The following is a 55,079-nucleotide window of genomic DNA, read 5'->3' on the forward strand; positions in this document are numbered from 1 at the left end:
CCTATCACGGCACCGGCGCGATCATCCCGCACCGCCGCCGCGCAGGCCGCGCCCTGCTGCCCGCCCAAGAGTCCGACAACACCGCCCACCGCAAGGTCAGAGCACGCATCGAGCACGTCATCGGCCGCCTCAAAGACTGGAAAATCCTCCGCGACTGCCGCCTCAAACACGACGGCCTATGGCACGCGATACGCGCCATCGCACACATGCACAACCTCGCAGCCACCACCTGAAACACATCCGGGACGCCTTGCAGCGCAAGACATCCCGGAGTTATGAAACATCTTTTAGGAAGCGTTCTGCCAGAGGCCGATCGTGTTGCCTTCGGTGTCGGTGAAGTAGCCGGTGAAGCCCATGTCGGCGACTGCCTGCTTGGTCTGGACCACCGTGCCGCCCGCCTGCTTGACCTTCGCCAGGGCCTCGTCGATGTCGTCGACGCCGACCGTGATGGTCACGCTGGTCACCGGGGCGCTCCGCGAGGTCATGCCGCCGTTGATCGCGCCCGGCTCGGTGGGCATCATCGAGTCGTCGACGGGGGTCGTGGTCACACCCGTGTAGTCCAGGCCCGGATAGTCGGTCAGCGTCCAGCCGAAGGCCTCGGTGTAGAAGGACTTCGCCCGGTCCAGGTCATCGGCCGGGATCTCGAAATGCACGATTTTTCCGCTCATGGGAGCCAGCCTAGGTGCTGCTGAGCCAGGCCAGGGCTTCTTCCACGGTACCGGCGGACGGTGCGGCCGGAGCCTGCGGCCGGTCGACCATCACCACGGGCAGGCCCAGTTCGCGGGCCGCCGTGAGCTTCGCGGTCGTCATGCCGCCGCCGCTGTCCTTCGTCACCAGCACGTCGATCGCGTGGCGGCGCATCAGGGCCAGCTCGCCTGCCACCAAGTACGGCCCCCGGTCGAGCAGCAGCTCCATGCGGCCCGGTACGGGACCCTCCGGCGGGTCGACCGTCCGGACCAGGAACCACAGGTCCAGCGGCGCGAACGTGGCCAGCCCCTGCCGCCCGGTCGTGAGGAACACCCGCTCGCCGATCGAGGGCAGCGCGGCGGCGGCGTCGGCGACGGACGGCACGCGGTGCCAGTTGTCGTCCGGCCCGGCCGTCCACCCCGGCCGGCGCAGCACGAGCAGCGGGACACCGGCTGTGGCACACGCGGTGACAGCGTTGGCGCTGATCCGCTCGGCGAACGGGTGCGTGGCGTCGACCACCGCCCCGATCCCGGCCTCACGCAGCCACCCGGCCAGCCCTTCCGGTCCGCCGAAGCCGCCGACCCTGACCTCGCCGGCTGACGGCAGCGCGGGGTCGCGTACCCGGCCGGCCAGCGAGGTGACCACCGGGTACGGGCAGGCGGCGGCGAGGGCCCGTGCCTCACCGGTACCGCCGAGAATCAGGACCTTCACGCCCGGCACCTGGCAGCCGAGTACAGGTGGCTGTCGGTGAACTCTGAGGCTGTCAGGACCGCGCCGACCACGATCACGGCCGTGCGGAGGATGCCTGCCGCCTTGACCTGATCGGCGATGTCGGCGAGCGTGCCGCGCACGATCAGCTCGTCGGGGCGGGACGCGCGGGCCACGACCGCGACCGGGCAGCCGGCCCCGTAGTTCGGCACGAGTTCCGCGACGACCTCTTCGATGCGCTGCACGGCCAGGTGCAGCACCATCGTGGCCCGGCTCCGGCCGAGCGTGCCCAGGTCCTCGCCCTCGGGCATCGGGGTGGCGCGGGCCGACGTGCGGGTCAGGATCACGCTCTGCCCGACCCCGGGCACCGTGAACTCCCGGCCCAGCGAGGCCGCCGCCGCGGCGAAGGCCGGCACGCCAGGCGTGATGTCGTACGGGACGCCGGCCGCGTCGAGCCGCCGCAGCTGCTCGGCGAGGGCGCTGAACACCGACGTATCGCCGGAGTGGAGCCGGGCGACGTCGAGCCCCGCCTCGTGCGCGGCGACCAGCTCGGCGGTGATCTCGTCGAGGTTGAGGTTGGCCGTGTCGACCAGCCGCGCGCCGGGCGGGCAGAGTTCGAGCAGCTCGACCGGCACGAGGCTGCCCGCGTACAGGCAGACCGGCGAGGCGGAGATCAGCCGCTGGCCGCGCACCGTGATCAGGTCGGCGGCACCCGGCCCGGCCCCGATGAAATGCACTGTCACTTCTTCACGCTCCACTGGGTCACAGGCATCATCGTTTTCCAGCCGGTGAACGTGCCGACCGGGGTGGCCCGGCTGATCGCGATCCTGGTCAGCTCGCCGCCCAGCCGCTGGTACCCGGCGAACACCGCGGCCTCCGACTCCATCGTCACCGCGTTGGCCACGAGCCGTCCGCCGGGCCTGAGCGCCGACCAGCACGCGTCGAGCACGCCCTCGCGCGTCACCCCGCCGCCGATGAAGATCGCGTCCGGCGCGGGCAGGCCGTCGAGCGCGGCGGGCGCGCGGCCGGCCACGACCCGCAGCCCCGGTACGCCGAGGGCTGCTGCGTTGGCCGCGATCCTGGTCAGGCGCTCGGGATGCGACTCGATCGCGATGGCCTGGCACGACCGGTGCGCCCGGGACCACTCGATGCCGATGCTGCCCGAGCCCGCTCCGACATCCCACAGCAGCTCGCCGGGCACCGGGCCGAGCGCGGCCAGGGTCATCGCCCGGACCTCGCGCTTGGTGAGCTGGCCGTCGTGCGCGTAGGACTCGTCGGGCAGGCCGGGGACGCGCGCCATCGCCGGGCCTTCGCCACACTCCACCGCGACGATGTTCAGCGCGGGCATGTCAGTGTCGAGCTCGCTCGCGGTACAAGAAAAGATCTGTTCTTCCTGGCCACCGAGGTCGGCGAGGACGCGCACCCGCGCCGAGCCGAAACCCCAGCTGGTGAGCAGTGCGGCGATCCGGGCCGGCGAGCCGCCGTCGGCGCTGAGCACCAGGAACCGCGCGCCCGGGTTGACCTCCAGCCGGATCACCTCAGCCGGGCGGCCGACCACGCTGAGCACGGTGGTGTCCTGCAACGCCCAGCCCAGCCGGGCACACGCCAGCGACACCGACGAGGGATGCGGCAGGACGTGCACGCGCTCCGGGCCGAGCATCCGGATCAGCGTGCCGCCGATGCCGAAGAACATCGGGTCACCGCTGGCCAGGACACACACCCTTTTTCCCTGGTACCGCTCCAGCAGGCCCGGCAGGGCCGCCATCAGCGGCGAGGGCCATTCCACCCGCTCCGCCGCGCCGCCCGGCACCATCGCGAGCTGGCGCGCGCTGCCCATCAGCACCTCGGCGGCATGGACGACCTGGCGGGACGACTCCGGTAAGCCGGGCCAGCCGTCCGCGCCGATCCCGGCTACGGAGATCACGTGTTGCCCAGCACCCGGGTCACGGCGATCTCGATGACCACCCGCTCCGGATTCGGCCGCGGCTGCTTGTACCGGGCCGCGTACCGCGCGACGGCGTCGGCCACGGCCTCAGCCTCGTCCCTGACCACGGCCGTGCCCTCCAGCGTGGCCCAGCGCCGCCCGTCGACCTGGCACACGGCGACCCGGGACTGTCCACTCAGGACGTTGCGTACCTTCTTCGAGCCGCGCGAGGAGATGACCCGCGCGACCCGCGTGCTGGGGTCGAACGTGACCCCGACCGGAGCGACATGCGGCGTACCGTCCGGCCGGAGGGTCGTCAGGGTCGCCAGATGCCGCTCTGTCCAGAACTCCGGATCGGTCGCTAACTCCGGGCTCGTCACGTCCACGGGCCCGAGATCAGCGCACCGCGCAGCACGACCGAGGGCTCGGCACCGATCGTCGGGGCCGACGGCGGGGCACCGGCCCGGACCAGCAGGTCACCGACGGCGGCGATCATCGCGCCGTTGTCCGTGCACAGCCGGGGCGACGGGACGCGGAGCGTGATCCCGGCCTCCGTGCAGCGCTCCTCCATCATGGCCCGGATCCGGCTGTTCGCCGCGACCCCGCCGACCATGAGCAGCGTGTCCACGTGGTGCTCCTTGCACGCGCGGATCGCCTTCGTGCACAGGTTGTCGGCCACGGCCTCCTGGAACGAGGCCGCGACGTCCGCCACGGGCAGCGTGCCCTCGTGCCGCTCGACCCACCGGGCCACCGCGGTCTTCAACCCGGAGAAGGAGAACGCGAACGGCGGGTCGTTCGGCCCGCTCATCGGCCGGGGGAAGTGGATGGCCTGCGGGTCGCCCTCCTTCGCGATCCGGTCGATGACCGGCCCGCCCGGGTACGGCAGGCCCAGCAGCCGGGCCACCTTGTCGAAGGCCTCGCCGGCCGCGTCGTCGACCGTGTCGCCCAGGTGCACGATCGGGTCGCGGGCCAGGTCGCCCAGCAGCAGGATCGACGTGTGCCCGCCGGAGACGATCAGCGCGACGCAGCGCTCGGGCAGCGGGCCGTGTTCCAGCACGTCGACGGCGGCGTGGCCGGCGAGGTGGTGCACGCCGTAGAGCGGGACGCCGAGCGCCGTCGCGTACGCCTTGCCGGCCGCCAGGCCGATCTGCACGGCCGTGGCCAGCCCCGGGCCAGCCGTCACCGCCACCGCGTCGACATCGCTGAGCTTCACGCCAGCCGCCTGTACGGCGCGCTCGACCATCGGCACCATCGCCTCGAGGTGGGCGCGGGCCGCGACCTCCGGCACCACGCCGCCGAACCGGACGTGCTGGTCGACACTCGACGCCAGCGCGTCGCCGAGCAGCACGCCGTCGCGGACCAGGCCGGCGCCGGTCTCGTCGCAGGAGGTCTCGATACCGAGGACGAGAGGCACTACCGCACCTGGCCGGCGCTCACCGGCAGCCCGGCCGACGCCAGGATCGTCTTGCGCAGCTTGGCTGGCAGCCGGTCGACGTACACGAGGCCGTCGAGGTGGTCCACCTCGTGCTGGAAGCAGCGGGCCAGCAGGCCGGTGCCCTTCAGCGTGATCTCCTTGCCGTCCTGGTCGAAGCCGGTCACGTCGGCCGTACGGGCCCGGCCGACCTCTGCGTGCTCGCCGGGCACCGACAGGCAGCCCTCGGAGTCGACGTCCAGGTCACGGCTCTCGGGGAGGTGCAGCACCGGGTTCACGATGTGCGCGATGACGTTTTCGCCGGATTCATCCGGGCAGTCCACGACGAACACCCGGGCGTCCACGCCGATCTGGTTGGCGGCCAGGCCCACGCCCTGCGCCTCGTACATGCTGGCGAACATGTCCTTGATCAGGGCCTTCAGGTTGTCGTCGAAGGCAGTCACCGGCTCGCACGGCTTGTGCAGCACCGCAGTGCCGTAGTAGGTGATCGGCCGCGCTGTGCCCGTCTCGCTCGTCATAACAGGCGATCCTATCGCTGGGCGCCGACCGGGCACCTCCGGCGGTCGGCGTACCAGCTCAGGCCACTCGGCGACAGGCTTCCGCGAGCTGCGGCGATCGGCCGTTGACGTGCCGATCCCGAAGCCGACTACTGCTACCGCGCTTTCCGTAACCCAGGCGCCAGCGCGCTTTGCGGCACCCCGGATCGCGGATATCGGATGGGAATGGGACCAGCAAATTTTTCAGAGTCGCTCCGCCGACCTGGTGGTTCTGATTCCCTTGTCTTGCAAGGGTTTCCGGCCGCGTGGCCGTGATCGTGCACCCGGCGGTCCTATAAGGGCGCTGACATGGAGTTCCACGAATTCCTGACATGTGCGTGTTTGCCGGTGCACTCTTATCACATGAGTAGCGGTGTCTCGATTGGTGGTGAGCCGGCCCAGTACTACTGGTGCCTGCGTCATCACCGTGTCGAGACCGACGACGGCGACCTGTGCCCCGGGGCGTACCGCCTCGGTCCGTACGCGACAGCGGAAGAAGCTGCGACCGCCCTGGAGCGGCATCAGCAGCGTGAGGCGCAGTTGGAGGCCGAAGACGCCCGCTGGGAGGGAGAACGGGACTGATCCGGTGCGATTTCTCCGTGCATATCAGTTGCTAGATCCCGAAGGAGGAGCGATGGCCGCGACCACGACCACAGCTCGCAAGACCACAGCCAAGAAGGCGGCTGTGAAGAAGACGACCGCCAAGAAGGCTCCTGCCAAGAAGGCGGCCGTCAAGAAGACCGCAGCGAAGAAAGTAGCCACGAAAGCCGTGACGAAGAAGGCCACGGCGGCGAAGAAGACGGCTGCCAAGAAGGCGCCTGCTTCCAAGGCCGTGGCGAAGAAGGCTCCGGCGAAGAAGACCGCGGTGAAGTCGGCGGTCAAGAAGGCCGCGGCCAAGAAGACGACAGCGGCGAAGAAGACGACAGCCGCGAAGAAGACCACGGCCAAGAAGGCTGTGGCGAAGAAGACGACCGCCAAGAAGGCCGTGGCCAAGAAGACGACGGCAGCCGCGCCAGCCAAGAAGGTCGTCGCGAAGAAGACGGTCGCGAAGAAGACCACGACCGTCAAGAAGGCCGCCGCGACGAAGACGGCAGCGAAGAAGGCTCCGGCGAAGAAGGCCGTGGCCAAGAAGGTGGCCAAGAAGGCGCCGGCCAAGAAGGCCGTCGCGAAGAAGGCTCCCGCGAAGAAGACCGCCGTCAAGAAGTCCACAGCGGTGAAGAAGACCGCCGCGCGGAAGACGGCGGCCCGCAAGACGACGGCGCGTAAGGCGGTAGCGAAGTAGCCGCCGGAATCGCCGTGACGTAGCTGGCGGAGTGCCGTGCCAGCCCGGGAGCCACAGCCGCCGTCCGGCTGTGGCTCCCGGCTTTTGCCGCCGGTCACTGGTACAACTGGCACGTGACCCGGATCGCGAAGGCACCCACGATCGACTTCACGGCAGTGCGGAAGGAACTCCGGCTGCCGGGGGACTTCCCGGCCCCGGCAGCCGCGGAGGCCGCCCAGCCACCGGCCGGCCTGCCGCGTGAGGACCTGACGGCCGTGCCGTTCGTGACGATCGACCCGGCCACCTCCCGCGACCTCGACCAGGCGATGCACCTGTCGAAGCGCGGTACCGGCTACCGCGTCCGCTACGCCATCGCCGACGTCGCGGCCTTCGTCACCCCCGGCGGAGCGCTCGACACCGAGACCTGGGCGCGCGGCCTCACGGTGTACCTGCCCGGCGAGAAGATCCCGCTGCACCCGCCCGTGCTCTCCGAGGGCCAGGCGAGCCTGCTGCCCGACGAGACCCGCCCGGCCGTGGTGTGGACGATCGACGTGGACGCCGACGGCGCGACGAACGCCGTCACGGTGGGCCGCGCCCTGATCCGCAGCCGCGCCAAGCTCGACTACGCGATCAGCGTCGCCAAGCTGCCGGAGCCGATCGCGCTGCTCCCGGCGCTCGGCCGCATCCTGGTCGCCCGTGGCCTGGCCCGAGGCGCGGTGAACCTGCCGATCCCCGAGCAGGAGGCCGAGCGGGACGGCGACGGCTGGAGGCTCGCGCTGCGCCGCCAGACGCCGATGGAGGAGTACAACGCGCAGATCTCGCTGCTGACCGGCGCGGCGGCGGGCACGATGATGCTCGACGGCGGCGTGGGGCTGCTCCGGACGATGCCGCCACCTGCTCCCGAGGCCGTCCAGCGGCTGCATACCTGCGCGCAGGCCCTCGGCGTACCGTGGCCAGACGGTGCCACGATCGGCGAGGTGGTGGCCTCGACCCCGCCGGACGATCCGCGCGGGGCGGCGTTCCTCGACGCCGCTGCGGAGCTGATGCGCGGAGCCGGGTACACGGCCTTCGACGGCACGCCGCCCGAGCAGCCGCTGCACTCGGCGATGGGCCTGCCGTACGCGCACGTGACGGCGCCGATCCGGCGGCTGGCCGACCGGTACGCGACCGAGGTCTGCCTCGCCCTGCACGCCGGCCAGGAGATACCGGCCTGGGCGCGGGAGGCACTGCCCCGGCTGCCGGAGGTCATGCGGGACACCGACCGGCGGGCTTCGGCTGCGGAGCGGGCGGCGATCGACCTGGTCGAGGCGGTACTGCTGGCCGGCAGGGTCGGCGAGAAGTTCGAGGCCGCAGTGCTCGACCTCGACGGCCGGGGCCGGGACGGCGGCCTGATCGCCGTCGACGAGCTGGGCGTGATCGCGCGCTGCGAGGGCAGGCTGCCCCTCGGCGAGCGGATCACCGTCGTGCTCGCCGAGGCCGACCCGGCCACCCGGAAAGTCCTCTTTAAGGCAGCTTGACGTAGAGGTTCGTCCCGTACGGGGTGAAGCCCAGCCGCCGCGCGATGCTCAGCGAGGCCTGGTTGGTGTCCAGCGCCCGGTACCTGGCGACGCCGTTGAGCCGGATGGCGTGTGAGGCCGCCGCCGCGGCGACCTGGGTACCGAGCCCGCGCCCGCGCGCCTCCGGCCTGGTCAGCAGCCCGATGTCGGCGTGCTGGCCGTTCCACAGTGTGAGGTTGGCCGCCGCGAGCATCCGCGTACCGTCGAACGCGCCGAACAGCGCGCCCGGCTCCTCGGTGAAGCCGCTCTCCTCCCAGTCGGCCTCGGGGCAGCCGGCCCGCAGCTCGTTGAGGGCCAGGTGGTCGCCGGGGTTGAGCCGCCGGGCGCTGGGGTATGCCGGGAGCTGGCCGGCGTCCTTGAGGTAGTGGTGACGGCTCGGGCCGAGCACGGCGCCCTCGGGGAACACCTTCGCCCAGAACTCGTTCGTCAGCAGGGTGTCCAGGCCGACCTCGTGCACGGCCAGCAGCGTGTCGGTCAGGAGCCCGGGCTGCACCCTGATCCGGACCGTCCCTGGCGTCCCGAGCACGTACACACCCTCGTCGCCCTCCACGAGATGCACGCCGGCGGAGTCGTCGCGGCCGAGGACCCGGAACCAGTAATCCTCAACGTCATTCAGCACCTCGGCAGAGTGGCAGGTCCCTGCCTCAAAGGGCAATGAGACTTCTGGTCAATACAGCGGGCGCTTCGGCCAGTGACGGCCCATACCAGGTGAGATGCCGACCAGAAACGAAAGAGGACGGTAAAGCCGGAAAGGCCTCCGGTCCGTCCGCCGGGCTGAACGCATAGGGCTCGTCGGGAAAGACCAGGAGATCCGGTCGCAGGCCAGCCGTCTCGGCCACACCCATTTTCGGGTACCGTCCAGAGTGGACCACGGTCACGCCCAGCCGCGCCAGCACATCGGCGGCGAAGGTGTCGTCGCCGAGCCACATCCACGGCTTCTTCCAGATCGGCACGGCGGCCCGCAGATCCAGGTGAGTCGGGTTCTCCCACGCGGCGCGGGCCTCCTGGAGCCAGGCAGGGTCCGGGTCGCCGAGCAGCGCGCAGATCTCGGCCAGGTGGCCGAGCGCTGCGGCCACCGTCCGGGGGAATCCGACGTGGACGGTCAGCCCGGCCGCGCGCAGCGCCTCGACGTCCTCCTTGCGGTTCTCCTCCTGGTTGGCCAGGACGAGATCGGGAGCCAGCCGGATCACCGCCTCGACGTCCGGCCACTTCGTGCCGCCGACGCGCTGGACGTCGAGGCCCTCGGGGTGGGTACAGAAATCCGTGGCGCCCACCAGCACCCCGGGTGCGGTGGCCGCCACGGCTTCCGTCAGCGACGGGACGAGCGAGACGATCCTGCTAAACGTCTGTGACACGTACTCCAGCATGCACCTTGTACCGCTTGTTGATCGCGATCAGGTTCGCGGTGAGCGCCTCGACCTGGTGCGCGTTGCGCAGCCGGCCCGCCCAGATGCCGCGCATGCCCGGAATGCGGGCCGCGATGGCCTGCACGATCGCCGCGGCCTCCCGGTCGTCGCCGAGTACCAGCACGTCGGTGTCGAGGGTCTCGATCGCCGGGTCGAGCAGCAGCGAGGCGCTGACGTGGTGGAAGGCCGCCGTCACCCGCGAGCCGGTCAGGATCGCCTCGGCCTGCTGAGCCGCCGAGCCCTCCGGTACCTCCAGCGCGTACGGGCCCTGCTTGTCGAAGCCGAGCGGGTTCACGCAGTCGACCACGATCTTCCCGGCCAGCTCGGTCTTCAGCGAGGCGAGCAGCTCGGCGTGCCCGGCCCACGGCACGGCCACGATCACCACGTCTGCGGCGGCGGCCACGCTCGCGTTGTCCCCGCCCTCGGCCGGCGCGCCCAGCTCGGCGGCGGCCTGCTGGCCCCGCTCCTGGGTCCGCGAGCCGAGCAGCACGCGCTGGCCAGCCCGCGCGAGGCGGAAGGCGAGGCCGCGGCCCTGCTCACCGGTACCGCCGAGGATCGCGACGGTCAGCCCTGCAACATCTGGAAGCTCCATGCCGCCATCCTACCTACTCGCAAGTAACAAGCCGGGTACCCCGGCGGGGTACCCGGCTCGCGGCACTGTTTTCCTAGAACGTGTGGTCGATGGTCGGGAACTGCCCGCCCCGGACCTCCTCCGCGTACGCCTTCGCGGCGTCGCCCAGGATCTGCGCCATGTTCGCGTACTGCTTGACGAAGCGCGGCATCGGCCCGGTACGCAGGCCAGCCATGTCCTGCCAGACCAGCACCTGGGCGTCGCACTCCGCCCCGGCGCCGATGCCGATCGTCGGGATGGTCAGCTCCTTGGTCACCTGGGCGGCCACGTCACCGGGCACCATCTCCATCACCACGGCGAACGCGCCGGCCTCCTGCACCGCGTGCGCGTCGGCCAGGATGTCGGCCCCGGCCTCGCCCCGGCCCTGCACCCGGTACCCGCCGACGGTGTGCTCGCTCTGCGGCGTGAACCCGATGTGCGCCATCACCGGGATGCCGGCGTCGACCAGCGCCCGGATCTGCCCGGCACGCTTGCGCCCGCCCTCGAGCTTCACGGCGTGCGCCTCGGCCTCCTTCATGAACCGGACGGAGGTGTGGAAGGCCTGCTCGGCGCTCAGCTCGTACGAGCCGAACGGCAGGTCGGCCACGACCAGCGCCCGGTTCGTGGCCCGGACGACGGCGGCCGTCAGCGGGATCAGCTCGTCGACCGTCACCGGCAGCGTGGTGCTGTGGCCGTAGACATTGTTGGACGCGGAGTCGCCGACCAGCAGGACCGGGATGCCGGCCGCGTCGAAGATCCCCGCTGTGTACTGGTCGTACGCCGTCAGCATCGCCCAGCGCTCGCCGTTGTCCTTGGCGAGCTGGAGGTCACGGGTTCTGACCCGTTTCGTGGCGGGTCCACCGTACAGAGACATCATTGTTCTCCTTTTCCCTCGAGGCCCAATATGGGTCCCCGGGTTCCTAAGGAGAATGGTCGCACCCGGCCCCGCCGTGGCGGCAGGTCCGGGTGCAGAATTTCACAGCTCAGCCGGCTCAGCCGATCGAGTTCCGCCAGCCCCGTGCGGTGACGACGATCGAGGTGAGAACCTCCGTGCCGCCCGGCTTGTATGCCACGTACGCGAGGATGTCACCGGTCTGCTGATCGAGGATGAGGGTCTTGACCACGCCGGGCGCCTGATCCTTGTCCGTGCCGGGCCGCATGGACGACGGGATGGTCGCCGTGATCGCGAGCCCTGTCCGGCCCAGGGGGTCCTGTGCCTGGCCGGCACAGGTAACGCCCGGGGTAGTGGCCAGGGTTCTGAGCGCGGCCCGGCGGGTCTCCGGTGGCAGGCTGAGCATGGGAGAGTGCGGATCGGTGAAGGCGGGAATGGCTATGAACCCGAACTCCACCCACGGCTTGCCGAGCTTCCTGAGCAGCAGGGCGTCGATGTGCCCGGCGGCTGTGAAGACGAAGGGGTTCGTGTTCCTGCCGGTGACATGGTTCGCCTGCTCACCGGTCGCCGGGTTCCACCAGCTCTGGTTGTTCTGAGGCCCGGACGGCCTGCCAGTGTGTGTGAATTCCCAGTAGCGGTACTTCCCGGCCGGCTCGTCGTGCGGGGCCGGTCGCAGGTCCCTGGCCAGGTCAGCCATGCACTGGTTGGCGGGCCCCAGCGGAACCGTGGGTATTGGCGGGCTGCCGGCCGGGCTCGGGGACAGGGTCGGCGAGGTGCCGGGCGGCAGCGCGAGCTGACCCCGGCTGGCCAGGAACGTGACTGCGACGATCGTGATGACGGCAGCCGCAGCAGCGGTGACGACTGTCCAGGGCAGCCGCTTCCGGACAGTTGTGGCCACCGGACGCTGGCCGAACGGGGGAGTGATGTCGTGAGCGGCGGGCAGGTCGAATCGCGGGACGCCGACATGGATGCCGCGAGCGGGGTCAGCCGGGCCGAGCAGGGCGCGGACGCGCTGGACGTTCATGCCGCCTCCTCGGTGCTGAGCGGGCGGGTGGACATGGTTCGCTCCCCTCGGATCGGTGGTCGAGGGGACAGGGCGGCCTGGAGGCGCTTGCGGGCGCGGTGCAGGCGGACGGCGCACACCGCCCGGTTGCAGCCGAGTACCCGGGCCGCCTCGCTGACCGACAGCTCCTCCCAGCCGATCAGGCGCAGCAGCTCCTGGTCGGGTTCGGAGAGTGTCGCGAGCGCCGCGCGGACGTCCAGGACCTCGTCCAGCCCGCCGGCCGGTACCGCGAACTCCGGGAGTTCCGCCGGTACCGGCTCGGTGCGCCGGAGAGAGTTCGCCAGGACCCGTCGCGCCACCCCGTAGAGCCAGGGCAGAGCCTGGCCAGGCACGTCGGCACGCCGGCGCCAGGCGGTCAGGAAGACCTCCTGGGCCAGCTCCTCGGCCGCTGTCATCGAGCCGAGCCTGCGCAGCCCGTACCGCACCACAGCCGGATAGTGCTCGGCGTACGTGGCGCGGAACCAGGCCTCCGTTGGTTCCCTCATGCCTGGGTTTATGTCGAGGGAACGGAGGCGATTACAGGGTTTCCCGGAATCGGTTGGTGATCGGCACCCGGCGGTCACGGCCGAAGGCCTTGATGGAGATCTTCGTGCCGGGGCAGGACTGCCGCCGCTTGTACTCGGCGATGTCGACCATGCGCACGACCCGGTCCACCAGCGCCGGGTCGTGCCCGGCGGCCTTGAGCGCCGCCGAACCCAGGTCACCGTCCACATAGCCGGCCACGATCGCGTCGAGCTGCTCGTACGGCGGGAGGGAGTCGGAGTCGAACTGGTCGGGACGCAGCTCGGCGCTCGGCGGCTTGGTGATCGAGTTCTCCGGGAGGATGTAGGAGACCGTGTTGCGCCACTTGGCCAGCCGCCACACGAGCGTCTTCGGCACGTCCTTGAGCGGGTTGAACGCCCCGGCCATGTCGCCGTACAGCGTGGCGTAGCCGACGGCCAGCTCGCTCTTGTTGCCGGTGGACAGCACCAGATGACCGTGCTGGTTGGACAGGCTCATCGAGACCATGCCCCGGATCCGGGCCTGGAGGTTCTCGGCGGCCAGCCCCGACAGCGAGACGTTGGCCATGAACGCGTCCACCATCGGCGAGATCGGGATCACCTGGTAGTTCAGCCCGGCCAGCTTGGCGAGCTCCTCGGCGTCGTCGAGCGAGTGCTGCGAGGAGTACGCGGACGGCATGGCGATGCCGTGGACGTTGTGCCCGCCGAGCGCGTCGGCGGCGATCCCGGCCACCACTGTCGAGTCGATCCCGCCGGACAGCGCGACGATGACCGACTGGAAGCCGTTCTTGCGCACGTAGTCCCGCAGGCCGGTGACCAGGGCCGCCCACACCTCAGCCTCGTCGCTGATCCGGGGAGCGATGACAGTCTCGGGTGCCGGGCCGGTGATCGGGCGCAGTGCCGGGCCGGTGACCCGGGCGACGTGCATCTCGCCGAAGTCGCCAGCCGCGTCGGAGGCTGCGGCCGGCAGGTCGAGGTCGGCGACGACCAGCTCCTCGGTGAACTGGCCCGCGCGCAGCAGCAGCTCGCCCTCCGCGGTGACGATCACCGAGTCGCCGTCGAAGACCAGCTCGTCCTGGCCGCCGACCAGGTTCACGTACGCGACGGTGGCCTTGGCCTCCGCCGCGCGGCGGGCGACGAGCGGGAGGCGGGTGTCGTCCTTGTTCAGCTCGTACGGCGAGGAGTTGATGTTGATGACCAGGCCGGCCCCGGCGCGCCCGGCCACGGCGAACGGGCCGCCGGCCTGCCAGATGTCCTCGCAGATCGTGAGCGCGACGTCGACGTCGCCGTCCTCGGCGGCCAGCCGGACGATGGTGAGCGTGTCACCGGGTACAAAATAACGATCTTCGTCGAAGACGCCGTAGTTCGGCAGGTGGTGCTTGAAGTAGCGCGCCACGACCCTGCCGCCGTGCAGCAGCGCGAGCGCGTTGCGCGGGCCACGGTCGGGGGCGGCGTCGGAGCCGGTGCGGGCCGGGCCGTCGGCGTCGAGGTAACCGACCACAACGGCCAGCTCGGCGGGGAGCTCGGTGGCGAGCCTGTCCACTGCGGCCTTCGACGCCTCGACGAAGGACTCGCGGAAGCACAGATCCTCCACCGGGTACCCGGTGAGGGTCATCTCGGGGAATGCGACGATCTGCGCGCCTGCGTCCAGGGCGCGCCGGGACCATTCCCGGACGATGGCCGCGTTGCCGGGGATGTCCCCGACAGTCGTGTTCACCTGGGCAAGGGCAAGGCGCAAGGTCGGCATGGCTCCTATCTTGCCCCGCACGCCGTACGGTATGGGTAGCAGGTGGAGATCAGGGAGGAAGCCGTGGATCGGCAGCAGCAGTTCGTGCTCCGCACGCTCGAAGAGCGCGACATCCGGTTTGTCCGGTTGTGGTTCACGGACGTGCTCGGCACGCTCAAGTCGGTGAGCGTCGCGCCAGCCGAACTGGAGGCGGCCTTCGAGGAGGGCATCGGCTTCGACGGCTCGGCGATCGAGGGCTTCGCCCGGGTCTTCGAGTCCGACATGGTGGCCATGCCCGACCCGACGACCTTCCAGGTCTTCCCGTTCGAGGGCGGCTCCTCCGGTGAGAGCGCCCGGATGTTCTGCGACATCCTCATGCCGGACGGCTCGCCGTCCTGGGCCGACCCCCGGCACGTGCTGCGCCGTCAGCTGTCGCGGGCAGCGGAGAAGGGCTTCACCTTCTACACCCACCCCGAGATCGAGTTCTTCCTGTTCAACGACCTGCCGACGGACGGGACGCCACCGGACCCGGTCGACGCCGGCGGGTACTTCGACAACACCACCCACGCGGCTGCCCGCGACTTCCGGCGGCAGGCGGTACTGGCGCTGGAACGGATCGGCATCTCGGTCGAGTTCAGCCACCACGAGGTCGCGCCGGGCCAGCAGGAGATCGACCTGCGGTACGCCGACGCGCTGGCGACGGCCGACAACATCATGACCTTCCGGCACGTCGTGAAGGAGGTCGCGCTGTCGCAGCACGTGCACGCGTCCTTCATGCCGAAGCCGTTCGCCGACCAGCCGGGCAGCGGCATGCACACGCACCTGTCGCTGTTCGAGGGCGAGCGCAACGCCTTCCACGACCCGTCCGACCCGATGAAGCTGTCGAAGACGGCCCGGTCGTTCATCGCGGGGCTGCTCGTGCACGCCCGCGAGTTCACGGCCGTCACGAACCAGTGGGTCAACTCGTACAAGCGGCTCTTCCCGCAGCACATGGAGAACCGGATCACGGAGTCGCCAGCGTACGTCTGCTGGGGACACCTGAACCGGTCGGCACTGGTCCGCGTGCCCGCCTACGGCAAGCCGAACAGCGCGCGCGTCGAGGTCCGGTCGCCCGACTCGGCGTGCAACCCGTACCTGGCCTTCGCCGTCCTGCTCTCGGCAGGTCTGCGGGGCATCGAGGAGGGCTACGAGCTGCCGCCCGGTGCCGAGGACGACGTGTGGGGGCTGTCGGACGCCGAGCGGCGCGCGATGGGCTACGCGGCACTGCCGCAGAACCTCGCCGAGGCCATCCAGGTCATGTCCGAATCGGACTTCGTCGCCGAGACGCTCGGCGAGCACGTGTTCGACTTCTTCCTCGCGAACAAGCGCGCGGAGTGGGAGGAGTACCGCCGCCAGGTAACCCCCTACGAACGCCAGCGCTACCTGGGGTTGTAGAGACCCGGTGAGCGAAAATCTGAGCTGCGCGAAACGGCTTCCCACGTACAACACCGGTACGAGGGAAGCCGTTTCGCTTGTCAGGTTTCCGCTCACCGGGCCACCTCGCGTTAGATCAAGAGCAGAAGAGCAAAAGAGCTTTGGAGGTACCTGTCGTGGAGCTGCTCGCGTCCGGGCGGGAGGCTGAGGTCTACGCGCTTGATGAGGGCCGGGTGCTGCGGCGTTACCTGCACCGGCCTGCGGCTGACGGGGAGCTGGCCGCGATGGCGTGGGCCTGGGAGGCCGGGTACCCGGTGCCCCGCGTGCACTCCGTCGACGGCAACGACATGGTCATCGACCGGCTGCACGGGCCGACGCTGGCCGAGGCGCTGCTGGCCGGCGAGCTGAGCCCGGCGGAGGGCGGCGCGCTGCTGGCCGGCCTGCACAACCGGCTGCACGCCCTGCCAGGCTTCGTGCTCCACCTCGACCTGCACCCGGAGAACGTGATCATGTCGGGTACCGGGCCGGTCGTCATCGACTGGGCCACGGCCGAGCCCGGCGATCCCCGGCTCGACACGGCCATGACCTCGCTGATCCTGGCCGAGGTCGCGACCAGCGGGCAGCCATGGGCCGGACCGGCGGCGACGCTGCTGGCCGTCTACCGGGCCGGGGTACCGGACGACGCCTCGCATCGCGCGGAGGCGCTGGCCCGGCGGCTCGGCGACTTCCCCGAGGCGGAGGAGGCGCGGATCCGCCGGGCGGCGGCGAGCCTCTAGACGAGTGCCGGGAGGATCTCCTGCGCGATCGGGTCGACGGAGATCGCGGTGTCCGTGAGCACGACGACGGCGCAGCCGGTACCGGGCACGTAGCCGGCATAACTGCGGTATCCGGGCAGGCTGCCGTTGTGCCAGCGGGCCGGCTCCGCGCTGCCGGGTACGCCGTCGAGGTGCCAGCCGAGGCCCATGAACCCGCCGTCGCCCCGGTCGAACCGCTGCTGGGCGGCGAGTTCGAGGGCTCCGGTCAGCGGGCCGGGCGTGAAGTGCGCGGCGAGCAGGGTCAGCAGGTCGTCCACTGTGGAGTAGAAGCCGCCCGATCCGGCGTGCAGGGGATACAGCGGGGTCGGCGTCGGGTTGCCGTCCTCGTTGTGGCCGGGGAGGACGCGGGCTGCCTGCTCGGGGCTCGGGTCGAGCACGGTGTCGGTGAGGCCGAGTGGCTGGCAGACCCGCTCGGCGACAAGGGAACCGAAGTCCGTGCCCGCCGCGCATGCCAGCGCGTTGGCGAGCAGCGAGGCCCCGAGGTTGCTGTACTCGTAGCCGGTGCCGGGCGGGCGCTGGAAGCCCATGCCCGCGATGCCAGCGCCGAACTCGTCCAGCGTCTCGTCCGGCGACCAGCCCGTGTAGGTGAGATGGTCGAGCCCTGAGCTGTGGCTGGCCAGGTGCCACAGCTCGACCGGCTGCCCCTCGTGCTCGGGCACCGCGAACGGCAGGTACCCGGCCACGGGGTCGGTCAGCTTCAGTTCCCCGCGTTCGACGGCGACGGCGAGCGCCAGTGACGTGAAGACCTTGGAGATCGAGGCGATCCGGTACAGCTGGCCGGGGTGGCCTGCGGTCCGGCGCTCACCGTGGTCGAGGACGCCGATGCTGAGCGCCGTGTGCCGGGGATGTTCGCTGAGGAGCTCGTCGAGTCGCACTGGGCGATGGTAGGCGAGTGATCACGGCAGCGGGGGGCCGCTGAGCATCTCCTGCGGGATGTCGAGCTGGTCGCGGGCGAACGGGCGGGGCGTCACGGGCTCGTCGAGCTGGACAGCCTCGGTGATCCGGTCGAAGCGGAACGCGCGGGCCGCTTCGCGGAGCCGGCACCAGGCCAGCAGGTACCAGCGCCGGCCGCCGATGTAGCCCATCGGCTCGACGACGCGCTCCGTCGCCTCGCCCTTGCCGTCGACATACGTGAGCCGGAGCGCCCGGGAGGCGGTGAGGGCCGAGGCGATCGGCTCCGGTACGGCGGGCATCGGCGGGCGGACCAGGTGCACCCGGTCGGCGAAGTCGCGAGCCGCGTCCACATCGGACGGTGGCATCACGTTGAGGAGCTTGTGCAGGCCCGTGCGGCCGGCCTCGGCGAACGGGGTACCGCCGAGCTGGTGCAGCGCCACGGCCATCGCGATCGCCTCGGCCGGCGTCAGGTTGACGGGCGGGAGCGTGTGGGCGCGGTCCAGGCAGTAGCCGCCGGTCCGGCCCGGCTCGGCGTAGATCGGGACGCCCGACTGCTGGAGGGCCGACAGGTCCCGCTCGATCGTCCGGGTGGACACCTCGAACCGCCCGGCCAGCCAGCGGGCGCTGCGCGGCCGGGGCGCGACGGCGCGCAGCTCCTCGACGAGCGCGTACAAGCGGTCGGTCCTGTTCACGGATGTGAGCGTAAACACCGACAGGATGTTGTCGCCAACGCCGCCGAAGCTGGTCACACCGGAAAGAGACGAGGGAGTCAGAAAATGCAGCACGGCATCGGCTGGTTCAAGATCGGCACCGCCAACCCTGAGGTCACCGAGGCCTTCTACGGCCAGCTCTTCGGCTGGGAGTTCTCTGGCGACGCCCCCTACCGCACGGCCGTCACCCCGGCGGAACGCTCGATCAGGGGCGGCGTGTACGCGACCGGCGGGCACGCCCCCGACTACGCGGTCTTCTGCGTCGTGGTCGCCGACGTGCCGGCCACGATCGAGCAGGCCCAGGCGGCGGGCGGCAAGGTCATCGTCCCGCCGCAGGCCAACCCCGACGGCGTCGTCCACGCCCACCTGCTCGACCCGAACGGCACCCACTTCGCGGTGTACTCGCCTCCGCCGGGTAAAGACAGCTAGGCCTTTGACCTGCGGTTTTGATCTTGAACTAAGGCGCGGTGGCCCGCTGAGGGCGAGGATGCGAAGGCGCCAGGGTTCCGCCATACCGGTGTTGTATGGCGGGTTCCTGGCAACGCGCGCATCGTCGCCCTCAGCGGGTCGGCACAATAGGAGCGTGACGCGTGCTTTGGTGATCGAGAACGACCCGAAGGCTGGGATCGAGCGGCTGGGGGACTGGCTGGCCGGTGGCGGGCTGGAGCTGGAGATCCTCCGGCCGCACGCCGGAGACCAGCTGCCCGAGGACCTGTCAGGGTATGTGGCCTTCGTGGTGCTGGGCGGGGCTCAGGACGCGTTCGGCGCGCCGGACGGTACGCCGGGCGCTCCGTGGTTCCCGCAGGTCGAGCGGCTGCTGCGGAAGGCGGTCAAGGACCGGGTCGCCACGCTCGGGGTCTGCCTCGGCGCGCAGCTGCTCGCCCAGGCGATGGGCGGCACGGTGGGCCGGGCGAAGAACGGGCCGAACATCGGTGCCCGGTTCGTGGCCCGGCGCGACGCGGCCGAGCGTGATCCACTGTGGGCCGCCGTGCCGCTCGGGCCGGACGCGATCCAGTGGCACTTCGACGAGGTGACGGAGCTGCCGCTCAACGCGACGCTGCTGGCCGCCTCGCCGCGCTGGCCGCACCAGGCCTTCCGGGTGGGGGATCGGGCGTGGGGCATCCAGTTCCACATCGAGTGCGGCCTGGAGACCATCGCGACCTGGGCGCGGAACGACGCGGGGACCCTGGCGGAACTCGGTACCGATCCGGAGACGGTCATCGCGGAGTGCGCGGCCGTGATGGGCGAGGTCGAGGAGACGTGGAAGCCGTTCGCCGAGCGGTTCGCGGCGCTGGCGACGGGGAGGACGCCGGGGCCGCTCACCCTGATCGACCTGCCGCCACGCTGATGCGGCCCGCCGATCCCGACCTGGCTGCCCGGCAGCTCCAGCGCCTGAGCGAGGCGGGGATCAGTGGCGTGCCCAGCCCGCGCCTCCTCGCGGTACTGGGCGCTTCGGCCACGCTCGGCGACCACCTCGTGGCCTGCCCCGACGACCTGCCGGCACTGGACGTGGCGCTGCCGCGTACCGGTGACCTGCGGCGGGACTACCGGCGGGCGCTGCTGCGGATCGCCGCCGACGACCTGACGGGTACGGCGGACACCGAGGCCACGATGGCCGCACTGTCCACACTGGCCGATGACACGCTCGGGGCCGCGCTCGGCCAGCACGAGGGCCTGGCCGTCATGGCGATGGGCAAGTGCGGGGCCGGCGAGCTGAACTACGTGAGCGACGTGGACGTCATCTTCGTCGCGGAAGGCGACCTGAACGAGGCCGGGCGCAACGCCGCCGAGATGATGGCGAAGTGCGCGGCCGCAGCCTGGCCGGTCGACGCGGGGCTGCGGCCGGAGGGGCGGAGCGGGCCGCTGGTCCGGACCCTGGCCAGCCATGCTGCCTACTACCGGAAATGGGCGCACACCTGGGAGTTCCAGGCGCTGCTCAAGGCGCGGTTCGCGACCGGGGACGCCGAGCTGGGCCGGGCCTGGCTCGACGACGTGACGCCGATGGTGTGGCGGGCCGGCGACCGGCCCAACATCGTCGAGGACGTGCGGGCGATGCGGCGCCGGGTCGAGGCGCACAACCGGGACGGCGAGCGTGAGATCAAGCTCGGGCCGGGCGGGCTGCGCGACATCGAGTTCAGCGTCCAGCTGCTCCAGCTCGTGCACGGCCGGGCAGACGAGAGCCTGCGCGCCGCCGCGACCCTGCCGGCGCTGCGCGCGCTCACCGCCGGCGGCTACGTGGGCCGTGCGGACGGCGAGACCCTCGAACGGGCCTACCTGTTCCTGCGGACCGTCGAACACCGCCTGCAGCTCCAGCGCCTCCGGCGGACCCACACGGTACCAGCTGACGAGGCCGGCCTGAGCTGGCTCGCCCGTTCGCTCGGCCTGAGCACCGAGAAGTTCGGGACCGAGTGGCGCCAGCACGCCCGCGAGGTCCGCCGGATCCACGAGAAGCTGCTGTACCGGCCGCTGCTGGAAGCCGTGGCGCGCGTGCCAACGGCAGGGCTGCGGCTCACCCCCGAGGCCGCTGGTGAACGGCTCGCGATCCTCGGGTTCGCCGACCCGCCGGGCGCGCTCCGGCACATCGAGTCCCTCACGGGCGGCGTGTCCCGGTCGGCGGCGATCCAGCGGACCCTCCTGCCGGTACTGCTCGACGAGTGGTCGGGGGCTCCCGTGCCCGACCAGGGTCTCCTGGCCTACCGGCAGGTGTCGGAGAAGCTGGGCGCCACGCCCTGGTACCTGCGGCTGCTCCGCGACGAGGGGCCGGTCGCGCTCCGGCTGGCCCGGCTGCTCGGCCTGTCCCGGTACGTGACGGAACTGCTCGGGCGGGACCCGGAGGCGCTGCGGCTGCTGGCCGACGACGCGGAGCTGGTACCGCGTACCAAGGAAGCTCTGCTGACCGGCATGGACGCGGCAGTCGCCAGGCACACCTCGGCGGAGACGGCGATCGCGGCTCTGCGCGCCCAGCGGCGCAGGGAGCTGATCCGGCTGGCCTTCGCCGACCTGCTCGGCTTCCTGGACCCGGTGACCGCGGGCCGCGCGCTGTCGGACGTGACCGAGGCGGTACTGGACGCCGGGCTGCGGATCTGCCAGCCGGGTGGCAGGTTCGCGATCATCGGCATGGGCCGGCTGGGCGGTGCCGAGCAGAGCTTCGGGTCAGACGCCGACGTGCTGTTCGTGTGCGACCCGGGCGAGGAGGCTGGCGGGCTGCGCGTCGCCGAGCAGCTGCGCGCGTTGTTCAGCGCGCCCTCGCCGGACCCGCCGCTGGTGATCGACGCGGGGCTGCGGCCGGAGGGGCGGCAGGGGCCGCTGTGCCGGAGCCTGACGGCCTACCGGCAGTACTACGACCGGTGGTCACAGGCCTGGGAGGCTCAGGCGCTGCTGCGGGCGAGGCCGGTGGCCGGGTCGGCGGAGCTGGGCGCGGAGTTCATCGCGGCCGCCGACCGGGTCAGGTACCCGTCGGGCGGGCTGACCAGGGAACAGGTCACCGAGATCCGGCGGATCAAGGCCAGAGTGGACAGTGAGCGGCTGCCGCGCGGCGCGGACCCCGCGACCCACGTGAAGCTGGGCAGGGGCGGCATCGCCGACATCGAGTGGACGGTGCAGCTCGCGCAGCTCCGGCACGGCATCCGGGGAACGTCCACACTGGACGCGCTGGCCCGGATGGACATCGCGGAGACGGAGAAGACCGACCTGCGCGACGCGTGGCTGCTGGCCAGCCGGATCCGCAACGCGCTCATGCTGATCCGTGGCCGGCCGAGCGACCAGCTGCCCCGGCACGGTACCGAGCTGGCCGGCGTCGTGCGGGCACTCGGCCGGACCGGCGACCCGCAGGTCTTCCTCGACGAGTACCTGCGCACGGCCCGGCATGCCCGGCAAGTGGTGGAACGGGTGTTCTACACCTGACTCGGCGCTCTGCCGTTGATAGCAGGTTATGAATGGGTCTGTCCCGGGTTTCGGGGAAGCATAGTTGCCCTCCCCAATATGGGCATATGTTCCGGCTTGGGTGGCGGGCAGAGTGCGCGCCTCCCAGGGCCGGGAACCGCCCGGTCCCCTCTAACAGGGGAGGAACGTCTTGAAGCCGTACAAGAGACTCCGAGCCGTAGTCGTCGCCACAGCACTGGCCGCCGCGCTGCTCAGCAGCGTCGCCCCAGCGATGGCCGCCGACGGTGACCCGGGCACCGGTACCACCGGCGCCAGCCTGGAGACCCCGGTCACCAGCGACGGCACGCCCACGTTACTCACGCCCGGCACGGAGAACGTCCAGTCAGAAGACAGCTTCGAGGGGACCGGCATCGAGACCGGTGACACGGACATGACCCTCGCCCCGCCGTCGGAGCCCGCTATCGGGGACGACTCGATCATCGGGGCCGACAACCGGTACCGGGTCAACCCGACGACAGGGTTCCCGTCCCGGGCCGTCGCCCTGATCACCTTCGACGGCGGCCGGTGCACCGGCTGGCTGTACGGCAAGGACATCGTCGCCACCGCCGGGCACTGCGTGCACTCGGGCGGCAGCGACGGAGCCTGGAAGAGGAACGTCCGCGTGTGGCCCGGCTACAACGGCACCACGGCCCCCTACGGCTCATGTACCGCCAAGCGGCTGCACTCCGTCAGCGGCTGGACGTCGAGCAAGGACAAGCGCTACGACTACGGCGCCGTCAAGCTCAACTGCACCGTGGGCAACACGACCGGCTGGTTCGGCTACTGGTGGCAGTCGGCCAGCATGACCGGCCTGTCCTCGCGGATCTGCGGCTACCCGGGTGACAAGCCCAAGGAACAGTGGTGCTCCAACGACTCGATCCGGGTCACCCACCCGCTCCAGCTCTTCTACCAGAACGACACGGTCGGCGGGCACAGTGGCAGCCCGGTGTACCAGCTCCGCGCTTCGGGCTCGTCGTTCTGCTCCGGCTGGTGCGGCATGGCCATTCATGCCTACGGCGTCCACAACGGCGCGCCGTGGAGCACGAACAACAGCGGTACCCGGATCACGGAGTCCCGCTTCACCAACCTCAAGGGCTGGAAGGACGCGGCCTGACGATGCCATGAACTGATGCCCGGCCGGGCGCGGATCCGTCCGCGCCCGGCCGCGGCGCGGGAAGGGGTGTGCGATGCGGGTACTGGTGCTCGGGACCGTGATCCTGCTGGTGCTGGCGGGTTGCACGAAGGAACGGCCGACCAGCTCGGATGATCCGTCGCCACGTGTGTCGGGGTCGCCGATGTCGGGGACGGTCACGGGCCGGGTGCTCGACAGTGGCCGGCCGGTGGCGGAAGTGAGCGTCCGGCCCGAGCCGTTGTTCACGCCGGCGCCAGCGATCCCGGAGCTGCTCGTGGTGACCGACGCCGAGGGGCGGTATGTGTGGTCGCTGCCGGCCGGGCGGTACCGGATGACGGCACGGCTGGGGGAGCGGTCGGCACAGCCGGTGGACGTGACGGTGGTGGCTGGGGAGACGGTGACCGCGGACCTGCTGTTCTAGGGCGAGGCTGGAAAGGTTGTGCCGTAAGGGTTTGAGATGAGTCACATTCCTGTGTGGACCGGTTCCCTGGTGTTGGCGGCGCGCATGATCAACACTTGCTGAGTTCATGATCATCTTGCGAGACCCGTAGCGGATCCGTAGAGGAGCAAGGAACTCATGCGCAAACTCGTACCGGGCCTGGCGGCAGCCGTCACCGCGACCGTCGCGGCCCTGTCCTTCGGGGGACCGGCCACCGCCGCCACCTCCTGGACCATCGACCCCTCCTGCGCCACGGTCACCGGGCCGGCCAGCCTGACCTACACGAAGAACGCCGGTGCCACGCTGACGCCGACGACGGTGCACGGCGCGCCGATCACCTACACGTCGGGCCTCACCGCACTCGACAGCGCCAACACGCTGCTGTCTGTGCAGGCCGTGACGGCCAGCGGCACGACCACCCGCACCGTGTACCGCTCCACCGACGCCGGCTGCACGTGGACGGCGATCGGCACCCTCCCGACCGGCCAGACCGTCAAGGCGACGGCAGGCAAGGGCGGATACGGCTACCTGTGGTCACAGCCAGGCGGCACCGGGGTGTACCGGGTCGCCGGCACCACGGTCACCCAGGTCACCGACCCGACCGTGACCGAGCCGGCCACCGACGGCTCGCAGGGCTTCGCCGGCTTCGGTACCGACCCGGCCAACGGGCTGCACGTCTTCGCCTCCCGCACCGACGGCCAGGTACTCGAGTCGGCCGACGGCGGCGTGACCTGGGCCAAGCGCGGCACCCCGATCGCCACCGACCTCGTCTACCAGGTCTCCTTCGACCCGGCGAACCCGCTGCACGCCGTGGCCGGCTCGGCGCGCGACGGCGTGTTCACGACCTTCGACGGCGGGCTGAACTGGGCCAGGTACAGCAACATCGACCAGACCAACCACCCGGGCAGCGCCTACGGCGTGAACGTCTTCCGGGTCGCGATCTCCCCGGCCAACCCGAACCTGGTGTGGGCGACCGGCCTCGACCTCAGCCAGATGACGGCGGACACCGACCAGGGCCGTCACGTGTACCGGTCGCTCGACGGCGGCCGGACCTTCGAGCCGCTGATCCACCACAACGACACGCCCGGCGTGTTCCTCACCAACTCGATCCCGCTCTACCCGCACGCGACCGACCCGAGCGTCGTGTACTTCGCGTACGGCGACAACTATCTGGGCTACGGCACCGACGTGTGGAAGTACAACGGGGTGACCGGCGAGCTGGTCAAGACACACAACCCGTTCCACGGGCTCGAGGCTGTGGCGTTCAGCCCGGTGAACCCCTCGACCGTGTACTTCGGCCTGGCCATCGAACCGTAGGTAGTGCCGGCCCGCTGAGAACGAGTCTGGACTGCGCATCGATGCTTGCCAGATCCGCCCCCTCAGCGGGCCACCTCAGGTCAGATCACCTGCGAAAACCGGGCGCTCATACTGGTGCGATGAGCGGACATCGCGGAGATGGCTGGGTGAGGGCCTTCGAGGAGGCCAGCAGGCGGATGCAGCTCCCGGCCGGCGGGAGTGTCGCGAGCGCCTGGGAGTCGATGCTGGCCGTGTTCGGCATCCCGCTGTGGTGCGTGCTGGTGCAGGGGCAGCCCAGGGAGACCGCCGAGGGCATCCGGACGGTACTGGAGCTGCCCGAGGACGTCGTCATGCTCGGCGTCGAAGGGATGCTCCGCAACGGCAGCGAGCTGACGGCGTTCGTCGGCGGGCACGCCATCACGCTCAAGGAGTGGCGCGACGGCCGGGTGGTGTTCCACGATCCGCTGCCGGGTGGCCCGTTCCTGGCCGGGGCTGTCGCGGAAGGCGAGCACTACTGGTCGGTGGCGGCGAAGGACCTCGGGTCCGTCCTCACAGGACTGCTCGTGCTGCCGGTCGCGTGGCTGGAGGCCTTCGGGGAGACGGCGGCTGTGCGGTTCGCAGAGCTTCCGGGTACACAGTTCTGGTCTTTCTTCGGGGTGACCGAGACGGGCCGTGAGGAGAGCGAGTTCGGCGGCGTGGAGGTGCACGCCGAGCCGGGGAACTTCGCCGAGCACGTCGAACTTTCCTTCACCGTGGGCAGGGGCGACCGCGTCACGCACGCCGCCCTGTCGATGAGCCGCGAGTGGGTGACCGGCGGCGGGGCCAACCCGCTGGCCCTGGACATCACACGGAACTTCGTCGCCGCCGTGCTGCCCCCGCGTGACGTGCCGGCCGCGGCGCCCATCCTCGCGGGCTTCGACCCGGCCGGGCTGGGCGGGCTGTGGCGGACGGCGGAGTTCCAGGAGAGCATCGCCGGGGACGTGCTGCTGGTCTACCTCGGTGAGCATCCGGAGATCGCGGTGACGTTCGGGCTGTCGGAGCTGCGGCTGGACGAGTCGGAGGGCTGGCTGACGGTCGAGGTCGCCATCTTCTGAGCCGGTCCGGGGCGATGGCCGGGGCTGGGAGATCGTCCAGAGTGGCAGGATCGCCCGATGGAGTACAAAGAGGTGATCCGGCGGCGCAGGATGGTGCGCAGGTTCGCGGACCGGCCGGTCGACCCGCAAGCCGCAGAGCGGATCCTGGCGAGCGCGCTGCGGGCTCCGTCGGCCGGATTCGCCCAGGGCTGGGCGTTCCTGGTGCTGACAGAGCCCGCCGACCTGGAACGCTTCTGGCCCTTCGTGCCGAACCAGGTCAACCACATCCCCGAAGTACGCAACGCGCCGCTCGTGGTCGTGCCGCTGGCCAGCCAGGACGCCTACGTCCAGCGATACGTGGAGAAGGGCTGGCCCGAGGACTCCGCCGACCGGTGGCCCGCGCCCTACTGGTACATCGACGCGGGCATGGCCACGCTGCTGATGCTGCTGTCCGCTGTGGACGAAGGCCTTGACGCGCTGCTGTTCTGGCTGATGCCCGAAGGCGTGAGCGCTGCCGCCGAGAACCTGACGCCCGCACACCTCGACGCGTTCAAGGCGGAGTTCGGCGTCCCGGCGGAGTACGCGCCGCTCGGTGCGATCGCGATCGGCTACCGCGCGGAGGACCTGGCACCACAGGAGCAGTCCGTCGCCGAGCGGCGCAAGGACTCGGCGAGCCTCTTCCACCGTGGTCACTGGGGGAAGGTCGCTTCCGGGCCGTCAGCTTGAGATTTTGTACCTGCCGCGAGCTGGCGTCTTCGCTGCCGTCCACCCGTCGCTGCCCGGGGCGAGCGAGCCACCCGGCATGGTGAGGAACGGCGAGTAGCGGATCCTGACGAGGTGCTCGCCGGGGCCGGCGGCGTCGAACGTGACCGAGGTGTCGTCGGAGCTGACGTAACCGTCCACAATGGGCGACGGGTCGGCCACGGCGTACAGGCGCCAGTGCTCGCCGCGCCACACCTCGGTCAGGTACGGCAAGCCGGAGCGGATGAGCTCCGCTTCGGGCTTGGCCAGCCAGGACAGCTCGGCGTCGGGGAGCGCGACGTGGCTGACCGCGTTCCCGCGCAGCCAGGCGCGGTAGTTGTCGCTGGTCAGCTTCTCGCCGCCCGGGAGCTTCTCGTACATGATCGGGTTGCGCTGCACGTCGAGCTGCCGCAGCCAGCCCCGGGCGAGCGGCGCGACGTACGCCGACTCCCAGTAGTCGCGGGTGGGGACGACCTCGATGCGGGTGGCCCCGAGCCTGGTCAGTTCGGTGGTGAGCGGCGTGAAGTACTCGCGGCGGCTCGCGGGGTTGCCAGCGTCGCCGAGATCGGCGAGGACGACGGGCGGGGCCGCGACTGCGAGGGCCCCGACGAGCAGCGCGAACTCCGCCCGCAGCCAGCCCGGCGCGACCGGCGTACGGCCAGGGGATCGAAGCGGGGCGAACGCGACCAGTACCGGGATCGCGAACATCGTGGCCAGGCGCGTCGCGTTCAGGCCGACGGGTGTCGGGAGGGCGTAGGCGGCCAGGACCCCGGCGGCGGAGAGGGCCGCGCCCAGGCGAAGCACGGGAAACCGGCAGCTGGCGAGGACCGCGATGCTGGCGATGGCAGCGCCCGCCGCGTCCTTGACGCTCATGTTCATCGTGCCGCCCTCACCGAACAGGACGCCCGTGAAGATCATGGGGACGGCGGCGGAGACAGCGAGGACCGCGCCGGAGAGCCGCGACACGGTGAAGAAGACGGCGACGCCCGCGAGCCCGGTGAAGAGCCCGGCGACGGGGGACGAGGCGGAGGCCAGGAGCGCGAAGAGACCCGCGAGGGCGGCGGCCGCCCGGGTCCGGGACGAGAGCGCGGCGAGCGCGAGCAGGCCGAACATGATGCCGAGCGCGTACGTGACCCGGCCAGAGGCGAGGTTGCCGGCCACACAGAAGGCACCGGCTACGGCGCCGAGGGCGGGGCGGACGGCGTTGTGCCGGGTCAGGAGGTAGGCGAAGGCCGCTGAGGAGACGAGCAGGGACGCGACGGCGACCGCGGGTACGCCGAACGTGCCCATCAGCGCCGACGAGACGAGCGAGTAGCCGAACTGGTTGATCCCGCCGTACCAGCGCAGGTCGATCGGCGTCCAGCCGTGCGCGGCGAAGAAGTCCGCCCGGGCGAACTGGGCCGACAGGTCGGTACCGAGCGGCGGGGCGAGCAGGTACGCGACGGCCAGCACCATCGCGACGCCCAGGGCCACGACGCCGGGTGCTGCCTGTCCCCGCCGCAGGCCGGCCAGGGCCCGCCGCACGCCTGGCACGCTCCGTCTCATGGTCGACAGTCTGGCAGCATGGTCGGCGTGCGGAGCAGCCGAGATACCGATGGTGTGGCGCGACTGGCTGTGAGCCGGTGGGCCGGGTTCGCTGGCGCCGTAGGGCTCGCGGCCGCCGGTTACGCGGGCGGCGCGCTGCCAGAGGCGAACCTGCGGTCGACCCTCGGCAGCATCCTGCGCGACCAGCCGGGTGCCGTGGTGCTGTTCCTGGCCGGGGCCGGGCTGCTCTGCTGGGCGTGGGCCCGGCTGGCGAAGACAGCGCTCACTGTCCGGTGGGTGCTGGTGACGGCCGCGCTGTGGGCCGTGCCGTTGCTCGTTGCCCCGCCGCTGACGTCCCGGGACGTTTATGCCTACGCGTGCCAGGGTGAGACGTTCGCGTCCGGGCTCTCGCCGTACGAGCAGGGCGTGGCGGCCCTGCCGTGTACCTGGCTCGACACCGTCTCCCACATCTGGCGGGACACCCCGGCGCCGTACGGCCCGGGCTTCGTCCTGATCGCCGGAGCGGTGGCCGGGCTCGCCGGCGGGAACCTGCTGGCGGCCGTGGCGCTGTTCCGGGTCGCGGCGCTGGGCGGGCTCCTGCTGATCGCCTGGCAGCTGCCGGTGCTGGCCCGGCGGTGCGGTGTCGCGGAGGACCGGGCGCTGTGGCTGGGCCTGGCCGGGCCGCTGACCGGTCTGCATCTCGTGTCCGGGGCGCACAACGACGCGCTGATGATGGGATTCGTGCTGGCAGGGCTGGCAGTGGCCGCTGGTCCGGCTGCGCGTGAGGTGGCTGGGCCGGACAGTAACTGGTGGCGCAGGGCGCTCGTGGCCGGAGCCCTGTTCGGGCTGGCCCTGTCGATCAAGGTCACCGCCGTCGTGGCCGCGCCCTTCGCAGCCCTGCTGCTCGCTCGCCCGGCCCGCTTCGCTCCGGCCGGGCCGCTCGCCGCCACGGGCGGCTACGGGCGCTCAACCCACGCCGTGCTGCCGCCCGGCTACCGGCCGGCCGCCGGCGCTACCGCGCCGGCTCCGCCGCCCTCTGAGCCCCAACCGCCCCCCCGCACAACACAAAGCCCCGAAACCCCACCCTCCCCTCCACAGCGCCTCACGCGGCCGTCCAGCGCAGAACTGACAGCCCTGCTAGCCCGACCCGCCCTCCTCATCGCCGCCACAGCAACCCTCACCCTGCTCCTGATCTCCGCGGCGACCGGGCTCGGGCTTGGCTGGCTCGGCGGGCTGGCCCGGAGCGGGGACTCCTCGCAGTGGACGTCACTACCCACAGGAGCCGGCTGGGGGCTCGACTATCTCGGCAAGCTGTTCGGCGTCCACGGGCTCGCGAAAACCACGGTCCCCGCTGCCCGTGCGCTCGCAGTTCTCGCCCTCGCCGCCATCCTCGTCACGCTCTTCTTCCGCACCCTGAAGAAGGCCAGCACCAGCACCGGCACCAGCGCCTCCCGGGACATCGTCGTCAGCGCCGGCTGGGCGCTGGCCTGGACGGTGCTGCTCGCTCCCGTGTTCCACCCCTGGTACGCGCTGTGGCCACTGCTCGTCCTCGCGGCCGGTGGTACGGCGTACAAAGAAATGGTTTTCGGGTCTGTGTTCCTGACTTTCCTCGTCCTGCCGGACGGGTTCAATCTCGCGCGCGTGACCAAGCTTCCAGGCTCGCTGCTCATGCTCCTGCTGGCGCTGGGTGGGACCATACTTCTGCTTCGGCGAGGAACGCGTGCCTGGGCTCGCCGCCGAGCCGCACACCGTCCACTGTGATCGAAGCGGTCTCGCTCGGCGCGTAGACCAGCTGGAGCCGGTTGGTGACCGGCCCCAGCGCGAACTCGGGGATCACCACGGCCCGCCGCGCCACCGGAGGCCCGATCTCGACCACGACCCCGCCACCCCGCGCGCTCAGCCCGCGCTCCAGATCCACGACGACCTGGACATCGTCATCCACCACGTATTCCGCGGCTTCCCACCGCACCACACCTGGCAGATCAGGAAAATGCCGCACGAAGTCTTCCACCAGCCACTGCCCCAGCTCACGGCTCGTGCAAAAGACAGAAACCTTTTCCTGGTACCAGGTGACGAGCGCACGCCCGGCACCCCGCTCCGACCAGTCCACCCGCCACGCGGAAGCCAGCGCGACGGGCCGGTCGCCGTCGAACAGCACAACGGCCGGGTTGGCTCCGGCGAGTCTCACGGACATGCCGCGCAATCTAACAGCCAACCCGGCCGGGCCACCGGCAGTATCTACTCGTCGTCTTTCCCGGGAACGGCCTCGTCCCGGATCCACGACAGGTACTCGTCGTTCCCGGCGATGATCGGGGTGCAGATGACCTCCGGCACGTCGTACGTGTGCCCGGTCCTGATGTGCTCTTCCAGCTCCGGGTAACGCTCCACAGTGGTCTTGAACCAGATCACGTACTCGGGAGCCGACTCGACGCTGTCCAGCCACCAGTACACGCTCGTGATCGGCCCGGCGATCTGCGCACAGGCAGCCAGCCTCGCCTGTACCGCGCTGCGCGCCAGTTCCGCCGCGGCCTGCTGGTTTGCCACCGTGGTCGAAACCTGGACGAATTCGAGAGCCACTTGCCGGAACCTCCTAGTCGAGGGGCGGGGCCGACAGATTATCGGGTAGCGTTACCGGCAGCGCGTACCAGGACGCCTCCCAGCTCGCGGCAAGCACTGTGTGCCCCTGGATTTTCCATCACCACGGAGGATCCACTCATGAACCTGGGCCAGCTGCGCTCCCAGTCCAAAGAACTCCGCCGCTCCTACAACGGCGGCAACCCCGCGGACACCACCCGCGTCCGCGCCGTCCTGCCACACGCCCGCGAGACCATCGCGCTCCGCGAGGCCCAGCAGGTGATCGCCGTCGAGGCCGGGTACGACGGCTGGCGGTCACTCGTCGCCGCGGCCGTCACCGAGCAGTCCGGCGGGAAGGACCTCAACCGCTGGTTCGCCGTCGAGCTGAACAACGCCGTGTGGGACCTGCTCGACAACGGCCTCGGCCCGCTGACGCCCGACTCGGAGAAGACCCAGACCCTGTACGCGGCCTACGCCTCCACGTACCACTGGCTCCAGGCGGGGAACGTGGCCAACCACGGCCGCGGCGAGTACACGATCGGCTGCGTCGCGGCGGCCGTCGGGCGGCTCGACCTGGCCGCCGAGCACCTCCACAGGTACGCCGATCTGATCGAGGCGTCCCCGGCGGCGTTCGCCGACTGGGACAGGGCGTTCGCCGCCGAAGGCCTGGCCCGCCTGGCCGCCCTGGGCGGCGACCGCGACGCCGCGGCCCTGCGTGCCGAAGCGGAACGCCTGACAGCCCTCGTCGCGGACCCCGAAGACCGAGCCATCTGCGAAGCCCGCCTCGCCTGGTAGCACCCCACAGGAAAGGCCCGATCCCTCACTCACGGGACCGGGCCTTTCCTCAGCTATCGCCTAGCAGTCGTAGTACATCGAGAACTCGTGCGGGGTCGGGCGGAGCCGGACCGGGTCGATCTCGTTGGTCCGCTTGTAGCTGATCCACGTCTCGATCAGGTCGGGGGTGAACACGCCACCCTCGAGCAGGTAGTCGTGGTCGGCCTCCAGCGCGGCCAGCACCTCGTCCAGCGAGCCCGGGACCTGCTTGACCTGCGCGTGCTCCTCCGGCGGCAGCTCGTAGAGGTCCTTGTCGATCGGGGCCGGCGGCTCGATCTTGTTCTTGATGCCGTCCAGGCCGGCCATCATCATCGCGGCGAAGGCCAGGTACGGGTTCGCCGACGGGTCCGGCACGCGGAACTCGACGCGCTTGGCCTTCGGGTTCGAGCCGGTCACCGGGATCCGGGTGCAGGCGGAGCGGTTGCGCTGCGAGTAGACCAGGTTGACCGGGGCCTCGTAGCCGGGCACCAGGCGCCGGAACGAGTTGATGGTCGGGTTGGTGAAGGCGAGCAGCGAGGGCGCGTGGTGCAGCAGGCCGCCGATGTACCAGCGGGCCAGGTCCGACAGGCCGCCGTAGCCCGCCTCGTCGTAGAACAGCGGCTCGCCGCCCAGCCACAGGCTCTGGTGGGTGTGCATGCCGGAACCGTTGTCACCGAACAGCGGCTTCGGCATGAAGGTCACCGACTTGCCGGCCTGCCACGCGGTGTTCTTGATGATGTACTTGAACAGCTGCACCTGGTCGCCGGAAGCCAGCAGCGTCGAGAACCTGTAGTTGATCTCGGCCTGGCCGCCGGTGCCGACCTCGTGGTGCGCCCGCTCGATGGTGAAGCCGGCGTCGATCAGGTTCGACGACATCTGGTCACGCAGGTCGGCCTGGTGGTCGACCGGCGGCACCGGGAAGTAGCCGCCCTTGTACTTGGTCTTGTAGCCCTTGTTGCCGCCCGGCTCCTCGCGGCCCGAGTTCCACGCGCCTTCCTCGGCGTCGATGAAGTAGTAGCCGGAGTGCGCGTTCGTGTCGTGCCGGATCGAGTCGAAGATGTAGAACTCGGCCTCGGCGCCGAAGAAGGCGGTGTCGGCGATGCCGGAGGAGGCCAGGTACGCCTCGGCCTTCTTCGCGACGTTACGCGGGTCGCGGCTGTAGGCCTCGCGGGTGAACGGGTCGTGCACGAAGAAGTTGAGCGCGACGGTCTTCTGCGCCCGGAACGTGTCGATGAACGCGGTGGTCACGTCCGGCAGCAGCAGCATGTCCGACTCGTGGATCGACTGGAAGCCCCGCACCGAGGAACCGTCGAAGGCCAGGCCGTCGGTGAAAACGCTCTCGTCGAACGAGTCGACCGGAACATTGAAGTGCTGCATGGTGCCAGGAAGGTCGCAGAAACGGACGTCGACAAACTTGACGTCCTCGTCCTTGAGGTACCTCAGGAACTCTTCCGGGTTCGTGAACACGTCGTTACTCCTTCGTGGGGCTGGCTGACGACGAGGTTACGGCCGGCTCGTTGCCCGGCCATGTCCCGGATGTTTCGAGGATGTTACGCCCGGTACGCTGCGCAGACATGGAGCTCGCATCCCTCAACCAGCGCTTCGGCGCCCTGCTCGTCGACTGGCTGCTCTGCATGCTGATCGTCTGGCCGCTGAGCGAGCCAGGCTGGATGGGCACGTGGGCACTTGCTGTCCTCGTCGCCGTGTATGCCTTCTTCGTCGGACTCTACGCCCAGACTCCGGGGATGCGGCTGATCGGCATCCGGTGTGTCAACGCCGACACCGGCGGCCCGCTCGGGATCCCCAGGGCGGCGTTCCGCGGCGTCCTCCTCGCCCTCCTCGTCCCCGCGATCGTGATGGACTCCTATGGCCGGGGCTGGCACGACCGCTGGTCCGGCTCCGTCGTGACCCGGGTCAAGCCCTCCGAGTGACCAGGATCTAACCAGACCATCCTGTACGTTCTCCCAGCTCAGAGCCCCTGATAGCCTCCCCGCGCCCCGTCGTCCGTGCCGGGGTGCGAACCAAGGCGGGGGAATGACACACCACAGAACAGGCAGGCGCCGTACCGCGCTGGCCGGATCACTCACCGGTTTACTGATCGCCGCCGTGTTCCTCGGCGGCCCGGCGAGCCCGGTCTACGCCGGCCCGGCAGAGGACCGGCAGCGCGTCCAGATCCTCAGCGAGACCGGCACACCCAGCATCCGCGCAGCGGCGGCGAAAGCCCTGTCCGGTACCGACACCGACATCGCAGCCTTCCTGGAAACCGGCCTGCCCGCCGCCCAGGAACTCGACGACGCGCTCCTGACCGCACAGATCTCCTCCGTCGGCGGGCCACACGTCCGGGCCGCAGCCCAGAAGGCGATGCTCGGTACGGCGAAGGACATCCGCGAGTTCCTGGAGACCGGCCAGCACGTCGCCCGCGAACTTGACGACCGCGAGACCATCCGCGCGGCGATGGCCGCCGGCAGCGACACCCTGAAGCGGGAGGGGCAGAAGGTCCTCGACACCGGTGACTGGGCCGCGCTGCGCTCGTTCGTCACCACGATGCTGCCGAGACTCAAGGTGCAGGACGACCGGATCGCGACGGCCCGGACGCTGTCCTGGGGCGGCCCCGAGGTCGTCAAGGCCGCCAACGCGGCCCTGAACAGCGCCGACGACGCTGCCGCCCTCCGGGAGTACGTGGCCACTGGCCAGCACGTCGCCCGGGAGAAGGACGACCGCGCCGAGATCGCCGAGCTGGTCAAGGCCGAGCCCGCCATGCGCGCGAGCGCTGAGCAGGCGCTGGCTGGCGGCACGGGGACGATCCGCGCCTACGTGGAGAGGTACCACCGGATCCAGGTCAACAGGGTCCTGGCCGCAGGCGGCCCGGAGGTCCGGACGGCAGCGCAGAAGGCGCTCGACGAGGACACCGACCGGGCGTACGTCGTCTTCCTCCGCGAGGGCCAGCACGAGGCCCGCAAGCGCGACAAGGCCGCAGGCTGGAAGCCGCCCACACCCGCCCCGGCCCCGGTCGTCACCGAGCCCACCCGGAAGCCCGCCCCGCCCGAGCCTGCCAAGAACACCACACCGGCCAAGGAAGCCCAGCCTGCCCGGGAGCTGGCCAAGACCGGTGTAGACGCTGTGAGCATCGCCGGAACCGGCGCGCTGACCCTCGCCGCCGGCGTCGGCCTGCTCGTCGCCACCCGGCGCCGCCGCTCAGCCTGACGCCGGGCCAGTACACGAAAAAGGGCCTCCCGCCGAATCCATCGGCGGGAGGCCCTCACTTGTCTGTTCCTGTTTACCGGCCGCGCATCGCGCCGCGCGGCGGGCGCAGGTTCTTCGGGATCGGGCCCTTGGGCATCTGGGGACGGCCGGCGCTGAGCGCGGTCAGGCGGGTCTCCAGGGCGTTGACCTGCTTGCCGGTGATGTTGCGCGGCAGCTTCATGACGGCCATCCGCAGCTTGCGGATCGGCATCTCGCCCTCGCCGTTACCGATCATGAAGTCGTAGATCGGGGTCGAGGTGCCGACCACCTTGCTGAGCTTCTTCTTCTCCTGCGCCAGCAGGCTACGCGCCCGGGCTGGCGCGCCCTCGCCGACCAGGATCACGCCCGGGCGGCCGATGACACGGTGCACGAAGTCGTTCTGCGTGGTGAGCTGCACGGCCGGGGTGACCCGCCAGTCGCCGCGCAGCATCTCCAGGATGGAGGCCGCGGCACCCGGCTGGTTCTCAGCCTCGGCCATCATGGCGGTGTTCGAGCGCAGGTTCAGCACGATCATCACGCCGAGCAGGGCGAGCAGGACGCCTGCCGGGATCCAGAGCCAGGAGTCGGTCAGCCACACCACCAGCCCCACGAGAACCAGCGGCACGAGGACCGCCAGGGCGACGAGGGGTACGAACATGCGGTCCCGTTTCGCGGTGAACGCGAAGACCATCCGAATCTGCTTCAGACGGTCACGGAGCTTTACTTTTTCGGGCTGCTGGGCCTTGGCCATACGCTGAGTCTAGTTGCCGATCAGTAGCCGGGCGCGCTGGCCCGCAGCCACTACAGTCACCGGCGTGAACATGGCGCCCCCACCGTATGGTTATCCACCGCAATATCCGGTTTACCAGCCCCGCCGGTACTCCCGGGCCAGCGCGAGCGTGACCCTGCCGATCGCCGGGGTGGCCCTGGTCGTCCTCGGCCTGCTGATCCTGCCGTGGCAGAAGGACACCTGGCTGTACGAGATCGCGACCGGCGTCGCCGACACCGGCCCGCACAGCTTCGGCGAGTCCTATGTTCTCTTCCTCGCGTACCCGTCGCTGATCTTCGGCGGGCTGCTGGCGTTCGCGGCGAACCTCGACTCAGGCGTCTTCCGCTGGCTGCACTTCGCGTTCGGCGCGCTCGCCACATGCGGGGCCGGCACCCTCGGCGTACTCGGGGCCGGCATCGTGGCGGCGATGTCCGGTGAGGGCCAGGCCGCCGAGAACGGCGGGGCGGCGATGGGTGTGCTCGTCGGCGTGTGCTTCGTCGTCTTCCTCTCGATGCTCGGCTTCGCGTTCCTCAAGGGGCTCGCGCTGCGCATCGTCGGCGGGCTCATGCTGCTGGGCTACGGCCTCACCTCGGCACTCGGCGTCGTCAGCCTCTACGAGGGCGCAGCGGCCGGCCCGTACCCCTCGGCGTTCCTCCCGGCCCTGGGCTGGCTCTTCTGCGCCGTAGGAGCCTTCACCGGCCCCAAGTATGAGTACCGCTGAATGGTTTGGATCTTGAGAACTTGACTTTGATCTAGCCTGAAGTGGCCCGCTGAGGGCGGGGATGCGAAGGCGGAAGGCCGTCTGCATACCGGTGTTGTATGCAGACGGCCTTCCCACTCGCGCATCGTCGTTCTCAGCGGGTCCTTGCGTCCAAAGCCTGCTTGTAGAGGCGGCCTGCCCGGTAGCTCGACCGGACCAGCGGGCCGGACATGACGCCGGAGAAACCCAGCTCCTCGGCCTCGGCCTGGAGCTCGATGAACTCCTCCGGCTTCACCCACCGGCTGACCGGGTGGTGCTTCGGCGACGGCCGCAGGTACTGCGTGATGGTGATCAGCTCGCAGCCGGCGTCCACCAGGTCCTTGAGCGCCTGGGAGACCTCCTCGCGCTCCTCGCCCATCCCGAGGATGAAGTTGGACTTGGTGACCAGCCCGGCCTCGCGGGCCCTGGTGATCACCTCGAGGGAGCGCTCGTACCGGAAGGCCGGCCGGATCCGCTTGAAGATCCTGGGCACGGTCTCGACGTTGTGCGCGAGCACCTCCGGACGGCTGTCGAACACCTCGGCCAGCTGCTCGGGCTTCGCGTTGAAGTCGGGGATGAGCAGCTCGACACCGCAGCCCGGCACGAGCTGGTGGATCTGGCGCACCGTCTCCGCGTACAGCCAGGCGCCGCCGTCGGGCAGGTCGTCGCGGGCCACGCCGGTGATGGTCGCGTACTTCAGCTCCATCTGGGCGACGGACTCGGCGACCCTGCGGGGCTCGTCGGCGTCGAAGTCGGCTGGCTTGCCGGTGTCGATCTGGCAGAAGTCACAGCGCCGGGTGCACTGGTCGCCACCGATCAGGAAGGTGGCTTCGCGGTCTTCCCAGCATTCGTAGATGTTGGGACAGCCGGCCTCCTGGCACACGGTGTGCAGGCCCTCGCGCGTGACGAGGTTGCGAATCTGGGTGTACTCAGGACCCATCTTCGCTTTGATCTTGATCCAGGGGGGCTTGCGCTCGATCGGGGTCTCGGCGTTACGGGCCTCGACCCTCAGCAGGCGTCGTCCCTCAGGGCTCACCACGGTCACGCTCGACAGCCTACGCCCGGCGGAACCCCGTCTGAACAGCGCTGTAACCGGGCTCACCAGCGCGTGTCATATGTCCTTGACAACACTCGGCGTCCGTTCGTTACTCTCTGTTCGACAGGGTGCCAGCGCCTGACGAACGCCTCTGGCCCTGCCGTCCGGCTCACGACACGAGCCGCCGAGGCTGGCGTCACGCCGGCGAAGGTGTGGTGGCACCGCGACAGGCCCCATCGCCCACACCTCCGGGGAGTAGTTCCCACAGGAGGTGTCATGAAACGCGTACTCAGTTCGGAACTCGCCGCCCACGTCGGCGAGAGAGTGCAGATCGCCGGCTGGGCGCATCGCCGCCGGCTACTGAAAACAGTCGCTTTCCTGATCGTGCGCGACCGGGCCGGCCTGGCCCAGGTGGTCGTGCCGTCGGCGGCGGAGCTCGAGGGATTCGGCGAGGAGACCGTGGTCTCCGTGACCGGCACGGTGACGGCCAACCCTCAGGCTCCGGGCGGTGTCGAGCTGACCAGCCCCGTCGTCGAACTGCTCGGCGAGCCGGTGCGCGAGCTGCCGGTCGAGCTGCACCGGCCGGAGTTGTCGGCGACTCTGCCGACGCTCCTCGACCACGCGTTCGTCACGCTGCGTCACAGTACGCGCAAACCTGTTTTTGAACTTTCGGCGGCGGCGATCCGCGGTTTCCGGGCCGTGCTCGACGCGCAGGGCTTCACGGAGGTCTGCACGCCGAAGATCGTCGAGGCGGCCACCGAGTCCGGCGCGAGCGTTTTCGGCGTCGACTACTTCGGGCGTAAGGCGTATCTCGCGCAGTCACCGCAGTTCTACAAGCAGGCGATGGTCGGGGTCTTCGAGCGGGTGTACGAGATCGGGCCGGTGTTCCGGGCCGAGCCGCACGACACGTCGCGGCACCTGGCCGAGTACGTGTCCCTCGACGTCGAGCTGGGCTTCATCGAGAACCACCACGACGTGATGCGGGTGCTCCGCGACGTCGTCGCCGGCATGGTCGCCGAAACCGCACCGGCTGCCGCCAAGCTCGGGATCGAGCTGCCAGCCGTACCGGCCGAGATCCCGGTCGTGCACTTCGCCGAGGCGCTGAAGATCGCTGGCGCGGACCCGGCGGAGAAGGACCTCGCCCCGGCCGACGAGCGGGCGGTGGCGGAGTGGGCGCGGGCGGAACACGGCTCGGAGTTCGTGTACGTCGAGGGGTACCCGACCCTCGAACGCGCCTTCTACACCCACCCCGAGCCGGGCCATGCCCCGTACTCCCGGGGCTTCGACCTGCTGTTCCGCGGGCTGGAGCTGGTGAGCGGGGCGCAGCGGCTGCACCGGTACACCGACTATGTGGCCACGCTCGCCGAGCGGGGGCTGCCGATCGGCCCGTACGAGAGCTACCTCGACGTGTTCCGGCACGGGGTGCCGCCGCACGGCGGGTTCGCGATCGGGCTGGAGCGGTTCGTCATGCAGCTCATCGGAGCCGGCAACATCCGCGAGGTCACGCTGTTCCCCCGAGACCTGCACCGCCTGACGCCGTAGCGACCTTGCCCGTCGCCTCTCCTCGCAAGGGGCGAGGGGCAAACCTTTATGGTTTACTTCCCTTTATGCTGTATGCCACGCCCCAGCTCACATCGGACGACCGGCGGGTGCTGGACGAGATCACCACCATGAGCGAACTGCTCCAGCCGATGGTCCGGCCGACCCGGACCTGGTCCGGCTCGCTGCGCCGGGAACTTTTCGCCCGGAACATCCAGGCCTCCATCATGATCGAGGGGTATCAGACCTCGGTCGCGGATGTGGAGAGCATGATCGCTGGCGGTGAGCCGCTGGACAGCACCAAGGCGAACCTGCGGGAGGCCGAGGGCTACCGGCAGGCCCTGAGCTGGGTGCTGCGGCTAGCTGGCGCGCAGGATTTCGCATACAGCGACGGCCTGCTCAACGGCATGCACTACATGATCGCTGGACATCACCCGCGCACCGAATCCGGCTGGTGGCGTACGACTGGGGTCTGGGTGGGTGGGGGTGCGCGCGGCCAGATCGCTTACGAGGCACCGGACGCCGACCGGGTTCCGGGGCTGATCAGTGAACTGATCGACTGGCTGAACGGTGGCGATCTGGACTCGCCGACCCTGGTCAGGGCGGCGATGGCCCACCTCAATCTGGTCAGCATCCATCCCTGGCGGGACGGCAACGGCCGGATGTCCCGGGCACTGCACACCTTGCTCATCGCCCGGGATGGCCTGCTGGCTCCGGAGTTCTCCTCGATCGAGGAGTGGATTGGCTACCACCCCCGCGACTACTACGACGCACTGAGGACAGGGGGCAGGGTGTGGTCGCCCGAGAGGGAAGCTGGCCCGTGGGTCCGGTACGTCCTCGCTGCCCATCACCAGCAGCTTCAGCTGGTCCGGAACCGGGTGAAGACGCAGTCGGACCTCTGGTTCGCGCTGGAGGAGGCCATCCGGAGGCAGGGCTGGGACGAGCGGTTCGCCTACGCGCTCTTCCCGACGATCAGGGACGGCGAACTCGAAGGCGAGGTCACCGGCCTGGTACATCGGGCGGCTTACCAGGCCGACGCCGGTATCAGCGAGCAGGCGGCACAGGCTGACCTGCGCACGCTGGTCCGCGCCAGCTGGCTGGATGGTGTGGGAGCTGGCAGAGGAAGGTACTACAAGGCTGGCCCTCAGCTGCCCGCCGAACTCAAGTCGCTGGTCAAGCCGGTGTTCGTCCTCGACCCGTACGAGGGCTAGGCCGTCGCGGGGCTGGGCAGGAGCAGGTGGAGGTGTTTCTCGACGACCGGGAGTACCTCGTCGATCGTCACCTCGCGGCCGAGTTCCCAGGAGAGGGAGGTCACGCCGGCGTCCCGAATGCCGCACGGCACGATCTTGTCGAACGCGGCCATGTCCGGGTTGCAGTTGATCGAGAAGCCGTGCTGGGTCACGCCCTGCGCGACCCGGATGCCGATCGCGGCCAGCTTGCGGTCGGGGCCGCGCTCGTCCTGGAGCACCCAGACGGCGCCGCGCCGTTCCTTCTTCTCGTGGATGGTCGAGGTCGGCACGCCGAACTCGGCGAAGACCGTCATGAGCATGGTCTCGACCCGGTGCACGTAGGCGATCACGTCCAGGCGGTCGTCGAGCTTCATGATCGGGTACCCGACGAGCTGCCCCGGACCGTGCCAGGTGATCTTGCCGCCCCGGTCGACCTCGACGACCGGCGTGCCGTCCACCGGCCGGTCCCACGGCTCGGTGCGCTTGCCTGCCGTGTAGACGCTGGGGTGCTCAAGTAGCAGGACGGTGTCCGGGGCGCTGCCGGAGGCGACAGCCTCGTGGATCTGACGCTGCTGCTCCCAGGCCGCCAGGTACTCGATGGTGCCGGCGCGGGTCACTTCAAGGCTCACGCGACCGAGCCTAGCTCGGCGCCTCCCGGGCCTTCCGGGCTCTCGTTAACCACCCGGTAGCCCACCGCGCATGATGGTGCAATGGATCTTGCAGAACTGAGGCGAGGCTGGGTTCACGGCTGGGCCGTGTCCCGTGACGCGCAGTCCCCCGTCCCGATCGCCGGTGGCTACCGGATCGAACCCGGCAAGCCGGAGAACCTGGTCCGCTATGTGCTGGACGAGCACGACGAGGCGATACTGGCGCGCCTCGACGGCGAACCCGCCGGTACGGAGATCAAGGTCTTCGGCGGCACGCCGGAACTCCGCGCAGCCCTCCGGCCCGCCTGGGCGATGTACGACCCGTGCTACCTGATGTCGGTGCCGTTCACCGAGCGCGCGGCCCAGGTTCCGGCCCCGTACGCCGCCGAGCTCGTCCGCTGCGGTCAGGTGCTCACGGCCCTGGCCAGGGACCCGGGCGGTGCCGTCGTCTGCTCGGCCCGGCTGGCCATGGCTGGCGAGTTCGGCATCGCGGACCAGGTGGAGACCCACCCGGATCACCGGCGGCGTGGCCTGGGCGCCGCGCTCATGACGCTGCTCGGCAACTGGGCCGCTGGTGACGGCCTGACCACCGGCCTGCTCGCCGCCACAGCCGAGGGCCGGGCACTTTACAGCTCGCTGGGCTGGGCGGACCACGGCGAGATCGCCGGGGCCTTCCGTGCCAGAGAGGTCACCGCTGGCTGAGGTCCAGCCAGTACCGCCTGGTCGGGCCGAGCGGGGTGTCCCGGACGCCTTCGAGGATCGCGCCGGTGGTCTCGATCGTGCGGGCCGAGGCGAGGTTGTCCACCGCGCACACGAGGAGGACCCGGCCGAGCCCGAGCGCCCGGGCCTCGTTCAGCGTCTCGCCGAGCCCCCAGCGGGCCAGGCCCCTGCGGCGGGCGGACGGCCGGATGCCGTAGCCGATGTGCCCGCGGATCTCGTCGTGGTGGTGCCGCAGCGCGAAGCCTCCGAGTACCTGGCCGTTCTCGGCGATCCATCGTGGCGAGCCGTGTTCGGCGTCCGGGCAGGGCTCGCCGGCGGCGTGGGTGAGCCGGGTCCGCGCGTGTACCCAGGCCTCGAAGCCGGCCGGTGAGTCCACATCGTCGTCGGGGCCGAGGCCGAAGCCGTCCTCGTGCAGGCCGGGGCCCCAGTCGTCGCGGCAGGCGAGGAAGGCGGTGTGCAGTGCCGTCGTGGGCAGGATGAGTTCAGGCATGCGGGCCAAGCTAGCCAGTGCCAGGCCGGCCTGCGAGCCGTCCGCCGCGAGCCCATTCGGCCTTCAGGTGACAGCTGTGCGGCTCGCGGTGGAACTCGGTGTGGGGGAGTACGGGTAAGGGTTTCCCGTCTGCGCGGAGGGCGGCCGGGCGGGTCTGGAGTGGACTCCTGTCGTGTGGCACCCCGGCCGGAACGTGGGTCGACGTAGTGACTTGCGTCACAGTTGCTGGGCGGTGATCACTCCGGCCGGGTTGCTGCCCAGGTCAGACCGGCATAACACCCATATAACAAGGCCAAGGGGTGAACAAGGGGCAACGCGGCACTGCACGCCATTCCACCCAGGCAGGCATGGCTTGTACATTTGCGGCCAAGCTCGGCCGGGCTTACCGCCTCCGAACACCGCCCGAACCAAGTACCCGAAACCCGTGACGGCTGGCGAGGTGGTGCGTTACTACTTATTGAAAATGGGTATCACTTCCGGAGTACACGATGAAGATTGCCTTCGTGGGCAAGGGCGGGAGCGGCAAGACCACCCTCGCCGCCCTCTTCTCCCGCTATCTGGCCAGCACTGGCGCGCCCGTCCTCGCGGTCGACGCCGACATCAACCAGCACCTCGCCGCAGCGCTCGGAGCGAGTGAGGACGAGGCCGTTCTGCTGCCGGCGATGGGCGACGCCCTGCCGGAGATCAAGGAGTACCTGCGCGGCGACAACCCGCGGATCAGCTCCGCGGCGGCGATGGTGAAGACCACGCCGCCGGGCCGTGGCTCCCGGCTGCTGCGGATCAGCGAGGACAACCCGGTCTACGAGCAGCTCGCCCGGCCGATCGGCGGCGTGCGGCTCATGGTCACGGGTCCCTTCGCGACGGAGGATCTCGGGATCGCCTGCTACCACTCGAAAGTTGGCGCGGTCGAGTTGGTCCTCAATCACTTGGTTGACGGGCCCGGGGAATATATCGTGGTCGATATGACTGCTGGGGCCGACTCGTTCGCTTCGGGGTTGTTCACCCGCTTCGACCGGACCTTCCTGGTCTGCGAGCCGACCCTGCGCAGCGTCGGGGTGTACCGGCAGTACGCCGGGTACGCCGCGGAGTACGGCGTCCGGGTCGACGTGGTCGGCAACAAGGTGGAGGACTCCTCCGACGTGGACTTCCTCCGCGAGCACGCCGGCGACGCCCTGATCGGCTGGCTCGGCCGCTCCGGGTACGTCAAGTCGGCGGAGCGGGGCCACCCGCAGCCGATCGACGCGCTCGAGGGGGCCAACCGGGCGGTGCTCGCCCGGCTCAAGGACGCCGTGGACACCACGGAGAAGGACTGGCCGACGTACAGCAGGCAGGCGGCGGAGTTCCACCTGCGCAACGCGAGTGCGTGGGCCAACGCCAAGACCGGCGAGGACCTGGCCGGCCAGATCGACCCGGACTTCGTGCTGGGTTTCACCGTCAACGAACGATAGGAGCACCAGATGTCCCTTGATGTCCCCAGCGCCCTGCTGGAACGCGCCGAGGCCGGCACCGTCACCGACGCCGAGTTCGTGGACTGCGTGCGCGGCTCGCTGCCCTACGCCTGGGAAGTGATCAGCGGCGTCGTCGCAGACCTCGGGCTGGGCGGGGCCGACATGGCCGACCACGAGGTCCCGCCGCCGAGCGAGGCCGAGCGCGGCCAGCTCCTGCGAGCCCTGGCCTCGGACGCCATCCGTGGCGGGCTGGAGCGGCACTTCGGCGTGAAGCTCGCTTTCCAGAACTGCCACCGGGTCGCGGCCTTCCGGCCGTCCGCCGTGGACGGTGAGCGCTACCGGGCGTTCATCTCCCCGCGCGGCCAGCTGCTGAACCAGTCGCCGGAGCTCCGTGACTGCTGAGTTACCAGCCCCGGGGCTCCGGCCAGGCCCCGGGACTGACCTGTTCTTGCTGGGCGGGCAGCCGCGTGGCTGCCCGCCCTCCCACGCCCTGTCGTCCGGTGCCTCTGCGTCTGGGGCCCCGGCCTCTTCTGGCCCAGTTCCGCAGGCCCTGCGGAACTGCGTGGCCTACGCCCGGGCCGCAGAGGCCTGCGGATTCAGCGGCGTCTGGCTGGCCGAGCATCACTTCATCCGGTACGGGAGCATCGCCGCGCCGCTGGTGCTGGCGGCGGAGATCCTGCGGGCCACGAGCCTGCACGTGGGTACGGCGGCGTGCGTCCTCTCCACCCGGCATCCGGTCGCGCTGGCCGAGGAGGCCGGGCTGCTCGAAGCGCTCCACGATGGACGGTTCCGGCTGGGCGTCGCCCGGGGCGGGCCGTGGGTGGACCTCGAAGTGTTCGGTACCGGGCTGGCCCGCTACGCCCGTGGCTTCGCCGAGGCGCTCGACCTGCTGCTCGCGACCCGGGCGGGCACGGTGGCCGCGGCGGGGGAGTTCTTCTCGTTCCGAGAGGTCCCAGTACCCGCGCCGTACACGGGGCCGGTCTGGGTCGCCGCCACGTCACCCGGCACCGTGGCGCTCGCTGCCGCGCGCGGACTGCCGTTGCTGCTCGGGGTACACGAGGACGACAAGTCCCGCCTGGCCCTGCTCGATCACTACCGGGACTGTGGCGGGCCGGGAGACGCGCCGCACGCCGCCGCGTACCTCGCGCATGCCGGAGATCCAGGAGCGCTGCGGGGGCCGTTGCGGGAGTGGCTGGCGACGACTGAGGACTACGTGCGGCTGGTACCGGGCTCGGGCCGCGATCTCGATTCCTATGTGGAACGGCTGCTCGCCGTCAGCCCTGTCGGAACGCCGACTGAATGCGCCGAGAAATTGCGGGTATCGGCAGCGGTAACCAGGGTCACGCACCAGTTGTTGATGGTGGAAGGTGCCGGTTCGCCCGAAGCGGTACTCGCGAACATAGAGAAACTCGGCCATGCGCTGGCCCGCGATTTCTGAGGTACGGTGCGTGACGGCACTATCCCTTTCACGGCCGTGAATCCCCGATTCCTTCTACAGCCGAGAAGAAGAATGAGCGAACCTCAGTTCTCGATGCCGCCACCGGTTCCCGTGCAGCCAGTCATGCCTGTACCGAAGAAAAAGAACAAGACAATTCTGTGGGTACTCCTCGGCGTGGGCGTCGTGTTCGCGCTGTGCTGTGGCGGCGGCATGATCGCAGCCCTCACGAGCGCGGACAAGGACTCCGCCGGCCCCACGGCGGATACCACCGTCACATCCACAGCCAGCAGTACGCCTGCCGCCAGCAAGGCCGCTCCAGCTGCTCCGGCCCCTGCTCCAGACCCCGGGATCGGCGTCGCGGTCAGGGACGGCACGTTCGAGTTCACCGTCACCAAGGTCGGGTGCGGCACGGCCCAGGTCGGCGGCCAGTACCTGAACAAGAAAGCCCAGGGGCAGTTCTGCCTGGTCACCATCACGGTGAAGAATGCGGGCGACAAGCCGCAGACGATGTTCGACTCGAACCAGAAGGCGCACGGCGCTAACAACGTCACCTACTCGACGGATTCCGTGGCGACGCTCTACGCGAACTCCGACGGGAGCCAGGTGTGGATCACCGAGATCAATCCGGGTAACCAGGTGACGGGCCTGCTCGTGTTCGACATACCGAAGGACGCGAAACTCGCGACCCTCGAAGTACACGACTCGTCATTCTCGAAGGGCGCGAAGATCCGGCTTCAGTAAAGAACTCCGGCCCGGTAGTCCTGGAAAGGACTGCCGGGCCGGAAATGTGACGCGCGCCGTTAGCCGGCTTTCGCGTACACGATGATGTTGTCGCGGTAGCTACCTGCCTGCTGGTCGAAAGAACCGCCGCAGGTGATCAGGCGGAGTTCTGAGCCGGCGGTGGCGTTGTACACCTCGTCCGGCACCTGGTCCTTGTTGACCTGCTGGGTCCTGGTGACCACGAAGGACGTCGTCCCGCCGTCGGCACCCGTCACGGTGACCTTGTCTCCGGCGGCCAGTTCCTTGAGCCGGAAGAAGATCCCCGGCTGGGAGTTGCCGTCCACGTGCCCGACGATGATCGCCGGGCCCTTGTTGCCGGGGATCGGGCTCTGCTTGTACCAGGCGGCCTGCATCGGCTGGTCGGCCGGCGGGATCTCCATCGACCCGTCGGCCTTCAGCCCGACCTGCACCAGGCTCGAATCGGCCCCGATCTTCGGGATGCTGACCCGGGCCGGCGGGCCGGACTTGACGTCCACCTGCTGCCCGCCTCCTGCCACCTGGCTTTTGGCCGGGCTGGGCGCTGCCGTTCCCGGTGCGCCAGCCTGGCCGCATCCCGCGAGGGTCACGGCGGCCAGGGCCGCGATGACCAGCACTCGGGTACGCATCACTAGCCCCGCGCGGTCGCGCCGCCGCCGGTCTCGATCCGGCCGGACGGCTTCTCTGCCGAGCCGCCAGCCCCGCCAGCGACCTTCACGGCCTTGTCCTTGTCGACCGGCTTCGGCTTGGTGGTCGAGGCGGTGCCAGTGACGGTGAAGCGGACGGTGTTGTAGGTCTCGCCGCACTGGAGCCGTACGCTGCCCGGGCCGTTCGGGGCCGAGTCCTTGACGGTGGCCGAGGCGACGTAGAGGGCCCCGTTCGGGAAGTCCTTGAGGGTGCCGTACTGGACCAGCGGTTCGATGTTCAGGGCGCCGGAGGTGACGGTCGGCTTGCCGTACCGGATGTCGCACAGCGCGACGACCGCGTACTCACGGCTCCTGTCGGCACTCGTGACCAGATTGATCTCCTCATCCACCAGGAAGACAGAAGTCTGCGCGTAGTCCGGTGGGGTCGAGGTGGTGGGCTCCGGGGTCGGCGAGGCGGACGTGCTGGCCGATGGCGTCGGGGTCGGCGCGGTCGTGGCGCTGCCGGTCGGGCTCGGCTTCGGGCTGGTGCTCGTGCTGGCACTGCTGCTCGGCGTCGGCTGGCCCGACGGCGTCGTGCTCTCCGCACCGGCCGGCGTCTGGCCGACCTGGATGAACGCGGCAAGGGCAGCGGCGGTCAGCCCGGCCAAGACGGCCGGGCGGGTGTGCTTCTTCAAATCGGTACTCCCCCGTGAACGTCCGAAAGAACGTAGCCATCAGTGTCTGCAATGAAGGTGTAAACACGAAAGCTGTTTCACGGTGACGATGAACACTGCTCAGTGAGAGATTGCCCAGGTCAAGGCCTCTTTGAGGTCGCTGTGCATGAATGTGTACCCGGATGAGTCAAGCGCCACCGGCATCGCCCGCTGCCCGCCCAGCGCGTCCCCGGCCAGCTCCCCGACCGCGACCCGGAGCGCGAAGCCCGGTACGGCGAGCACGGCCGGCCGGTGCAGCGCGGAGCCCAGCGCCCTGGTGAACTCCGCGTTCGTCACCGGCTCAGGCCCTGTCATGTTGACCGGCCCGCTGACCTCCTCGGCCGCGAGCAGGTGGCTGACGGCGCCCAGCCAGTCGGCGAGCGAGATCCACGGCATGTACTGCCGTCCGGACCCCAGCCGCCCGCCCAGCCCCGCCTTGAAGACGGGCAGCATCCGGGGCAGCAGCCCGCCCGAGGCCGCCAGCGGCAGCCCGGTACGCAGGCGGCAGACCCGGATCCCGGCGTCCTCGGCCGGGTGGGTCGCTGCCTCCCACGCGCGGCACACGCCGGGCAGGAAGCCCTCGCCGGGCGGGGCGTCCTCGGTGATCGTCCGGTCCCCGGTGTCGCCGTAGTAGCCGACGGCCGACTGGTTGATCAGGACACGCGGCCTGACGGGTGCCGCCGCCATCGCGTGGGCCAGCACGCTCGTCGTCTTGACCCGGCTCTCCGTGATGATCCGCTTGTACCCGGCGGTCCAGCGCCGGTCGCCCACGCCAGCCCCCGACACGTTGATCACCGCCTCGGGCTCGCCCAGGTCGATCACCTCGGCGTACGGGTCCCACCGGCGCTCGTCCGGCCCTGCTGCTGGCCTGCGGACCAGCCGCTGCACCTCGTGGCCCTCGCCGGTCAGGTGCGCGTGGAGGGCTGAGCCGAGGAAACCGGACGCGCCGGAGATGAGTACCCGCATGGGCCTATTGTTCCTCGACCACCGACGTACCGGAGCCAGCTTTCGACTCCCATTCCCACGTTTCGTGCAGCCGGAGCCGGCCGCCGGGTCCCGATTCCACTGTGGAGACGCAGTGTCCGGCCGCCGTCTCGCCTGCCGTGTTCAGCTGCGCGTACCGGAAGTCGAGCCGGTCGCCGTGCCTGGTGCCGACGAGGTGACCACGGCGGATCGTGCCGCCGGAGTACTCGGCCCAGACCAGGTCGCCGTCCTGGTGGTACTCGAAGACTGTCTCGGTGGACACCTCGCCACCGTCCACATCAGACACTGCTCGGAACGTGCGGCCGTCGAGGCTGGGATGGTACTGGGTCATGGGGTCTCCTGATGAGAGAAGGGCGGCTCCCGACCGGGAACCGCCCTTCGCTACGTGCTGGTGACTGCTACAGGCCCAGGTCTGCCTCGAAGTTGCCGGCCTCCAGCCGCTCCTTCACGGTGACCAGGAACCGGGCGGCGTCCGCGCCGTCCACCAGGCGGTGGTCGTAGGACAGCGCCAGGTACACCATCGAGCGCGGGACGATGATCTCGCCCAGCTCCGGGTCGTCCACGACCACGGCCCGCTTGACGACGGCCCCGGTGCCCAGGATCGCCGACTGCGGCTGGTTGATGATCGGCGTGTCGAACAGCGCGCCACGGCTGCCGGTGTTGGTCAGCGTGAACGTGCCGCCGGACAGCTCGTCCGGGGTGACCTTGTTGTTGCGGGTCCGGTCGGCGATGTCGGCGATCCGCCGGGCGAAGCCCGCCAGGTTCAGGTCGCCGGCGTTGCGGATCACCGGGACCATCAGGCCCTTCTCGGTGTCCACCGCCATGCCCAGGTGCTCGGCCTCCGGGTACGCGATGGTGCCCTCGGCCTCGTTGATGTGCGCGTTGACGACCGGGTGGACCTGGAGGGCCTCCACGGCGGCCAGCGCGAAGAACGGCAGGAAGGACAGCTTCACGCCGTGCCGGGCCTGGAACTCGGCCTTGGCCTGCTGCCGCAGCTTCGCGATCCGGGTGACGTCGACCTCGACCACGGTGGTGAGCTGCGCCGCGACCTGCAGCGACTCGACCATCCGCTTGGCGATGATGGCCCGCAGCCGGGACATCTTCACCGTCGAACCCCGCAGCGGGCTGGGGGCGGCGGCCGGCTTGGCCTTCTCGGTCGCGCCAGCGGCCACGGGTGCCGCTGCCGGAGCCGGGGCGGCGGCCTTGGCCTTCTCCACCGCTTCCAGCACGTCCTGCTTGCGGATGCGGCCACCCACGCCGGTACCGGTGAGGGTGTTCAGGTCGATGCCGTGCTCACCGGCCAGCTTGCGGACCAGCGGCGTCACGTACCCGTTGCCGCCCTCCTCGCCCTGAGCCGGAGCGGCGGGCGCGGCGGGAGCGACCGGGGCAGGAGCCACGGGAGCTGGCGCCACGACGGCCGGAGCAGGCTGCACCGGAGCCGGAGCGACCGGAGCGGCCTGTACCGGAGCCGGAGCCACCGGCGGCGGGCTGACCACGGCCGGCTGGGCCGGGGGAGCTGCGACGGGTGCCGGAGCCGGAGCGGCGGCCGGGGCGGCGCCAGCGGCACCGATCACGGCCAGGGCTGCGCCGACCTCGACGGTCTCGTCCTCCTGGACCTTGATCTCCAGCACCGTGCCGGCCACCGGGGCCGGGATCTCGGTGTCCACCTTGTCGGTCGACACCTCCAGCAGCGGCTCGTCGGCCTCGACGGTCTCGCCGACCAGCTTCAGCCAGCGGGTGACGGTGCCCTCGGTGACGCTCTCACCGAGCGCGGGCATCGTCACGACGGTGCCCTGTGCGGCGGACGCCGGAGCGGCGGCCGGAGCGGCGGGAGCTGGCGCGGCCGGAGCCGGGGCAGCGGGTGCCACCGGAGCGGCGGCGACCGGCGCGGGGGCCGGAGCGGCGGCGGGCGCGGGGGCGGCGGCCGGGGCCGGGGCGGCAGAGACCGCCTCGCCCTCGGCGGCGATCACGGCGAGCTCAGCGCCCACCGCGACCGTCTCGTCCTCGCCGACCAGGATCTTGGCGACCACACCGGCCGACGGCGAGGGGATCTCGGTGTCCACCTTGTCGGTGGACACCTCGAGCAGCGGCTCGTCGGCCTCTACCCGCTCCCCTTCCTGCTTCAGCCAGCGGGTGATGGTGCCCTCGGTGACGCTCTCACCGAGCGCGGGCATGGTGACCGAGACCGGCATCTCGTTCGACTCCCTCGTGTCTTCTTGGTTAGGCGTGTGCGTGCAGCGGCTTGCCGGCCAGGGCCAGGAAGGCCTCGCCCAGCGCTTCGTTCTGCGTCGGGTGACCGTGGATCAGCTGGGCGACCTCTGCGGGGTACGCCTCCCAGTTGTAGACGAGCTGGGCCTCGCCGATCAGCTCGCTGACCCGCGCGCCGACCATGTGGATGCCGACGACGGGGCCGTCGGCGACCCGGACGAGCTTGATGAAGCCCTGGGTCTTGAGGATCTGGCTCTTGCCGTTGCCACCCAGGTTGTAGTTGTAGGACTCGACCTTGTCGGAGCCGTACTGCTCCTTGGCCTTCTCCTCGGTGAGGCCCATCGAGGCGACCTCGGGCTCGCAGTACGTGACGCGCGGGATGCCGGCCTCGTCGATCACCGGCGGGTTGAGGCCCGCGATGTCCTCGGCGACGAAGATGCCCTGCTGGAAGCCGCGGTGCGCGAGCTGCAGGCCGGGGACGATGTCGCCGACGGCGTACACGCCCGGCAGGTTGGTCTTGAGCCGCTCGTCGGTGAGGACGTAGCCGCGGTCCATGTTCAGGCCCTGGGCCTCGTAGCCGATGCCGGCCGTCGACGGGCCACGGCCGACCGCGACCAGCAGCACGTCGGCTTCGAGGACGTCGCCGCCGGCGATCGTCACGCGGACGCCGGTCGCGGTCTTCTCGACCTTCTCGAACGGCTTGCCGACCTTGAAGCCGATGCCGCGCTTGCGGAAGGTCCGCTCGACCTGCTTGGAGATGTCCGGGTCCTCGGCGGCGACCAGGCGGGGCAGGGCCTCGACGATCGTCACGTCCGCGCCCAGCGACTTCCACGCCGAGGCGAACTCGACGCCGATCACGCCGCCGCCCAGCACGATGGCCGAGGACGGGACGGCCGTCAGGTTCAGGGCGTGCTCGGAGGCGATGATCTTCTCGCCGTCCAGGTCGAGGCCGGGGAGCGTCTTCGAGTAGGAGCCCGTGGCCAGGACGATGTTCTTGCCGGTGATCCGGCGGCCGGCCACCTCGATGACGTTCGGGGCGACCAGGGTGCCAGCGCCCTCGATGTAGTCGATCTTCGCCGACTTGATCAGGCCCTGGAGGCCCTTGTACAGCTTGCTGACGACGTCGTCCTTGTACTTGTTGACGCCAGCCATGTCGACACCGTTGAGGGTGGCCTGGATGCCGAAGTCCGCCGAGTGGCGCGCGGTGTCCGCGACCTCACCGGCGTGCAGCAGGGCCTTGGTCGGGATGCAGCCCCGGTGCAGGCAGGTGCCGCCGACCTTGTCCTTCTCGATCAGAGCGACAGTCAGGCCGAGCTGCGCGGCACGAAGCGCGCACGCGTAGCCGCCGCTGCCACCGCCGAGGATTACAACGTCGTAACCGTCGCTCACGTGATCTCCTAGAAGACTCAGCAGTTCCGTGGTCATCTTGTCATTTCAGGGTGCGCCTTCGCATAGTGACCCGTGGGTTCCTGTGCCGAAGCACACGTTCGGGGCACGGTCCGGGGCACTGCGGGCGGATTCGCTCCTGCCGCCGGGCCCCCGGCAGCGGTACGCTGCGCGCAGAGCTACGGGAGGATGCTGTGTCCTGGTTCCGGCGCAAGCCCAAGCAGCCCACAGACCGGATGGCGGACAAGTCCCTGGTCGGTGCGGACCTCGAGCACCTGCGCACCTTCGCGCGTTCCCGGCACGGCGTCGAGGCGTACCTGGAGCCGAAGACCGCGGTCACCGAGACCACCGTCGTGCTGATCGCGCACGACGGGGAGTGGACGCGCCGCCGGGTGACCGGCCCCGACGCGGCCGGCAAGCTCGCGACCGAGCTGGGCATCCCGCTGTACGAGGTCACCAAGGTCGGCTACCCGACGCGGATGCGCGAGTTCAACGCCCGGCGGAAGGCCGCAGGGGAGCAGTAGCCCCCTGCGGCCTCCCGCGCTGGCGGTTCTAGCCGTTGAGCGCGATGTCGTCGATCGTCTCGAGCAGGGTGCGGACCGGCACGCCGGTGCTGCCCTTGGTGACGTAGCCGTAGGCCTCGCCCGAGTGGTAGGACGGGCCGGCGATGTCGATGTGCGCGAACTGCACGCCCTCCGACACGAACTCCGACAGGAAGATGCCGCCCTGGAGCATGTGGCCGCCCCGGTCCATCCCGGCCGAGACCTGGAGGATGTCCGCGATGTCCGACTCCATGTTCTTCTTGATGTCGTCCGGCAGCGGCATGGCCCAGCCGGGCTCGCCGACCCGGTCGCCGGCCGCCTGCACGCGGGCGGTCAGCTCGGGGGTGCCCATCAGGCCGGAGACCCGCTTGCCGAGCGCGACGACCTGGCCGCCGGTCAGGGTGGCGGTCTCCAGCAGGTAGTCCGGGTTGTCCTCGCAGGCCCGCGCGAGGGCGTCGCCCAGGATCATCCGGCCCTCGGCGTCGGTGTTGAGCACCTCGACCTTCTTGCCGCCGTACATGGTGACGATGTCACCGGGGCGGTAGGCGGAACCGGAGGCCATGTTCTCGGCCATCGGGATGTAGGCGACGATCTCGACGGACGGCTTGAGGGCCGCGACGGCGAGCATGGTGGCGGCCACGGCTGCGGCACCGCCCATGTCGCTCTTCATCTCCCACATGCCGGCGGCCGGCTTGATGGAGACGCCGCCGGTGTCGAAGGTGATGCCCTTGCCGACCAGCGCCACCTTCTTGCCCGAGCTGGCGCCCTTGGGGGTGTACGCCAGGCGGACCATCCGGGGGAGCGCCTCGGAGCCCATGCCGACGGCGAGGATGCCGCCGTAGCCACCGGCCTGCAGCGCCTTCTCGTCGAGCACCTCGACCTCGAGGCCGGCCTTCTTGGCCGCCTCTGCGACGAAGTCGGCGAACGACGGCGGGCGCAGCTCGTTCGGGGCGGTGTTCACCCAGTCGCGGCACTGGGCCACGGCGTCGGCGACCACACCGGCCCGGCTGATCTCGGCCTGGGCCGCGGCGTCGTCGGCGGCGGGGACCAGGACGGTCACCGTGCCGACGGCGTCCTTACCTGACGGCTTCGACTTGTACCCGGCGAACTGGTACGAGCCGAGCAGCGCGCCCTCGGCCACTGCCCGCAGGCCGCCGTCCTCTTCGGACAGCGCGGGCAGGGCGAGCGCGACCTTGGCGGAGCCGGCCAGGGCACGGACGGCCGAACCGGAGGCGCGGCGCAGGTTCTCGGCGGGGGCGGTGCCCGGCTTGCCGAGGCCGACGGCGGCGATCACCGGGGCGGTGGTGGCACCGAGCGAGGCGAGCTTGGTGACCTCGCCAACGGAGCCGGTCGCGCCGAGCAGGGCAAGGGTCGCGGCGAGCTTGCCGTCGAAGGCGGCGTCGACACCCTCGGCACCCTGAGCCAGCAAGGGGGCAGCGGCGGGGTCTTCGTCGCTGTACACGCCGACGACGATGGCGTCGACGGGAAGTTCTGCCGGATCGGTGTCGGCGAGGGCGAGCGTGGTCACACGAAGCTCCGTTGGTCGGTGGATAACGATTTCCTCAGCGATNCTAACCACAGAACATCACACGATAAGTTGCAACCATGACAGACGAGCTTCTCCGTTCACCCTTGCACGACCGGCACCTCGCACTGGGTGCGAAGTTCGCCCCGTTTGGTGGCTGGGAGATGCCGCTGGAGTACGCCGGTGGCGGCGTTCTCAAGGAGCACGCGGCGGTCCGTGAGTCCGTAGGTGTGTTCGACGTCTCCCACCTCGGCAAGGCGACCGTGACCGGCCCGGGTGCCGCGGACTTCATCAACCGGTGCCTGACGAACGATCTCGGCCGGATCGCGCCGGGCAAGGCGCAGTACACGCTGTGCTGTGACGAGACCGGTGGCGTGGTCGACGACCTGATCGCCTACCTGCACGGTCCCGAGCACGTGTTCCTCATCCCGAACGCCGCGAACACCACCGAGGTCGTCCGCCGGCTCCAGGCCGCAGCGCCCGAGGGCGTGACCATCGTCAACGAGCACGCCGACTACGCCGTCCTGGCCGTCCAGGGCCCGCGTTCGGCGGAGCTGCTGGCGAAGCTGGGCCTGCCGACCGACCACGACTACATGTCCTTCGAGGTCGCGAAGCTGGGCTCGGCCGAGCTGACCGTGTGCCGTACCGGTTACACCGGTGAGCACGGCTACGAGCTGGTCGTCCCGTCCGCCCAGGCCGGCGAGGTGTGGGACGCGCTGTTCGGCACGGACATCGAGGTACGCGCGGCCGGGCTGGCCGCCCGCGACACGCTGCGGACCGAGATGGGCTACCCGCTGCACGGGCAGGACCTGTCGATGGAGATCTCCCCGGTGCAGGCGCGCGCGGGCTGGGCCGTCGGCTGGAAGAAGCCGGAGTTCTGGGGCCGCGAGGCGCTGGTGGCCGAGAAGGCCGCGCCGCAGCGCACCCTGTGGGGCCTGCTCGCTACGGACCGGGGCATCCCGCGTGCGCACATGACGGTGCTGCGTCCCGGTACGGACGAGGCGATCGGTGAGGTCACGAGCGGCACGTTCTCCCCGACGAAGAAGATCGGCATCGCGCTGGCCCTGATCAGTACCGCTTCGGGGCTGACGGAGGGTGACGAGGTCGAGCTGGACGTCCGGGGCCGCCGTTCCGTGGCGAAGATCGTCAAGCCGCCGTTCGTGAACCCGTCTGTCCGCTAGCCATGGCCGTGACGTTCGAGCAGGTCAAGGCGTGGTGCCTTGACCTGCCGGGCGCGGCGGAGGAGCTGACCTGGGAGGTCGAGCTCACGTTCCGCGTCCAGAAGAAGATCTTCGCGATGGGCACGCCGACCGGCACGATGATCTCGGTCAAGGCCTCCAGGGAGGACCAGGAGGAGCTGATCGCCTCCGACGGTGAGACCTACCGGTTCGCGCCGTACGTCGGCCGGTTCGGCTG

The 55,079-nt window shown here is 70.3% G+C and carries 59 protein-coding genes and 2 pseudogenes (1 of these 61 running past the window's edge); 30 read left to right on the forward strand and 31 right to left on the reverse strand.

The genetic code is table 11. The features are described 5' to 3' along the window. Positions 1–233: transposase family protein (locus tag A3G1_RS0131190; protein WP_018349739.1), on the forward strand; the 233-nt coding region annotated here is incomplete at its 5' end. 54 nt (positions 234–287) lie between these two features. On the opposite strand, the gene A3G1_RS0131195 is transcribed toward A3G1_RS0131190, so the two are convergent. From A3G1_RS0131195 to def, 7 genes are read right to left on the reverse strand one after another with little or no spacing between them, the layout of a single operon-like run. Continuing rightward, positions 288–668, reverse strand: a complete 381-nt coding sequence (locus tag A3G1_RS0131195) for a VOC family protein (protein WP_026212696.1) — start codon at positions 666–668, stop codon at positions 288–290. Between the two features lie 10 nt (positions 669–678). Continuing rightward, on the reverse strand, positions 679–1,398 hold the full coding sequence (locus A3G1_RS0131200) for a cobalt-precorrin-6A reductase (RefSeq protein WP_018353430.1): 720 nt from the start codon (positions 1,396–1,398) through the stop codon (positions 679–681). Further along, the gene (gene cobM, locus A3G1_RS0131205; protein WP_245563639.1) at positions 1,395–2,132 is read right to left on the reverse strand and encodes a precorrin-4 C(11)-methyltransferase; all 738 of its coding nucleotides are present in this window, start codon (positions 2,130–2,132) and stop codon (positions 1,395–1,397) included. Before cobM ends, A3G1_RS0131200 begins: the two co-directional genes overlap by 4 nt. Positions 2,133–2,134: 2 nt before the next feature. Continuing rightward, complete coding sequence (locus A3G1_RS0131210) at positions 2,135–3,319, reverse strand: bifunctional cobalt-precorrin-7 (C(5))-methyltransferase/cobalt-precorrin-6B (C(15))-methyltransferase (protein WP_018353432.1); 1,185 nt, start codon at positions 3,317–3,319, stop codon at positions 2,135–2,137. Next, the gene (locus A3G1_RS0131215; RefSeq protein WP_018353433.1) at positions 3,316–3,705 is read right to left on the reverse strand and encodes a TIGR03618 family F420-dependent PPOX class oxidoreductase; all 390 of its coding nucleotides are present in this window, start codon (positions 3,703–3,705) and stop codon (positions 3,316–3,318) included. The genes A3G1_RS0131210 and A3G1_RS0131215 overlap by 4 nt, the downstream gene beginning before the upstream one ends. Further along, entirely contained in the window at positions 3,696–4,733 is a 1,038-nt protein-coding gene (gene tsaD / locus A3G1_RS0131220) for a tRNA (adenosine(37)-N6)-threonylcarbamoyltransferase complex transferase subunit TsaD (protein ID WP_018353434.1), read from the reverse strand. The genes A3G1_RS0131215 and tsaD overlap by 10 nt, the downstream gene beginning before the upstream one ends. Continuing rightward, entirely contained in the window at positions 4,733–5,269 is a 537-nt protein-coding gene (def, locus tag A3G1_RS0131225) for a peptide deformylase (protein WP_018353435.1), read from the reverse strand. The genes tsaD and def overlap by 1 nt, the downstream gene beginning before the upstream one ends. Before the next feature lie 381 nt (positions 5,270–5,650). On the opposite strand from def, the gene A3G1_RS0131230 reads away from it, so the two are divergent. From A3G1_RS0131230 to A3G1_RS0131240, 3 genes are all read left to right on the forward strand, one after another. Next, positions 5,651–5,869, forward strand: a complete 219-nt coding sequence (locus tag A3G1_RS0131230; RefSeq protein ID WP_040480507.1) for a hypothetical protein — start codon at positions 5,651–5,653, stop codon at positions 5,867–5,869. Between the two features lie 52 nt (positions 5,870–5,921). Next, entirely contained in the window at positions 5,922–6,569 is a 648-nt protein-coding gene (locus A3G1_RS0131235) for a histone H1-like repetitive region-containing protein (protein ID WP_018353437.1), read from the forward strand. Positions 6,570–6,682: 113 nt separating this feature from the next. Continuing rightward, complete coding sequence (locus tag A3G1_RS0131240; RefSeq protein ID WP_018353438.1) at positions 6,683–8,065, forward strand: RNB domain-containing ribonuclease; 1,383 nt, start codon at positions 6,683–6,685, stop codon at positions 8,063–8,065. Here the strand turns inward: A3G1_RS0131240 and A3G1_RS0131245 are convergent. From A3G1_RS0131245 to A3G1_RS0131275, 7 genes are all read right to left on the reverse strand, one after another. Beyond that, complete coding sequence (locus A3G1_RS0131245) at positions 8,052–8,723, reverse strand: GNAT family N-acetyltransferase (protein ID WP_018353439.1); 672 nt, start codon at positions 8,721–8,723, stop codon at positions 8,052–8,054. The genes A3G1_RS0131240 and A3G1_RS0131245 overlap by 14 nt on opposite strands. A 25-nt stretch (positions 8,724–8,748) precedes the next feature. Continuing rightward, positions 8,749–9,459 carry a helical backbone metal receptor gene (locus A3G1_RS0131250; RefSeq protein ID WP_245563640.1) on the reverse strand — a complete coding sequence of 237 codons (711 nt, stop codon included), beginning with the start codon at positions 9,457–9,459 and terminating at the stop codon, positions 8,749–8,751. Continuing rightward, positions 9,443–10,102: an NADPH-dependent F420 reductase gene (npdG, locus tag A3G1_RS0131255; RefSeq protein WP_018353441.1), complete on the reverse strand. Its 660-nt coding sequence runs from the start codon at positions 10,100–10,102 to the stop codon at positions 9,443–9,445. The genes A3G1_RS0131250 and npdG overlap by 17 nt, the downstream gene beginning before the upstream one ends. Before the next feature lie 73 nt (positions 10,103–10,175). Then, entirely contained in the window at positions 10,176–10,997 is an 822-nt protein-coding gene (gene panB, locus A3G1_RS0131260) for a 3-methyl-2-oxobutanoate hydroxymethyltransferase (protein ID WP_018353442.1), read from the reverse strand. A gap of 115 nt (positions 10,998–11,112) precedes the next feature. Continuing rightward, a complete protein-coding gene (locus A3G1_RS0131265) occupies positions 11,113–12,036 on the reverse strand; it encodes a hypothetical protein (protein ID WP_018353443.1) in 924 nt (307 codons plus the stop codon). Beyond that, complete coding sequence (locus tag A3G1_RS0131270) at positions 12,033–12,560, reverse strand: RNA polymerase sigma factor (protein ID WP_018353444.1); 528 nt, start codon at positions 12,558–12,560, stop codon at positions 12,033–12,035. Before A3G1_RS0131270 ends, A3G1_RS0131265 begins: the two co-directional genes overlap by 4 nt. A 31-nt stretch (positions 12,561–12,591) precedes the next feature. Continuing rightward, on the reverse strand, positions 12,592–14,322 hold the full coding sequence (locus A3G1_RS0131275) for an NAD+ synthase (protein WP_026212701.1): 1,731 nt from the start codon (positions 14,320–14,322) through the stop codon (positions 12,592–12,594). A gap of 63 nt (positions 14,323–14,385) precedes the next feature. Here A3G1_RS0131275 and A3G1_RS0131280 point away from each other — a divergent pair, with 63 nt between their 5' ends. Together A3G1_RS0131280 and A3G1_RS37765 are read left to right on the forward strand one after the other, a co-directional pair. Further along, the gene (locus tag A3G1_RS0131280) at positions 14,386–15,735 is read left to right on the forward strand and encodes a glutamine synthetase family protein (protein ID WP_026212702.1); all 1,350 of its coding nucleotides are present in this window, start codon (positions 14,386–14,388) and stop codon (positions 15,733–15,735) included. 155 nt (positions 15,736–15,890) lie between these two features. Beyond that, positions 15,891–16,490: a phosphotransferase gene (locus A3G1_RS37765; protein WP_018353447.1), complete on the forward strand. Its 600-nt coding sequence runs from the start codon at positions 15,891–15,893 to the stop codon at positions 16,488–16,490. On the opposite strand, the gene A3G1_RS39270 is transcribed toward A3G1_RS37765, so the two are convergent. Both A3G1_RS39270 and A3G1_RS0131295 read right to left on the reverse strand, forming a co-directional pair. After that, positions 16,487–17,404: a serine hydrolase domain-containing protein gene (locus A3G1_RS39270; RefSeq protein ID WP_018353448.1), complete on the reverse strand. Its 918-nt coding sequence runs from the start codon at positions 17,402–17,404 to the stop codon at positions 16,487–16,489. The genes A3G1_RS37765 and A3G1_RS39270 overlap by 4 nt on opposite strands. A gap of 21 nt (positions 17,405–17,425) precedes the next feature. Continuing rightward, positions 17,426–18,115, reverse strand: a complete 690-nt coding sequence (locus A3G1_RS0131295; RefSeq protein WP_026212703.1) for a helix-turn-helix transcriptional regulator — start codon at positions 18,113–18,115, stop codon at positions 17,426–17,428. Positions 18,116–18,199: 84 nt separating this feature from the next. Here A3G1_RS0131295 and A3G1_RS0131300 point away from each other — a divergent pair, with 84 nt between their 5' ends. The 8 genes and pseudogenes from A3G1_RS0131300 to A3G1_RS0131335 all read left to right on the forward strand — a co-directional run bounded on the left by A3G1_RS0131300 (position 18,200) and on the right by A3G1_RS0131335 (position 26,720). Beyond that, positions 18,200–18,562 (forward strand): VOC family protein, encoded by a 363-nt coding sequence (locus A3G1_RS0131300; RefSeq protein ID WP_018353450.1) that lies wholly within the window; start codon positions 18,200–18,202, stop codon positions 18,560–18,562. A gap of 58 nt (positions 18,563–18,620) precedes the next feature. Continuing rightward, positions 18,621–19,265 (forward strand): annotated as a pseudogene (locus A3G1_RS37775) (type 1 glutamine amidotransferase); the annotation flags it as partial. Between the two features lie 29 nt (positions 19,266–19,294). After that, the gene (locus tag A3G1_RS37780) at positions 19,295–22,036 is read left to right on the forward strand and encodes a bifunctional [glutamine synthetase] adenylyltransferase/[glutamine synthetase]-adenylyl-L-tyrosine phosphorylase (RefSeq protein ID WP_483804277.1); all 2,742 of its coding nucleotides are present in this window, start codon (positions 19,295–19,297) and stop codon (positions 22,034–22,036) included. A 169-nt stretch (positions 22,037–22,205) separates the two neighbouring features. After that, on the forward strand, positions 22,206–23,168 hold the full coding sequence (locus A3G1_RS0131315) for a trypsin-like serine peptidase (RefSeq protein WP_018353453.1): 963 nt from the start codon (positions 22,206–22,208) through the stop codon (positions 23,166–23,168). Between the two features lie 73 nt (positions 23,169–23,241). Then, positions 23,242–23,607 carry a carboxypeptidase-like regulatory domain-containing protein gene (locus A3G1_RS0131320; RefSeq protein ID WP_018353454.1) on the forward strand — a complete coding sequence of 122 codons (366 nt, stop codon included), beginning with the start codon at positions 23,242–23,244 and terminating at the stop codon, positions 23,605–23,607. A gap of 156 nt (positions 23,608–23,763) precedes the next feature. After that, positions 23,764–24,942, forward strand: coding sequence for a WD40/YVTN/BNR-like repeat-containing protein (locus tag A3G1_RS0131325; RefSeq protein WP_018353455.1), 1,179 nt, complete (start codon positions 23,764–23,766; stop codon positions 24,940–24,942). 119 nt (positions 24,943–25,061) lie between these two features. After that, on the forward strand, positions 25,062–26,015 hold the full coding sequence (locus tag A3G1_RS0131330; protein ID WP_157641538.1) for a hypothetical protein: 954 nt from the start codon (positions 25,062–25,064) through the stop codon (positions 26,013–26,015). Positions 26,016–26,072: 57 nt separating this feature from the next. Next, positions 26,073–26,720: a nitroreductase family protein gene (locus A3G1_RS0131335; RefSeq protein ID WP_018353457.1), complete on the forward strand. Its 648-nt coding sequence runs from the start codon at positions 26,073–26,075 to the stop codon at positions 26,718–26,720. On the opposite strand, the gene A3G1_RS0131340 is transcribed toward A3G1_RS0131335, so the two are convergent. After that, positions 26,712–28,190, reverse strand: a complete 1,479-nt coding sequence (locus tag A3G1_RS0131340; protein WP_083937255.1) for a hypothetical protein — start codon at positions 28,188–28,190, stop codon at positions 26,712–26,714. The genes A3G1_RS0131335 and A3G1_RS0131340 overlap by 9 nt on opposite strands. 108 nt (positions 28,191–28,298) lie before the next feature. Here A3G1_RS0131340 and mptB point away from each other — a divergent pair, with 108 nt between their 5' ends. Beyond that, positions 28,299–30,020, forward strand: coding sequence for a polyprenol phosphomannose-dependent alpha 1,6 mannosyltransferase MptB (gene mptB, locus A3G1_RS0131345; protein ID WP_051110727.1), 1,722 nt, complete (start codon positions 28,299–28,301; stop codon positions 30,018–30,020). Here the strand turns inward: mptB and A3G1_RS41045 are convergent. Together A3G1_RS41045 and cutA are read right to left on the reverse strand one after the other, a co-directional pair. Then, the gene (locus A3G1_RS41045; protein WP_157641539.1) at positions 29,926–30,453 is read right to left on the reverse strand and encodes a hypothetical protein; all 528 of its coding nucleotides are present in this window, start codon (positions 30,451–30,453) and stop codon (positions 29,926–29,928) included. The two genes, mptB and A3G1_RS41045, sit on opposite strands and share 95 nt — an antisense overlap. A 44-nt stretch (positions 30,454–30,497) precedes the next feature. Then, complete coding sequence (gene cutA, locus A3G1_RS0131350) at positions 30,498–30,836, reverse strand: divalent-cation tolerance protein CutA (protein WP_018353460.1); 339 nt, start codon at positions 30,834–30,836, stop codon at positions 30,498–30,500. A 138-nt stretch (positions 30,837–30,974) separates the two neighbouring features. Between cutA and A3G1_RS0131355 the strand changes: the two genes are divergently transcribed. Beyond that, positions 30,975–31,628 carry a hypothetical protein gene (locus tag A3G1_RS0131355; protein WP_018353461.1) on the forward strand — a complete coding sequence of 218 codons (654 nt, stop codon included), beginning with the start codon at positions 30,975–30,977 and terminating at the stop codon, positions 31,626–31,628. 60 nt (positions 31,629–31,688) lie between these two features. Here the strand turns inward: A3G1_RS0131355 and glnA are convergent, their stop codons facing one another. Continuing rightward, a complete protein-coding gene (gene glnA / locus A3G1_RS0131360) occupies positions 31,689–33,113 on the reverse strand; it encodes a type I glutamate--ammonia ligase (RefSeq protein WP_018353462.1) in 1,425 nt (474 codons plus the stop codon). 107 nt (positions 33,114–33,220) lie between these two features. On the opposite strand from glnA, the gene A3G1_RS0131365 reads away from it, so the two are divergent. Next, positions 33,221–33,577, forward strand: coding sequence for an RDD family protein (locus A3G1_RS0131365; protein WP_018353463.1), 357 nt, complete (start codon positions 33,221–33,223; stop codon positions 33,575–33,577). A gap of 103 nt (positions 33,578–33,680) precedes the next feature. Further along, positions 33,681–34,850, forward strand: a complete 1,170-nt coding sequence (locus A3G1_RS0131370; RefSeq protein ID WP_018353464.1) for an ALF repeat-containing protein — start codon at positions 33,681–33,683, stop codon at positions 34,848–34,850. A 73-nt stretch (positions 34,851–34,923) separates the two neighbouring features. On the opposite strand, the gene A3G1_RS0131375 is transcribed toward A3G1_RS0131370, so the two are convergent. Next, complete coding sequence (locus A3G1_RS0131375) at positions 34,924–35,619, reverse strand: DUF4191 domain-containing protein (RefSeq protein WP_026212706.1); 696 nt, start codon at positions 35,617–35,619, stop codon at positions 34,924–34,926. A 148-nt stretch (positions 35,620–35,767) separates the two neighbouring features. Between A3G1_RS0131375 and A3G1_RS0131380 the strand changes: the two genes are divergently transcribed. After that, positions 35,768–36,358 carry a hypothetical protein gene (locus A3G1_RS0131380; RefSeq protein ID WP_018353466.1) on the forward strand — a complete coding sequence of 197 codons (591 nt, stop codon included), beginning with the start codon at positions 35,768–35,770 and terminating at the stop codon, positions 36,356–36,358. Positions 36,359–36,491: 133 nt separating this feature from the next. On the opposite strand, the gene lipA is transcribed toward A3G1_RS0131380, so the two are convergent. Then, on the reverse strand, positions 36,492–37,421 hold the full coding sequence (lipA, locus tag A3G1_RS0131385; RefSeq protein WP_018353467.1) for a lipoyl synthase: 930 nt from the start codon (positions 37,419–37,421) through the stop codon (positions 36,492–36,494). A 267-nt stretch (positions 37,422–37,688) separates the two neighbouring features. Between lipA and aspS the strand changes: the two genes are divergently transcribed. Both aspS and A3G1_RS0131395 read left to right on the forward strand, forming a co-directional pair. Next, positions 37,689–38,954: an aspartate--tRNA(Asn) ligase gene (gene aspS / locus A3G1_RS0131390; RefSeq protein WP_018353468.1), complete on the forward strand. Its 1,266-nt coding sequence runs from the start codon at positions 37,689–37,691 to the stop codon at positions 38,952–38,954. Between the two features lie 65 nt (positions 38,955–39,019). Next, entirely contained in the window at positions 39,020–40,162 is a 1,143-nt protein-coding gene (locus A3G1_RS0131395) for a Fic family protein (protein ID WP_018353469.1), read from the forward strand. On the opposite strand, the pseudogene lipB reads toward A3G1_RS0131395, so the two are convergent. After that, positions 40,159–40,812, reverse strand: a pseudogene (lipB, locus tag A3G1_RS0131400) (lipoyl(octanoyl) transferase LipB); the annotation flags it as partial. The gene A3G1_RS0131395 and the pseudogene lipB sit on opposite strands and share 4 nt — an antisense overlap. 78 nt (positions 40,813–40,890) lie before the next feature. Between lipB and A3G1_RS37785 the strand changes: the two are divergent. After that, positions 40,891–41,529, forward strand: a complete 639-nt coding sequence (locus tag A3G1_RS37785; RefSeq protein WP_157641540.1) for a GNAT family N-acetyltransferase — start codon at positions 40,891–40,893, stop codon at positions 41,527–41,529. On the opposite strand, the gene A3G1_RS0131410 is transcribed toward A3G1_RS37785, so the two are convergent. Further along, positions 41,516–42,037, reverse strand: a complete 522-nt coding sequence (locus A3G1_RS0131410; RefSeq protein WP_018353472.1) for a GNAT family N-acetyltransferase — start codon at positions 42,035–42,037, stop codon at positions 41,516–41,518. The genes A3G1_RS37785 and A3G1_RS0131410 overlap by 14 nt on opposite strands. Positions 42,038–42,525: 488 nt before the next feature. Here A3G1_RS0131410 and A3G1_RS0131420 point away from each other — a divergent pair, with 488 nt between their 5' ends. From A3G1_RS0131420 to A3G1_RS0131435, 4 genes are all read left to right on the forward strand, one after another. Continuing rightward, complete coding sequence (locus tag A3G1_RS0131420; RefSeq protein ID WP_018353473.1) at positions 42,526–43,485, forward strand: ATP-binding protein; 960 nt, start codon at positions 42,526–42,528, stop codon at positions 43,483–43,485. A 9-nt stretch (positions 43,486–43,494) separates the two neighbouring features. Continuing rightward, a complete protein-coding gene (locus A3G1_RS0131425) occupies positions 43,495–43,887 on the forward strand; it encodes an SCO5389 family protein (protein WP_018353474.1) in 393 nt (130 codons plus the stop codon). Further along, a complete protein-coding gene (locus A3G1_RS37790; RefSeq protein WP_085985756.1) occupies positions 43,877–44,923 on the forward strand; it encodes an LLM class flavin-dependent oxidoreductase in 1,047 nt (348 codons plus the stop codon). Before A3G1_RS0131425 ends, A3G1_RS37790 begins: the two co-directional genes overlap by 11 nt. 123 nt (positions 44,924–45,046) lie before the next feature. Beyond that, complete coding sequence (locus A3G1_RS0131435; RefSeq protein ID WP_157641541.1) at positions 45,047–45,664, forward strand: DUF4352 domain-containing protein; 618 nt, start codon at positions 45,047–45,049, stop codon at positions 45,662–45,664. Positions 45,665–45,723: 59 nt separating this feature from the next. On the opposite strand, the gene A3G1_RS0131440 is transcribed toward A3G1_RS0131435, so the two are convergent. Together A3G1_RS0131440 and A3G1_RS0131445 are read right to left on the reverse strand one after the other, a co-directional pair. Then, the gene (locus A3G1_RS0131440) at positions 45,724–46,308 is read right to left on the reverse strand and encodes a class F sortase (protein ID WP_051110739.1); all 585 of its coding nucleotides are present in this window, start codon (positions 46,306–46,308) and stop codon (positions 45,724–45,726) included. A gap of 2 nt (positions 46,309–46,310) precedes the next feature. Next, the gene (locus tag A3G1_RS0131445; RefSeq protein WP_018353478.1) at positions 46,311–46,715 is read right to left on the reverse strand and encodes a hypothetical protein; all 405 of its coding nucleotides are present in this window, start codon (positions 46,713–46,715) and stop codon (positions 46,311–46,313) included. Between the two features lie 43 nt (positions 46,716–46,758). Here A3G1_RS0131445 and A3G1_RS0131450 point away from each other — a divergent pair, with 43 nt between their 5' ends. After that, the gene (locus A3G1_RS0131450; RefSeq protein ID WP_157641542.1) at positions 46,759–47,055 is read left to right on the forward strand and encodes a hypothetical protein; all 297 of its coding nucleotides are present in this window, start codon (positions 46,759–46,761) and stop codon (positions 47,053–47,055) included. A 44-nt stretch (positions 47,056–47,099) separates the two neighbouring features. Here the strand turns inward: A3G1_RS0131450 and A3G1_RS0131455 are convergent, their stop codons facing one another. From A3G1_RS0131455 to lpdA, 4 genes are all read right to left on the reverse strand, one after another. Then, positions 47,100–47,984, reverse strand: coding sequence for a TIGR01777 family oxidoreductase (locus A3G1_RS0131455; protein WP_018353480.1), 885 nt, complete (start codon positions 47,982–47,984; stop codon positions 47,100–47,102). A 4-nt stretch (positions 47,985–47,988) separates the two neighbouring features. Further along, positions 47,989–48,333, reverse strand: coding sequence for an avidin-fold protein (locus A3G1_RS0131460; protein ID WP_018353481.1), 345 nt, complete (start codon positions 48,331–48,333; stop codon positions 47,989–47,991). 67 nt (positions 48,334–48,400) lie between these two features. Beyond that, positions 48,401–50,194 (reverse strand): 2-oxoglutarate dehydrogenase, E2 component, dihydrolipoamide succinyltransferase, encoded by a 1,794-nt coding sequence (gene sucB / locus A3G1_RS0131465; protein ID WP_018353482.1) that lies wholly within the window; start codon positions 50,192–50,194, stop codon positions 48,401–48,403. A gap of 28 nt (positions 50,195–50,222) precedes the next feature. Then, the gene (lpdA, locus tag A3G1_RS0131470) at positions 50,223–51,599 is read right to left on the reverse strand and encodes a dihydrolipoyl dehydrogenase (protein ID WP_018353483.1); all 1,377 of its coding nucleotides are present in this window, start codon (positions 51,597–51,599) and stop codon (positions 50,223–50,225) included. 191 nt (positions 51,600–51,790) lie between these two features. On the opposite strand from lpdA, the gene A3G1_RS0131475 reads away from it, so the two are divergent. After that, on the forward strand, positions 51,791–52,120 hold the full coding sequence (locus A3G1_RS0131475; protein WP_018353484.1) for a hypothetical protein: 330 nt from the start codon (positions 51,791–51,793) through the stop codon (positions 52,118–52,120). A 28-nt stretch (positions 52,121–52,148) separates the two neighbouring features. Here the strand turns inward: A3G1_RS0131475 and A3G1_RS0131480 are convergent, their stop codons facing one another. After that, positions 52,149–53,666 (reverse strand): leucyl aminopeptidase, encoded by a 1,518-nt coding sequence (locus tag A3G1_RS0131480; RefSeq protein WP_018353485.1) that lies wholly within the window; start codon positions 53,664–53,666, stop codon positions 52,149–52,151. A 77-nt stretch (positions 53,667–53,743) separates the two neighbouring features. Between A3G1_RS0131480 and gcvT the strand changes: the two genes are divergently transcribed. Then, the gene (gene gcvT, locus A3G1_RS0131485; RefSeq protein ID WP_026212710.1) at positions 53,744–54,844 is read left to right on the forward strand and encodes a glycine cleavage system aminomethyltransferase GcvT; all 1,101 of its coding nucleotides are present in this window, start codon (positions 53,744–53,746) and stop codon (positions 54,842–54,844) included. A 2-nt stretch (positions 54,845–54,846) separates the two neighbouring features. Beyond that, positions 54,847–55,079, forward strand: partial view of an MmcQ/YjbR family DNA-binding protein gene (locus tag A3G1_RS0131490; RefSeq protein WP_018353487.1) — the 5' portion only. 124 nt of this gene lie beyond the right edge of the window; only the first 233 of its 357 coding nucleotides appear in the window; the start codon lies at positions 54,847–54,849; the stop codon falls past the right edge of the window.

This window comes from Longispora albida DSM 44784 (assembly GCF_000379825.1).
GTDB lineage: Bacteria > Actinomycetota > Actinomycetes > Mycobacteriales > Micromonosporaceae > Longispora > Longispora albida.

Bases quoted from the DNA above. Each gene is read 5' to 3' on its own strand.
- A3G1_RS0131195 (WP_026212696.1), bottom strand. From the start codon at position 668: ATGAGCGGAAAAATCGTGCATTTCGAGATCCCGGCCGATGACCTGGAC.
- def (WP_018353435.1), bottom strand. From the start codon at position 5,269: ATGACGAGCGAGACGGGCACAGCGCGGCCGATCACCTACTACGGCACT.
- A3G1_RS0131230 (WP_040480507.1), top strand. From the start codon at position 5,651: ATGAGTAGCGGTGTCTCGATTGGTGGTGAGCCGGCCCAGTACTACTGG.
- A3G1_RS0131235 (WP_018353437.1), top strand. From the start codon at position 5,922: ATGGCCGCGACCACGACCACAGCTCGCAAGACCACAGCCAAGAAGGCG.
- npdG (WP_018353441.1), bottom strand. From the start codon at position 10,102: ATGGAGCTTCCAGATGTTGCAGGGCTGACCGTCGCGATCCTCGGCGGT.
- panB (WP_018353442.1), bottom strand. From the start codon at position 10,997: ATGATGTCTCTGTACGGTGGACCCGCCACGAAACGGGTCAGAACCCGT.
- A3G1_RS0131265 (WP_018353443.1), bottom strand. From the start codon at position 12,036: ATGAACGTCCAGCGCGTCCGCGCCCTGCTCGGCCCGGCTGACCCCGCT.
- A3G1_RS0131270 (WP_018353444.1), bottom strand. From the start codon at position 12,560: ATGAGGGAACCAACGGAGGCCTGGTTCCGCGCCACGTACGCCGAGCAC.
- A3G1_RS0131275 (WP_026212701.1), bottom strand. From the start codon at position 14,322: ATGCCGACCTTGCGCCTTGCCCTTGCCCAGGTGAACACGACTGTCGGG.
- A3G1_RS0131300 (WP_018353450.1), top strand. From the start codon at position 18,200: ATGCAGCACGGCATCGGCTGGTTCAAGATCGGCACCGCCAACCCTGAG.
- A3G1_RS0131320 (WP_018353454.1), top strand. From the start codon at position 23,242: ATGCGGGTACTGGTGCTCGGGACCGTGATCCTGCTGGTGCTGGCGGGT.
- A3G1_RS0131325 (WP_018353455.1), top strand. From the start codon at position 23,764: ATGCGCAAACTCGTACCGGGCCTGGCGGCAGCCGTCACCGCGACCGTC.
- A3G1_RS0131330 (WP_157641538.1), top strand. From the start codon at position 25,062: ATGAGCGGACATCGCGGAGATGGCTGGGTGAGGGCCTTCGAGGAGGCC.
- A3G1_RS0131335 (WP_018353457.1), top strand. From the start codon at position 26,073: ATGGAGTACAAAGAGGTGATCCGGCGGCGCAGGATGGTGCGCAGGTTC.
- A3G1_RS0131340 (WP_083937255.1), bottom strand. From the start codon at position 28,190: ATGGTGCTGGCCGTCGCGTACCTGCTCGCCCCGCCGCTCGGTACCGAC.
- mptB (WP_051110727.1), top strand. From the start codon at position 28,299: ATGGTCGGCGTGCGGAGCAGCCGAGATACCGATGGTGTGGCGCGACTG.
- A3G1_RS41045 (WP_157641539.1), bottom strand. From the start codon at position 30,453: ATGTCCGTGAGACTCGCCGGAGCCAACCCGGCCGTTGTGCTGTTCGAC.
- A3G1_RS0131355 (WP_018353461.1), top strand. From the start codon at position 30,975: ATGAACCTGGGCCAGCTGCGCTCCCAGTCCAAAGAACTCCGCCGCTCC.
- A3G1_RS0131365 (WP_018353463.1), top strand. From the start codon at position 33,221: ATGGAGCTCGCATCCCTCAACCAGCGCTTCGGCGCCCTGCTCGTCGAC.
- A3G1_RS0131370 (WP_018353464.1), top strand. From the start codon at position 33,681: ATGACACACCACAGAACAGGCAGGCGCCGTACCGCGCTGGCCGGATCA.
- A3G1_RS0131375 (WP_026212706.1), bottom strand. From the start codon at position 35,619: ATGGCCAAGGCCCAGCAGCCCGAAAAAGTAAAGCTCCGTGACCGTCTG.
- aspS (WP_018353468.1), top strand. From the start codon at position 37,689: ATGAAACGCGTACTCAGTTCGGAACTCGCCGCCCACGTCGGCGAGAGA.
- A3G1_RS0131395 (WP_018353469.1), top strand. From the start codon at position 39,020: ATGCTGTATGCCACGCCCCAGCTCACATCGGACGACCGGCGGGTGCTG.
- A3G1_RS37785 (WP_157641540.1), top strand. From the start codon at position 40,891: ATGGATCTTGCAGAACTGAGGCGAGGCTGGGTTCACGGCTGGGCCGTG.
- A3G1_RS0131410 (WP_018353472.1), bottom strand. From the start codon at position 42,037: ATGCCTGAACTCATCCTGCCCACGACGGCACTGCACACCGCCTTCCTC.
- A3G1_RS0131420 (WP_018353473.1), top strand. From the start codon at position 42,526: ATGAAGATTGCCTTCGTGGGCAAGGGCGGGAGCGGCAAGACCACCCTC.
- A3G1_RS0131425 (WP_018353474.1), top strand. From the start codon at position 43,495: ATGTCCCTTGATGTCCCCAGCGCCCTGCTGGAACGCGCCGAGGCCGGC.
- A3G1_RS0131435 (WP_157641541.1), top strand. From the start codon at position 45,047: ATGCCTGTACCGAAGAAAAAGAACAAGACAATTCTGTGGGTACTCCTC.
- A3G1_RS0131440 (WP_051110739.1), bottom strand. From the start codon at position 46,308: ATGCGTACCCGAGTGCTGGTCATCGCGGCCCTGGCCGCCGTGACCCTC.
- A3G1_RS0131455 (WP_018353480.1), bottom strand. From the start codon at position 47,984: ATGCGGGTACTCATCTCCGGCGCGTCCGGTTTCCTCGGCTCAGCCCTC.
- A3G1_RS0131460 (WP_018353481.1), bottom strand. From the start codon at position 48,333: ATGACCCAGTACCATCCCAGCCTCGACGGCCGCACGTTCCGAGCAGTG.
- sucB (WP_018353482.1), bottom strand. From the start codon at position 50,194: ATGCCGGTCTCGGTCACCATGCCCGCGCTCGGTGAGAGCGTCACCGAG.
- gcvT (WP_026212710.1), top strand. From the start codon at position 53,744: ATGACAGACGAGCTTCTCCGTTCACCCTTGCACGACCGGCACCTCGCA.